Here is a 57,671-nt window from a genome sequence, read left to right as displayed (position 1 = left end):
ACGAGATGACTGCCACGGTGCAGGAAGTCGCGCGCAACGCCGAAGAAGGCCTCGCAAGCCGCAGCCGCCGCTGACGGCGAAGCCCGCGAAGGCGACAAGGTGGTGAACGAAGCCATCGCCCAGATCGAGCGTCTGGCCAGCGAAGTGGTGCGTTCCACCGAAGCCATGAGCGTGCTGCAACAGGAAAGCGACAAGATCGGCAGCGTCATGGACGTGATCAAGGCCGTGGCCGAACAGACCAACCTGCTGGCCCTCAACGCCGCCATCGAAGCCGCCCGTGCCGGTGAAGCCGGTCGCGGCTTTGCCGTGGTCGCCGACGAAGTCCGTGGCCTGGCCCAGCGCACCCAGAAATCCACCGAAGAAATCGAAGGCCTGGTGGCCGGTCTGCAAAACGGCACGCAACAGGTTTCCGCCGTGATGAACAACAGCCGCGCCCTGACCGACAGCAGCGTCGCCCTTACCCGCAAGGCCGGCGACTCCCTGGAAAACATCACCCGCACGGTGTCGAACATCCAGTCGATGAACCAGCAGATCGCCGCAGCCGCCGAACAGCAAAGCGCCGTGGCCGAAGAAATCAGCCGCAGCATCATCAACGTCCGTGACGTGTCGGAACAGACGGCGGCGGCGAGTGATGAGACGGCCAAGTCCAGCGTTGAACTGGCGCGGTTGGGTGGGCAGTTGCAGCAGATGGTGAGCCATTTCCGCGTCTGACCGGCAACCAGCGCTGAAGCGAAATCCAATCGCGGGCAAGCCCGCTCCCACAAGGTTCTGAGGCGTGCACAGATACTGTGTTCAACTCTTTACCTGTGGGAGCGGGCTTGCCCGCGATTGCGTCAGGCCACTTAACGAGTCCCCCGCTGCCGCAACGCCGACGGCATGAAGTACGAATCCTCCGGCACCGGTTGCGAGAAGTCGACGGTGGAGGCCTCTTCGTTATCCAGGTTTTGCACGTAGTACCGGCGGGCCTGCAAGTCGTGGAAGACGTCCAGTGCGCTCCAGGTGGTGGGCAGGTCGTAGAAGTTTTTCAGGTAGGCCATCGACACGCGCCACAACTCCCCTCGCCCGTCGTACTGGTCCACCAGCGCGGCGCCCCAGCTGTCTTCGTCGAGGAACAGCACTCGCTTGGAATAGACATGCCGCGCGCCCGGCTTGAGCGTGCCCTCCACCACCCAGACCCGGTGCAGTTCATAGCGGGTGTATTGCGGGTTCAGGTGGCCGGGGGTGAGTAGCTGGGCGTATTTCACGTCGGGGCTGCCGACTTTGTAGTTGTTGTAGGGAATGTAGATCTCCTGCTTGCCCTTGAGCTTCCAGTCGAAGCGGTCGGGCGAGCCGTTGAACAGGTCGGTGTCGTCTGCGGTGCGCAGGCCATCGGAGGAGGCGATCGGCGTGTCGTACGCCAGGTTCGGCGCGCGGCGGACGCGGCGTTGGCCGGCGTCGTAGATCCAGGCCTGGCGCGGGTCCTTGAGCTGGTCCAGCGTCTCGTGCACCAGCGCGGCACCACCGGCGAGGCGTGCCGGGCTTTTCACGAAGGCGAGGTAGTAGAACAGGATGTTTTTCAGGTCGGCGAACTGGCCGCCCGGGCGGTAGTAGTTGAAGAAGCCTTCCTGCTGCGAAGTCACCAGCGCGAAGCTGCCGTTGCGTTGTACCGGTGCTTCGGAAGCGCGACGGACGACGTAGATGCCGCGATAGCGAGTGATGTGATTCCACAGCACTTCAACCCCATCCTTCGGTACCGGAAACGGCACGCCGCCATAGGCATCGGCAAATCCGCTGCCGCCCTCCAGCAGTTTGGCCGAGGTCGCATTTTTCAGGGTGTTGTCATACAGCCACTGCGGCGCCGAACCGGATCGGCGCGAAGGATAGACCGGCATCTGGAACGTGTCGGGGTAGCTGTTGAACAGGGCGATCTGACCGGGGGTGAGATGAGCCTTGTACTGGTCGAGATTGGCCTTGGTGATGGTGAACAGCGGTTTGTCCGTCGCGTACGGATCGGGGTGATGCTGGCCGGGTTTGTAACCGGCCGGCGCCTGGGTGATGCCGCCGGTCCAGGCCGGAATGGTGCCGGCAGCATTGCCGGCGCGCTCGGCGCCCATGGGGGTCAGCGTGGTTTTCAGTTGTTCGGCCTGCTGGGGCGAGATGGCGGCCAGTGTGCTTGCGGCGGTAAGGCTCAAAAGCAGCGCCAGTGTGGTCTTGGTCAGTCGTGATGCAGGAAACATGTTCGTTCTCCGAATTCAAAAACCTGTGGGCTCACAAGAAATACTTGAGGTTGAACCCGACGTTGTCGCGGTCGCGAATGCCGTTGTTCTGCCCGCCGCCCCAGAACTCGGTGTACTGCAGTTCGGCTTCGAGCTTGTTCTGGTAGTTGGCCTTGACCCCCAGCGTGTAGGCCTTGCGCCCGTCGATGGCGTTGCCGGCCTGGTAGCTGTTGCCCTTGAAGTCGTCCTTGTAGACGACGTAGGGCGAGACGTTGATCCCGGCGTACACATCGTTCCAGGTGCCGTTGAACATCACTGTGTAGCTGTAGGAATTGCGGTTGACCTGATCGTCGCGATCACCGCCGGACACATACGAAGTGTTGCCGGCGCCGGCGTAGTAACGGGTGCTGCCGTCGTAGGCGGTGTATTGCAGGCTGCTGCCGCGCAGGTGCTCGGAGGCCAGTTCGAAGATGCCGAACATCGAGTCGAACGAAAGCGTCGGCCCGAAGTTGTAGATGCTGCCCAGCGAAGTGTTGAACGCCTCCACCCGCTCGGCGTTGTTGATCTGGCTGTCGAGGGTGACCATTTGCCCGCCGACGTTGATGGCCTTGCCGGACACCGCCGCCGCAGCACCGTTGGCCAGGTCGCCGATCAAGTCGTTGGTGGCGGCGATGCCGATGGGCAGGTTCGGTCGATAGGCCAGTTCACCGAACACCGAGGCATTGCCCAGCGTGGTATTGAAGCTGAAACCGTACATGCGGATGTCTTCGGCGTAGCGCCGATGGGCCTGGATGTTGCCCATCACATCGGCAGTCGCCAGACCGTTGGCGAGGGCCCCGGCCTGACTGCCGGCAACGCTGGAGAGCATGTTGGTCAGGGCATTCATGTCGATGCCCTTGTAGCCACCGAGGTCGGCGGCAATGGTCGGTTCCTTGGCGTGGTAGTTGACCATGTACAGGCCGAACTCGGTGCTGTTGAGTTCTTCGGCGATGTAGCGAAAGGCAAAACCGAACTGGCCGTCGTTGCGCGCGTTGTAGTCCTTGCCGATGGACGCCACTTTCAGGGTGTTGCCATAGGCCGGGGTCACGCCGTTTGCATAGAGACCGGTGGATTTCAGCGCCGGGCCGAGCAACGGGTTGTTGCCCAATGCGCTGTACAGGCCGATGACATTGCCGAACCCTGGCACCGGCGTGTCGAGGGCAGTGCCGCTGAAGTTGTTGTAGGCGGTGTTGCCGCCGTCGGCGAACAGGTCGGTCTGCGAGTAGAAGGTGCCGACCGGATCAATGCGGGTTTCCTTCCAGTTGGTCTGGTAGAAACTTTCCATGGTCAGGCTGTCGGTCAGGCCGATGTTGAAGCTGACCGCCTCCACCGGCATCAGCACTTCCTTGACCTCGGCGCCGGGCAAGCGATATTTCGCGGCGTCCACCGGGTTGGTGGTGTTGATCCCGCCGCGATAGAAAATCCCCTCGCCCCAGTTGAACACCTGACGCCCCACCCGCGCCGTGACCGGCATTGTCGCGACGTCCCAGCTGCCATGGACGTAGGCGTCGAGCATCTCGATCCGGCTGCCGGCGATGTCGCGGGTCTGGCTGGTGAAACGGTCGTCCTGGGGATAACTCTGGCTTGGCTGCGACGGGCTGTTGTTGTGGTAGTAGTCGTTGCGCTTGTCCATCAACTGGGTGTCGTAGAACGCCGTGCCGCGCAGGAACATCCCGTAGTTCTGGTAGTTGGCCTCCAGCTCCGAAGTGATCTTGTACACCTCGGAAACCAGCCCGGTGTCGAAGTTGCGATTGCCGTCGTTGGTGTTGACGTCATCGTTGTTCTTGTCCCGGCCCTGGACCCGCCACAGGCGGCCATAGGACAAGGTCGTGTCGAGCGAGCCGGTGACCTGATTGTCCAGCACGCTGAACTCGGCGGCCTGCACCGCATCGACTGCGCAGAGTTGCAGCAGCCCTGCCAAACCGACACCGGGGAGCGCTACGCCAGACAGGCGCAATCGAGTGTTGATCATCTGTTCCTCCTTCCCTGTTCTTATTGTTGTGTGTTGCCGCGATGCTCAGGGCGCCAGTCCCGCGCTGACATAAATCCGGCTGTGGGCGCCGAAGTGGCCGAGCAGTTTGAGCAGTTGCCGGTTCAGTTGCGGATGGTCGAAATTCTCTTGCTGCAACTGATTGCCCGCGCTGAAATCGCTGGTGACCGGGGCCGTCTCCAGCCATTGGCCGATGGCTTCATCGAAGGCGGCGGAGTCGTCGACGGACTCGGCACTCACCACCTCGCGCAGGTAGTCCACCGAGTACGGCGGGTAATGCGCGTCCCCGGCGGCATCGGCGTAGGCGTCGAGCATCGGATGCGGCTGACCGGCGCGCAGCACTCGACGCAGCCAGGTCGACTGGTATTTCTCGACTTCCATGTGGCGGGTCGCGACCCGTTCGATGGACGCCTGTTTGTCCTCCGCAAAACCGGCCAGGGCCTTGCCTTCCAGCAGCAGAAGGCTCGGCAGTTCGACGCCCGGTAACGGCTTGGCGTGATACGGCTGGGTCAGGTCCTGAACGTGGTGCAGGCCCCAGCCGAGAAAGCGATAACCCCAGTAGGAATGACCCGTGGCAAACGCCAGTCGCGCCAGCCCCATGTATTGATACGCGCGCCAGTCCGGCCAGCTGCGCTCGAGAAATCCGGCAGCCGCATACACCACCGGGCTCTCATGGAAGAAGCCCATGTGGAACGGCGCCTGGGAGCTGTACTGGAAGCGTGCATCGCCAAACGGCTGCGGACCGAAGCCGTACAACGCAGCGACTTCGCCGGGGTTGTCGCTGAACAGATTGATGTCGTGACCGTAGTCCGGCTCATCGGCGGCGCTGGCCAGCACGGCGAGGGGCGCGACTTTTTCGTGATCGGCCACGCGAATGAAACGCTGGCGATTCCACGGCGAAAGCGTCTGCTCGACCATCACCTGATCGGCCTGCAAGTGTTCGCGTTCGGGCAGGTCTTTGCCCGGCAGCGGCTGGATGACCATTGCCAGATGGATCAGCGGATTGATCCGCAGCGCGGTGAGGAAGTCGTGGCGCAGATTGTCGCCCGGCGTGGCGGGCAATTTGAGGTTGTCGGGGCGCGGCGGGTATTGCTTGAAGTGTTCGCGGGCGAAGCGTTCCTGCTCATCGAGCAATGCGACGATGGCCGGATACTGCTCGGAGAGAAACTGCTCCAGCGGTTCGACCTCGACGAGCGACGCATCGCGCAGAGCCGGCAGGTCCTGCAACGCCAGGTAGCTGCCCACCGTATGGTTCGACCAGCCCCACGCCGTCGGGGCCATTGCGCAAAGCAGCAGGAGGGAGATCAGCTTCATTGCTTCTGGTTCTTGTTATGTGTGCCGTGGGGATCGAGCCTAACAATCGACCCCGCCCCTGACACTGTCCGATCTCACCAGAAAAGTTCTCCGATAGCGCCACGCGCGCTGTTCATTCAGGCCGGGTAACCGGTGATCTTGCGGATGCTCTGGTACAACGGCTTGAGCTGCCGGTACATGCGCAGATAGACGTCCTTGTACAGTCGCTCGTAGACCTGCTGCGCTTCGGGTTGCGGCTGAAACACAGCACCAACCCGGGTCATCGCCGCAATTGCCGTGGGGAAATCCGCGTGCAACCCCAGCCCCACCGCACAACAAATCGCCGCCCCCAGACCGGACGCTTCATAGACGTGCGGACGCTCCGCCGGCAGGCCGAAAATGTTCGCCGTCAGTTGCATCGCCGCATCACTTTGCGAGCCGCCGCCAGCGACCCGCAGACGGGTGACGGAGATCTTCGAGCGCTTCTCGATTTTCTCCATGCCCTGACGCAGCGCATAGGCCAGGCCTTCGAGGATTGCCCGGTAAATGTGCGCGCGGGTGTGCACATCACCGAAGCCGATCATCGCGCCTTTGGCTTCAACGCCCGGTTCGCGAATCCCCGGCGACCAGTAGGGTTGCAGCATCAATCCCATGGAGCCCGGCGGCACCGCCTCGACCAGCGCATCGAACAGTTGCTCGGGCTCGATGCCCTGCTCTTTGGCCTGCTGCATTTCCCGCAGGCCGAACTCGTTCTTGAACCAGCTGACCATCCAGTAGCCGCGATAAATCATTACCTCGCAGTTGTACTGATCCGGCACCGCCGACGGGTACGGCGGAATCAACGGGACGATTTCCAGATAACGCGAACGGGTGCTGGTAATCGTCGCCGTGGTGCCGTAGGACAGGCACACCGTGCCCGAGTCGACGACGCCGGAGCCGAGCACTTCACAGGCCTTGTCGGCACCCGCCGCGATCAGCGGAATGCCTTCGGGAATGCCGGTGTGGCGACTGGCTTCGGCACTGATATGGCCGAGGGTTTCACCGGGTTTGTGCAAGGTCGGCAGTTGCTCGGGACGTACCGCCAGCGCCTGCCATTTCCAGTCACGTGGAGCGGCCCAGCGCAGACGTTTGAAGTCGAACGGCAGGTAACCGACGCAACAACCCACCGAGTCGACAAAGCGCCCGCACAGGCGATGCGTGAGAAACCCCGAAAGCAGCAAAAACTTGTCGGTCGCGGCCCACACTTCTGGCTGATGGCGGGCGATCCAGTTGGCCTCGGCCTGGGCGCGAAAGTAATCCACGGTGGCCTGCGCGCCGGCCAGTTTGAACAGCCAGCCCCACGGCCCCTTGATCCCGCCTTCGACTTCGCTCTGGCGCTGATCGAGCCAGAGAATTGCCGGGCGCAGCGGCTTGCCCTGCGCGTCGACGTTGATCACCGTGCCGCGCTGGGTGGTCAGGGAAACCCCGGCAATCTGAGAACGATCGATGCCGGTTTGCGCCCACACCTGCTGGCAGGCCTCTCCCAGTTTCGCCCAGTAATATTCCGGATCCTGTTCGGCCCAGCCCGGTTGCGTCGAGTAATAGGCCTGCAATTCAACCTTGCCCTTGCCGAGCAGATTGCCCTGCAAATCGAAGAGCAGCGCGCGCACGCTCTGGGTGCCATTGTCGATGGCCAGCAGGTAACGCTTGTTTGGGTGGTTGTCCATGGAGCTCTCTTCGAGGGGCATCACTGCGCGATTTCCGGCAGGCCGTGATGGCGTTGCCATAACGCCTGATAGCGTTGCTGTTCCTGTTGCCAGCGCTCGTCGTCCCAGCCCAGTCGTGATTGGCAGAGTCGGCGAATGGCCGGGAAATAATCGGCGCCGCCATGGGGCAGCAACAGGCCGAGACGGGTGCGACGCAGCAGCAGGTCGTCCAGATGCAGGACCATTTCCGCTTCGCAGGCGAAGGCCAGTTCGGCCCACAAGGTGTCGGTGGCGCCAACCGTTTCATGGCTTAGTTCGGTGAGCAGTTGCGCCAGCCTTGGCAGGTCCCGGCCATGTCGCCCGGCCAGGCGTCGCCACTGACCGGGGCTGAGACCGTGGATCACCAGTGGCGGCACGGCGGCAAATACCGGCGCGGAATCGTCATCGAAGGAGCGGCCGAGCATGTCGGCGCAGGCCTTGAGCACTTCGATGGCTTGCGGGCGGAACGTCGTGAGCTTGCCGCCGGCCAGGGTGACGCAACCCGGCTCCTGCCACAGCACATGTTCACGAGTTTCGTTCGACGGTTTGTCCTGATGCTCACCCGCCGCACTGCCCACCACCGGGCGCACGCCGGACCAGGTTGAAAGCACGTCGGCGGCTGTCACTTCAGCGCCGGGAAACTGCTGTCGGCACGCGGCCAGCAGATAGTCGAGTTCTTCGCCGCTGATGCTCGCGCTCTGGTCCAGATTCTCGCGATGATCGAGGTCGGTGGTGCCGACCACCGTGGCGCCTTCCCACGGGAAAACGAACACCGGCCGCCGGTCCTGCTCGTGCATGAACGTAAAGGCCTGCGCCACCGGCAAGCGCCAGCCCGGCAGCAGCAAATGACTGCCGCGCAATGGGCGCAACTGGCGGGGCGCTTCCGGTGGACGCAGGCGTTCTGCCCAGGCGCCGGTGGCTACCGCCAGCACACCACATCGCAATTGCAGCGATGCGCCGGCCTCGCAGTCCTCGACCTGAACTCCGCACACCCGTCCGTTTTCCCGCAACAGATGTTCGACCCGCATGCCGTTGAGCACCACCGCGCCATCGGCCCGCGCTTCGCTCAAAACGCGCATCACCAGCCGTGCGTCATCGGTCAGCGCATCGACGAAACAGGTGCCGCCCAGCAGGTCGTTTTCTTTCACGCCCGGCGCCAGAAATCGCAGCTGCTGCGCGTCATGGAAACGATGGTCGCGGCGCCCGGCCAATGCGTCATAGACCGACAGCAAACCACCCAGCACCCGAGGCCCGGGGAAGCCGCCGCGATAGTGCGGCATCATGAAACTCATCGGCTCCACCAGCCCTGGTGCTTCGTCGAGCAGACGCTGGCGCTCGCGCACCGAATCCCGGGTCAGCCGCCACTGGCCCTTGGCGATATAGCGCAATCCGCCATGAACCATTTTCGAAGACCGACTGGAGGTGCCCCAGGCGAAATCACGCTGCTCCAACAGCAGACAACGCCAGCCACGGCGCGCGGCTTCACGCAGGATCCCGGCGCCGCTGATACCGCCGCCGATCACGATCAAATCCCAGGTTTCAGCCGCCAGGGTCGGCAGGATTTGCTGGCGCCATTCGGCGTTCCAGTCCGCACTCATGGCGGTCACTCCTGCAACAGCGTGCCGGGGTTCAGGCGCCCGGCCGGGTCGAAGTGCCGGCTCAGCACCTGCAAGGTGTCCATCGCCAGCGCGCCTTTTTCGCGCAGCAGGTACGGCGCGTGATCCTTGCCCACGCCGTGCTGGTGGCTGATGGTGCCGTGGTTGTCGACGATGGTCTGGCTGGCCGCGTGTTTGAGGGCCTTCCAGCGGGCCAGCGTCGCGGGATAGTCCGCCGCCGGGCGAAACACATAAGTGGTGTAGATGCTTGAGCCTTCGCCGTAGACGTGGGACAGATGGGTGAACACGTGCACCCGTTCGCCCTCGGCCGCCAAGGCATCCCGCAGGCTGTTTTCGATCAGGTTGAGCAAGTTGTCGACGTTGCTCCAGTCGGTGGCGGTTTCGAGGGTGTCGACCACGTAACCGGCGTTCCACAGGTTCTCCCGCAGATACGGAAAGCGAAAGCGGTTCTGCGCCCACTTCTTGCCAAGCAGCGTGCCGGTGAACACCCCTCCGAAGGCCTTCAGATGCTGACGGGCCTGGCTCAGGGACAGCGCATTCTGCTTGCGATTGCCGGTCACGCCGAAGGTCAGCAGGCACTTGCCCTGCCCCGCGCCGCGCAGGTTCAGGTACTTCTCCAACCAGGCGATCTGCTGTGGATGGCCGGCCAGCGCCAATTGGGTTTCAGTCTCCACCGCGTTGGACAGGCGCAGCATCGACAGAGGCACCCGCGCTTGCGCCAGTTGCCGGATGGCTTGCAGCGCCTTGCTCCAGCTGGGCAGAAAAACGCCGTAGAAACGCTCATCGGCCGGCAGCGCGCTGACCCGCACCTTGACCTCGGAAATGATCCCGAAACGCCCCTCGCACCCCAACACTACTTCGCGCAGATCAGGGCCGGCCGCCGAGGCCGGGAAGGTTGGAATCTGTAGCGGCCCGGCAAAGGTTTCCAGGGTTCCGCCGGCGAACAATTGCTCGATCCGCCCATAGCGCAGCGATTGCTGACCGCTGGAGCGACTGGCCACCCAACCGCCCAGCGTCGACAGCTCCCACGACTGCGGGAAATGCCCCAGCGTGTAGCCACGGGCGCGTAGTTGGCTTTCCACCTGCGGGCCACTGGCGCCGGGGCCGAAAGTCGCCAGCAGGCTTTGTTCATCGAGGTCGATCAGGCGGCTCATCCGCGCCAGAGACACCGTCACCACGGGCCGCGCAGAGTCCGGCGGGTTGATGTGCCCGGCCACGGACGTGCCGCCGCCGTAGGGAATCAGGCACAGGTCCTGCGCCTGGGCGAGCGCCAGCAACTGGCGGATGTGGTCGGCGGTTTCCGGGAATGCCACGGCGTCGGGATAATTGCCTAGCGCCCCTTCACGCAACGCCAGCCAGTCCGGCAGGCTCTGGCCCCGGGCATGCAACAAGCGATCATGGGCGTCGACGCTGTACAAGGCGTGTTCCGCCAGCCGCGAAACAGGCACGCGGGCCAGCGCCGCCTCAAGCGTTGCGTCGGGCAGCGCACGTCCCTCCCCCAGTCGCTCATGGAGAAAACTTGCGCCCTGGGCCGGCAGTTCGACCACCGTGGTTGCATCTCCCCAGCCGTTCCAGCGTCGCATGCGTGTGTCCTTCTGTGCAGTCTGATCAGTGAGATTTCAGGCCCTCATACTAGTCAGCCGGCGGAAAGTGTCACGGTCGCATCCGGCCAGTTCGAGTAGCCAATTGAGTCAAACGTCGCGCAAGCGTCAGCCATTTACTTTAGTCGTGGATTCAAATTACCTTTCAGGGCGCTCATCCGCCCGTGGCGGCCTCGATCAAGGGAATTCGGTCATGCAATCGCTCGGCTTCACCTCTGTTCCGCCCCTGCTCAAATACCTGCGCCATGCCGAACACCTGGGCCTGGCCATCGAGCCTGCGTTGGCGGCGGCCGGGTTGCAGGCACAGCAATTGAGCGACAACAGCCTGCGCCTGCCGGGTGAAACCCATGAACGGTTGCTCGACTACTTTTGCGAACACTCGGGCGATCCGCTGTTCGGCCTCAATGCCGCGAATTTCGTTCTGCCTAACTCCTGGAGCGTGCTGGGCTACATCACCATGAACTGCGCGACACTGGGCGACGCCATGAGCCGCATCATGCCGTTCGAAAAACTGGTGGGCGACATGGGCGTCAGCCGCGCCGAGGTGCAGGACAGCCACGTGCACCTGATCTGGAGCTGTCGTTTTGAGCGCCCGCGAATTCGCCGGCATCTGGTGGAAAACGTCCTCGGCTCCTGGCTGCAATATGCACGCTGGATCGCCGACACCCAGTTGTCGCCGGCCGCCGTGTGGCTGGAACACTCACGCCCGGCGGACACGACGCTGGAACAGTACGAACAGTTTTTCGAATGCCCGGTGCTTTTCGATCAGCCGTATTCCGCGCTGATCGTACCGTTACCGTATTTGCAGTTGCCGCTGCGTCAGGCCGATGCGCATTTGCTGCGCACGCTGGAGGAACACGCGCAAAGTCTGATGGCGACACTGGAGGATGCGTCGCTGGAGCAGCGGGTCAAAAGCATCCTGCGCCAGTTGCTCAAGGAAGGTCTGCCGCGCAAGGAACAGGTGGCCGAGCATCTGGCTGTCTCGGTGCGCACGCTGCAACGCCAGTTGCATCAGGCCGGCACCTCGTATCAACAGATTCTCGATGACTTGCGCCAGGAACTGGCCGAGCATTACCTGCTCAACAGCACCTTGCCGATTCAGGACATCGCCCAGTATCTGGGCTTTACCGAGCCGCGCTCGTTTCACCGCACCTTCAAGAGCCGGCGCGGCATGCCGCCTGGTGAGTTTCGGCAGACTCACCGGGTCAGTGGTGGTGCCGAATAAGTGTGCGACTCACAGCCCCCTCACCCCAGCCCTCTCCCAGTGGGAGAGGGAGCCGACCGCAATATGCTAACGATCTACGCCGACCTGAAAGAAATTCTGTGAATCCATAATCGCCACGATCTTTCAGGTCGATGTATGGCGATAAACACCTCGGTCAGTCCCCTCTCCCCTGGGAGAGGGTTAGGGTGAGGGGGCTTTTGGCTCAGAGGCTGATCGCGTTGGTGAACACCAGGCGATTGCCGAACGGGTCGGCGATGGTCATGTCCTGGCTGCCCCACGGCATGGCCTGAATCCCCGGGTACGAGAACTTGTAGTTCTTGGCGACCAACTGCTGCTGGAACGATTCCAGTTCATCGGTCTCGATCCGCAGGGCCGAACCCGGTGTTGCATCGCCATGATGCTCGGACAGGTGCAGCACACATTCGCCCCGGGAGACTTGCAGATACAACGGGAAACCGGGTTCGAAACGATGCTGCCAATCGATCTTGAAACCGAGGAAGTCGACATAGAACTCCAAGGCCTTGGCTTCATCGAAAATCCGCAGGATCGGGGTGGTTTTGCCGAAGCTCATGGGGTGCTCCCTGACTGATTGGCCCCGCAGTGTAGCCGGGGTAGATGTCAGCAATTCGGCTTGGTGATGGCTTTCTTTAATCGCAATGTGCCATCACTGTGACGCAATCCGCGAAACTCAGTGAAAGTTGTCACGCAGATCACCCTCACGCGCCAGAAACCGCCCTGCCCTTTGCCCGTTGGCCTGCCCCTCGCGATAACTCAGCACACCGTTGATCCACACGCCATCGATGCCTTGCGCGGCACGCTGCGGGTCGCTGAAATCCGCCACGTCATGCACGGTTGCCGGATCGAACAACACCAGATCGGCCCAGTGTCCTTCACGAATCTCGCCGCGCTCCTTCAAGCCGAAGCGCGCCGCCGACAGACCGGTCATCTTGTGCACGGCGGTGTGCAACGGAAACAGGCCGACGTCTCGACTGAAATGGCCGAGCACCCGTGGGAAAGCGCCCCACAGACGTGGGTGCGGGAACGGGTCTTCCGGCAAGCCGTCGGAGCCGACCATCGACAGCGGATGGGCGAGGATCCGGCGCACGTCGTTCTCGTCCATCCCGTAATACACCGCGCCCGCCGGTTGCAGACGTTTGGCGGCATCGAGCAGTGGCATCGTCCATTCGGCGGCGATGTCGATCAAATCGCGACCGCCCATTTCAGGATGGGGTGTCGACCAGGTAATGGTGATGCGGTGGGCGTCGGTGACCTGCTTCAGATCCAGCGTCGAAGAACTTGCCGCGTAGGGGTAGCAATCACAGCCGACCGGGTGGGTTTTCGCCGCCTCTTCCAGCGATGCGAGCAACTGCGGACTGCGTCCCCAGTTACCCACGCCGGCACACTTGAGGTGGGAAACGATCACCGGCGAGCGGGCGTGGCGGCCGATGCGAAAGGCTTCGTCCATGGCCTCCAGCACCGGTTCGAATTCACTGCGCAGATGGGTGGTGTACACGGCACCGAACGCGTTCAATTCTTCAGTCAGCTGCATGACTTCATCGGTGGACGCGGAGAACGCGCTCGCATACGCCAGCCCTGTGGATAAACCGAGGGCGCCCGCTTCCAGACTTTCACGCAACTGCTCGCGCATCGCGGCGATTTCATTGTCGGTCGCCGTGCGAAACAGATCATCGAGGTGATTGCTGCGCAGCGCCGTGTGCCCGACTAGCGCTGCCACGTTCAGCGTGGTATTGGCCGCTTCCACTGCTGCGCGGTAGTCGCTGAAACGTGGATAGACGAAGGCGGCGGCCGTGCCGAGCAGGTTCATCGGATCAGGTGGATCGCCCTTGAGACTGACCGGTGCAGCGCTGATGCCGCAGTTGCCGACGATCACCGTGGTCACGCCCTGGCTGAGTTTGGGCAGCATCTGCGGCTGGCGGATCACCACGGTGTCGTCGTGGGTGTGCACGTCGATGAAGCCTGGCGCCAGCACGCGGCCGGCGGCGTCGATTTCATCGGTGGCGCGGGCATCGCCCAGATCGCCGATGCGCGCGATGCGGCCATCGAGGATTGCCACGTCAGCGGCGTAACCGGGAGTGTTGCTGCCGTCGATGACCAGGGCGTTGCGAATCAGTGTGTCGTACAGCATGTCAGTCTCCCAGCGGCAGGTGATCGTCGCCGCCACGGTATTCGTCGAGGGCGAGTTTGATCCGCCGCAGACGTTCTTGATTGTCTTCAGGATTGGCCAGCGCCAGCTCGGTGGCCAGCACGTCGATGGCGAGCAGCATGCCGTAGCGCGCCGCCGTCGGTTTGTAGATGAACGAGGTCTCGGCGCCTTGCAGCGGCAGGACGATGTCGGCCAGTTCCGCCAGCGGCGAGTCGGCGCGGGTGATGGCGAGGATCCGTGCACCGTAGTTGCGCGCCAGCGCCACAGTTTCCAGCAATTCCGGAGTGAGGCCAGTCAGCGAGCAGACGATCACCACCTGCTCGGCGCTGAGGCTGGCGGCGGTGACGCGCATCATCACCGCATCGTGGCACACCGCGATCGGGTAGCCGAGGCGTACCAGCCGCACCTGCAACTCATCGCTGCACAGGGTCGAGCAACCGCCGATGCCGAAGGCGTGAATCATCCGCGCCTGACCCAACAGCTTCACCGCATCGGCGAAGCGCGACTCGTCGAACGCCGCCAGATGCTGGCGCAGGGTGCTTTCGATATCGCCGACGATCTGCCCGTAAAACGCCGACTGTTCGGGCGTGCCCGCTGGGTCGAGGAAACGGCTACCGACGCCACTGGCCTGAGCCAGTTGCAGGCGCAGATCACGCAAGTCGCGACAACCGACGGTACGGGCGAAACGCGACAGCGTGGCGGTGCTGACATCGGCTCTTTGTGCCAGTGCATCAAGGCTGGCGGAGGCGGCAAATCCTACGTCGTCGAGCATCAGACGGGCGATGCGTCCTTCACCGGCGCTAAAAGAATCCTGACGGGCGCGGATCTGATAAAGGATGTCCATGGCGGATAACTCCGACTACAGCAGGTAAGAAAGACCGACGGTCAGGGCGAAAGCGACAACCGAAATCAGGGTTTCCAGCACCGTCCAGGTCTTGAACGTCTGGGCCACCGTCATGTTGAAGTATTCCTTGATCAACCAGAAGCCGCCGTCGTTGACATGGGAAAAGATAACCGAGCCCGCGCCGGTGGCCAGCACCAGCAGTTCCGGGTGTGGATAACCCAGGCCGATGGCCACTGGCGCCACCACGCCGGAAGCCGTAGTCATGGCAACGGTGGCCGAACCGGTGGCGATGCGCATCAACGCGGCGAACAACCAACCCATGATCAGCGGCGACAGGTGAAATTCGTGGGCCAGGCCGACGATCTGATCAGTGACGCCGGCGTCCACCAGTATCCGGTTCAGGCCGCCACCGGCCCCTACCAGCAAGGTGATGCTGGCGGTCGGCGCCAGGCACTCATTGGTGAATTTCAGGATCGATTCACGGTTGAAACCCTGGGCCAGGCCCAACGTCCAGAAACTCAACAACGTCGCCAGCAACAGCGCGATCACCGAGTTGCCGATGAACAACAGAAACTGGTTGAAACCACTGCCCGGCGTGGAAATCAGATTGGCCCAGCCGCCAATCAGCATCAGCACCACCGGCAACAGAATGGTCGCCATGGTGATGCCGAAACCCGGCAGCTTGTCGCGCGGCTCGCGGTCGAGGAATTGTTTTTCCAGCGGGTTATCCGCCGGCAACTGAATGCGCGGCACGATGAATCTGGCGTACAGGGGACCGGCAATGATCGCCGTCGGAATACCGATGGCAATCGCGTAAAGCAAGGTCTGCCCGACCGACGCCTGATAAGCCTGCACCGCCAGCATCGCCGCCGGGTGCGGCGGCACCAGCGCATGCACCACCGACAGACCGGCGACCATCGGCAGACCGACCATCAGGATCGACACGCCCACCCGCCGCGCCACGGTAAAGGCAATCGGCACCAGCAACACGAATCCGACTTCGAAAAACAGCGGCAGCCCCACCAGAAACGCGATGCACACCATCGCCCAGTGCGCGTTCTTCTCGCCAAAACGTTCGATCAACGTGCGCGCCATCTGCTCGGCCCCGCCGGACTCGGCCATCATCTTGCCGAGCATCGTCCCCAGCGCTACCACCAGCGCGATATGTCCCAGCGTCTTGCCCACCCCGGCCTCATACGCCCCCACCACGCCAGACGGCGGCATCCCCGCCACCAGCGCCAGGCCAATGGAAATCAGGGTGATGACAATAAACGGATTGAGCCGGTAACGGGCGATCAGAACGATCAGGGCAATGATGGCAACGGCGGCGTACACCAGCAGCCAATGGCCGAAGGACGGTGTCATGCGGTACTCCTCGAAAGGGTCACGTTCGAATGGTTTGTGAAACTCATAAATCATTTCGAGATCGAGTTTTCAAACGAAGTGAAAGTAATTTTCGTGGAGGGACAAGGGTTGTCGCTTTTGGGTATGTCTTGTCGTGAATAATGAAAATCGCGGGGTGGGATTTTCATGACCCGGCTGAATGTTTCGCCCAGGCCACAAGGTTTTCAACATCAGTCAAGACGCTATACTCGACTGACGCTTCCTATCGAGTTCCTGACATGACTGCTTCGCGCCGCCGCCCCAAAAAGCTCACTGCCGAAGCATTGATACGCGCGATTGCCAGTTCGACAGCCATCGAAACGGGTCAGAGCGTTGAATCGATTGAACGCAAGCTGAAGCTCAAGGACAGCAAGTTTCTGCATCTTTCTCTGGCCAAATGAGATCGTCACTCAAGTCCACAATGCCTGCCGAACCCAATACTCCATGGGTTCGTAATTGCAATTCAGCCCTTGATTGATTGCCGCAAAATAAGCCTCTTTGTTTCGCTCCCAACTGCTGTAGTCGAGCGGCACATACTCCGCCTGCACCGCCATGACATCCGCCAACAATCGCGACAAGCGCCCATTACCCTCGCGAAATGGATGAATCAGGATGAACTCCACGTGCGTGACAGCAATGGCGTGGATCAGGTTTTCATCCAGATCAGGCTTGCAGGGTGTGTACTTGCCAAGACAGTCCCTCTCGAAACCATCAAGCAGTCGGGGAATCTGCGGTGCTGCGGCAAAGAAAAAGCCATCCTTCCCCATATTCACCGCACGCACATCGCCGGCCCATGAATAGAGATTGCCCAACCAGTGTCGATGCCACTCTTTCAGGTCCTGAACGGTTAATGGCCGATTTGGCAAATGCTCGATGAGCACGAACTGGTACAACTTTTCCAATAGGATGAGCTCTGCGTCATCCATGTCTTCAGGATCGGTTATCCCTAATTTATTGCTCAGTACCTGTTCGTCGGAGCCTGGTTCATAAGAAGTTTGCGAGCCCTCGGCATCATAACGATCAACCATCCTTGCGCCTCCTGGTGCCGCTGAACATTGAAAAGCGCCCGGTGGTTGGCCCGGCGCCAAGACAAATCCAAAAACACAAACGGCTGCCCAAAGGCAGCCGTTCACAGGTTAGTCGCAAAGCCCTCGCGGGTTTAATCAACCATCACACCATTTCGTTACGAATCCATTCAACCACCGACGTGCGCTTCGGCGCCCAGCCCAGCAGTTCGCGGGCGTGTTTGCCGCGTACGCGGCTGTTGGAGCCGAGGCCGTAGTTGGCCATTTCATAGCCCCACTCGGCTTCGGCGTCTTTCAGCGGCCAGTCTTGTGGCTCGCCCTGATTCAGGGCTTCGGCCATGGCGGTGGTCATGTCGATAAACGACGCTTCGCCGCTTTCGACAAAGTAGAACGTGCTCGGGACGTTTTTGGTCAGAGCCAGCAGATACAGCGAGACTACGTCTTCGATGTGCACGTTGGACCAGATGTTCTGCCCAGTGCCGACGTGACGCACTACGCCGCTTTTGCGTGCCTGTTTCAGCAGGCGCGGCAGTTGCACGCTGTCGCGATTGACGCCCAGGCTGTGGCCGTAGATCAGGGTGTTGCAGATGACGGCCGAGTTCACGCCGTCCTTCGCTGCGGCGAGGATCAGGTTGTCGATGGCGACACGTGCAGCCTTGTCGACGGTCGGCTCCGGCAGGTTGTCTTCGAAGTAGATGACGTCGCTGGATTTGCCGCCCGATGCATCACCGACGATGCTCGAACCGCTGGTGTGCAGGAACACTTTATTCGAGCCGCGCAGGGCATCGAGCAAGGCTTCGACCGCACCGCGATGGTCGCTGCTGGCGGCGTTGATCACGGCGTCGGCGGCGTGGGCCTGTTCGGCCAGCAGTGCCTTGTCGTCGAGGGTGCCGATCACCGGGGTGATGCCCAGTGCTTTCAGCTCATTGGCCTGTTCGGCGCTGCGCACCAGACCGGTAACCGTGTGGCCGGCCTGGACCAGACCGGTGGCGATGGAGCCGCCGATAAAACCGGCAGCGCCGGTGACGAATACGTTCATGGAGAAACTCCCTGCGTGAATAAGTGATGCAACGAGTATCGACCGCCGAGCACGGTGGAAAAACCCGCCCACAACCAAATCACTGTTGCGCAGGGGTCACGAATCAGCCTTTGAAATCGGCGCTGGCGTAAGCCGCCAGTTTGCTCTGAATGAAATCCAGGAAGCACTGGATGCGCAGCGCCAGTTGCGAGTTGCGGTAGTACACCGCGTTGATCGGCTGGCGATAACCGCTGTTGAATTCCGCCAGCAACACCTTCAGGCGCCCGGCACGAATGTCGTCGATGGTCATGAAATGCGAGAGGCAGGCAATGCCCTGGCCTTCCAGTGCCAGATGCCGGACCGTCTCGCCGCTGGACGCGCTGATCGCCGGGGTGATCGGCCAGCGGTCGCCGTGCACGTAGCGCAGCGGCCACTGGTTGAGGCCTTCGTTCTGGGTGAAGCCGAGCAAGGTGTGTTCGCTCAGATCGGCAACCTGGAGCGGTGCACCGTGTTTTTCCAGATAGGCGGGACTGGCGACGATCAGCAGCGGACTGCAACCCAGCGACCGGGCATGCAACGTCGAATCGGCGAGAGTGCCGATGCGGATGGCGACGTCGGTGCTTTGTTCCAGCAGGTCAATGATCAGGTCATTGCTGTTGAGTTCGAGCTGAATGTCCGGGTACAGCCGCCGGAATTCGTCGATGTACGGCACGATGGCGTGGAGCATGAACGGCGACGCGGCGTTGATGCGCAGTCGTCCTGATGGCGTCTGTTGACGTGAAGAAAGACGCTCTTCGAGTTGATCCATCTGATCGAGAATCAGCTTGGCCTGCTCGAAGAAATACTTGCCCTCCTCGGTCAGGTCCATGCGCCGCGTGGTGCGGTTGATCAGCGTGGTGTCGAGCTTGGCTTCCAGCCGCGACAGCGTGCGGCTGACGGCCGACGGCGTCTGTCCGACCTGCTCGGCGGCGGCGGAGATCGAACCGCATTCGATCACGCAGACGAAAATCTGCAACTCATCGGATCTGGCTTTCACGGGTGTCCTCGAATCGAAAGGCCTGCTGCACAGGCTCAGGCCTTCGATAGTAGCCGAGCGTCAGGCCTTGAGGCCAAACACCTCGCTCAGGTGCTGCTCGTAACGCGCCACATCCGCCTCGATGTTCGGGCGCTTCATCACGTCCACACAGAGGAACGTCGGCAGGCCGGTCATGCCGAGGAACTCGTTGGCCTTGTGGAACGGGAAGTACACCGCGTCCACGCCTTTGGCTTCGAAGAAGTCGGTCGGATCATCGAACGCCTGCTGTGGCGCATTCCAGGTCAGCGACAGCATGTACTGCTTGCCGTGGATCAGACCGCCGCTGCCGTACTTCTGCGACGAATCGGAACGGGTGCGGCCGTCGCTGGCGTAGAGGCTGCCGTGGCCTTCAGTGAAGACTTCGTCGATGTACTTTTTCACGGTCCACGGCGCGCCCATCCACCAGCCCGGCATCTGATAAATGATCACGTCGGCCCAGAGGAATTTGGCGACTTCTTCGGCGATGTCGTAACCCTCGTCGATGAAGGTGGTCTTGACGTCGACACCGCCGCGATCCAGCACGCTCAACGCCGCTTCGTGCAGGGTGGTGTTGTAGCGACCGTCAGAGTGGGCGAATTTTTTACCGCCATTGAGCAACAGCACTTTTTTCATGGGACAGCCTCGATCGGATGCCGATGCACAGCGCAGAGCGCCGGATGGACAAGGGGAGAAATTGGATGGCGGCAGATTAACGTTGCGCCTCGCGCGGAATAAGCCGCGGTTGCGCAAAATTCATTTGAGTAAAACGCACGAATCGATTGCCGATTGTTGCCGTAGGATTGGCCGCCATCTGAATCTGAGGAGTTTTTTGCGATGAGCGAACGCCAGGGTTTCATCCTGCACGCCAAGACCCGCCCGGAAAAAGCCGAGGCCTTCGAAGCGTTTTTCCGCGCTTATGTCGAGCCGAGCCGCGCCGAACCCGGCTGCATCGAGTACCACATGCTGCGCGACAAGGAAGATCCGACCCTGTTTATCTTCTACGAGATCTGGGAGACCCAGGCGCATCTGGACGTGCACTCGAACCTGCCGCACATGCAGCAGTTTCTCGCTCAGCGCATGGAATATCTGGAGCGGGATTTCGATATCCGCCCGATCGAGATGCTCAGCGTTTCGTCCGCTAGCCGCTGATCAAGAGATGGGCGCCGAGCGCGCCCAGACCGATGAAGAACACCCGCTTGAACAGCACCGCGCTGATACGCTGGCGCAGCCACTGCCCGAGCAGCATGCCAAGCATCGCCGGGATCAACGCCAGCAGCGAAGCGCTCAGTTCCGCACCGCCCAGTGAACCGCGCCAGAGCAATCCACCGGCCAGCGCCAGGGTCGATATGGTGAAGGACAGGCCCAGCGCCTGCACCAGTTCATCGCGACTCAAACCCAGTGCCTGCAGATACGGCACCGCCGGAATCACGAACACCCCGGTGGCCGAAGTGATGACGCCGGTGATCACCCCACACAGCGGCCCCAGCCATGGTTCATGGCGGCGACTGACACTCAGCGTCGGCAGGAACAATCCACTCAGCGCATAGAGCAACAACGCCGCGCCGAGCCCGCGCACCACCCAATGCCCGCCCGCCATGCCGATCCACAAGGTGCCGATGGCCGTACCGAGAAAGATCGCCAGCAGCATCGGCCACAGCCGTTTCACCAGCCCGCGCAGATGCCCGCCGAACGCCAGTTGCCAGAGGTTGGTCAAGGTTGCCGGAATGATCAGCAACGCCGCAGCCTGCGACGGCACCATAGCCAGACCGAGCAAGCCCATGGCGACGGTGGGCAGGCCGAGGCCGATCACGCCTTTCACCAGACCGGCGAGGACGAAGGTCATCAGCACCAGCAAAGACAGGGCCAGACCGAGGTTTTGATAGAAATCTGCGAGTGCGTTCATGGCGATACTGTGCGCCTGCGCGGATGAACTGAAAATCTGTCTTACACTGAGGCAGCCTCTCTTTCAGCAAGAGTCACCCGCCATGCACTTCGACCTCACCGACCTGCGCCTGTACCTGCACATTATCGACAGCGGCAACATCACCGCCGGCGCCGCACGCAGTCATTTGTCACTGGCGGCGGCCAGTGCGCGGATTCGAGCGATGGAGGCTTCGCTGGGCACCGAGTTTCTTGAGCGCGGGCGCCGTGGTGTCACGCCGACGCCAGCCGGCAAGGCTCTGGCGCAACATGCGCGGCTCCTGCTGCAACAGGCCGAGCGCATGCAGCAGGACTTGAACGAATACTCCCGGGGCGTCAAAGGCCAGGTGCGTCTGTTGTGCAACACCACGGCCATCAGCGAATACCTGCCGGAAGTGCTGGCGGATTTCCTGCGCGAACATCCCAACCTCGACATCGACTTGCAGGAACTGCCCAGCGCCCGCATCACCCACGCCTTGCGCCAGGGAGCGGCAGACCTGGGCATCGTTTCCGACGCCGTGGACACCCGGGACTTGCAGACCCGGATCTTTCGCGACGACCCGCTGGTGCTGCTCGTGCCACCGGGCCATGCGCTGGCAGAACGTCTCTCGCTGACCTTTGCCGAAACCCTGGCCCATGACTATGTAGCGCTGGGTGCCGACAGTGCCTTGGCGATTCATCTGGAGGAACAGGCGCTGCACATTGGCCAGCGCATGGCGATCCGCATCCGCGTCGATGGCTTCGATGGCCTCATGCGCATGGTTGCGCGCGGCGCGGGGCTGGCGATCGTACCCAAAGTGGCAGTTGAGCGCTGGCCGCGGATGAACTCATTTATCTGTCTGCCGCTGGATGACGCCTGGGCCAGGCGGACACTGCATCTGTGTTCACGAAATTTCGCTCATCTGCCGGCCTATAGCCAGGCCTTGCTTGATGCTCTGACGCCTTGACTCTACCGCTAGGGGCAGACTCTATCCTGTGAGCTTCTTTTCAGGAGTACACACAATGAGCAAACGAATGCTCGTGATTCTGGGACACCCCTCCACCTACAGTTTTTGCGGAGCACTGAGTGAAACCTACGTTCAGGCAGCCAAGGATGCCGGGCATGAGGTGCGGTTGATGCGCCTGGATGCGCTGGATTTCGACCCGGTCCTGCACGAGGGTTACAACAAGATTCAGCCGCTGGAACCCGATCTGTTGCAGGCGCAGGCCGACATCACCTGGGCCGAGCACCTGACCTTCGTCTACCCGATCTGGTGGGGCGGGATTCCGGCGTTGATGAAAGGCTTTCTGGATCGCATCTTCCTGCCCGGCTTCGCGTTCAAGTACCGCGAGGGCAAGGCCTTCCCGGACAAACTGCTCAAAGGCCGCACCGCCCATTTGCTGGTGACCATGGACACGCCGTACTGGTACTACAAGTGGTTCTACGGCATGCCGGGTCTGCACCAGGTCCGCAAGACCACGCTGGAATTCTGCGGGGTCAAACCGATCAAGACCCTGACGTTCGGCCCCATGCTTGGCTCCAAACCGGAGCAGCGCGACGTGTGGCTGCAACAGGCGCGAGCCAGCGCCGCGTTCTGAATCTGACGTAACTGTCCAACTGACGGCGCCGCCGACGCCGTCAGCCCCTCCACGGGCTCTCCCCGAGCCCGTCCGTCAGCTGTGCGCGTCATTTACGCACAGTTGCAACCTGCCGATGGTATTCACCCTATAATCGCCCGCCGATCAGGCCTCGAGCCTGGTCACGCTAAGCCCTGTTTGATCATCGAGATGGATCTTTATGTATATCGGCAAAGCCGCCCAGCTGTCGGGCACCACAGTCAAAAGCATTCGCCATTACGAAGAAATCGGCCTGTTGCCCGAGCCCAAGCGTGAAGGCAAATACCGTATCTACAGTCAGGAAAGCGTCGAGGTACTGACGTTCATCAAATGCGCTCAGCAACTGGGCTTCAAGCTCAAGGAGCTGCAAGTCATCCTGAACAACTACCGCGGCGACGAATTCCCATGGGACATGGCACAGAACGCCATCGCCCAGAAAAAAGCCGAACTGGTGACCCAGATCGGCGATTTGCAGCAGTTGTACGATGGACTTGAAGCGTTTGAAAACAACCTCCACGAGGCTCGACAAGAGTGTCAGTTCGAGCGCATCGCCCGACATGGGGAAAAAACCCCGGGCGCTACGCTGAACTGAAAACCCTTCTGCGACGCATGGGCCGGTTCGCCTGTCGGATCAGGGCAGGCGGACCCGGCCCGGGCGTATTCAGCCCGGTACTGGCTCTGCGTCGACACGTTGCGCCTGAGCGGGCTGGACAACCGGCTCAATCGCACCGAAGAACCACGGCGAAACCAGCGTCACCAGAATGATGGTCATGACACCGCTGGAGAACAGCGCCATCGCCACCAGTGCCCCCAGGTCGACAATCGGCTTGAAGTCAGAAAACAGCAGCGCCATGAAGCCCACGGAGAAGATCACCACGTTGATCACCGTCGAACGGCCGACGCTGTGCATCGCCTGCAAAATGGCCGCGTCGACTTCAATGCCCTGCTGCACCAGCAATTTGATGCGCGACAGCAGGTGCACCGCGTAATCGACCACGCCCACCACCAGGAAAGTCACCAGCGTCGTGCCGATGTTCAGCTGGATCTCGAACAGGAACATGAAACCGTAGACCGTGACCGAGGTGGTCAGCAGGGTCAACATGCCGAGAATGCCCAGCCGCACCGACTTGAGCCAGTACATCATCATCAGCGTGACGACCAGCAACGCCAGGGAAAAGCTCAGTACCTGGCCCTGGGTGATTTCCTGCAACACACCGGTCCAGATCAACGGCGTGCCGGCATGCGTCACCTCCAGGTTGGCCGGTTTGTTCACCAGCAGCCAGGCGTCGAGGCGATCGAGCATGCCCTGATAATCGCTGGCGACCGACGAGGTCATGGTGTACAGCGTCAAGGCCTTGGAGAAGTCGGCGTTGAGCACGTTGTTCAGGTCCGAACCGCCACCGTTCTCGAACAGCATCACGTGCTGCTCGATCAGCGAATTGCCTGGCACTTCGAAATGCTCGACCTGCCCGTCGTCATTGACGGAGGTCACCTTTTCCATGGCGTCGGGAACGCGCAGGTAATCAGGGTTCATGTCGTTGAGCACCAGGTTCATGCGCTTGACGTAAGTGGCCAGGGAGTAGCCGTAACTCACGTTCGGCTGTTGCTTGATGAAGTGGTCGAGCTTGTCGATGAACTGCACCACCTCCGTGGTCAGCACCCCGCGTGGTTCCTTGCTGTCGATGGCAATCCAGCCCGGCGCCGTACCCGCCACTTTGGCGTGATTGATGAACTGGTCCGAGACGCGGATATGGCTTTCAGGCTTGAAGTAGGCGATGCCCGAATCTTCGATATCGACGCGGAAGGTGAACACAGTGGCCAGCGCCAGCAACGGCAGCATGACCATGAGAATCGGTTTGCGAAAGCGGATCATCCAGGCGCAGAACGCCACCAGATAACGCGAGATGATCGATTCCTTGTGCGCGGCCACCCTGGCCTGCGGCGGTTGATCCTTGCCCCAGATGGAAATCCAGGCCGGAATCAGCAGCAACGAAATGATCAGCGCCGCCGTCAGGCCGATGGACATGAACACGCCGAAGTTACGGATGCTGACGATGTTGTTGGTGGTGGAAATCATGAACGTGGCGATGGTCGTCACCGTCGTCAACACCACCGGCACGACCATCAGGCGCTGGGTTTCGCGGTTGGCGTCACGGTTGCTCTTGCCGGCGTTTTTCTGCTCGTAATATTCAGCCATCACATGGATCGCGTCCGAGCAGCAGATGGTGAACAGAAACACCGGCAGTACGCTGGTCAACAGGTCGAACGGCACCCGCAGCAGCGCCATCAGGCCCAGCGTCCAGATGGTGCAGAACAGAATGTTGAACAGCGGCAACAACACGCCCAGCGGTTTGCGGAAGAAGAAAATCAACAGCAGGGTGATCAGCAGAAACACGATCGGAAACAGCACCGCCAGGTCATGGTCGATGATTTCCTGCTGGGCCGCGATGAAGATCGGCATGCCGGCAATGAAGATCTCATCCTTGTACTCGGGGTGCTCGGCCTGATACTGCGCGACGATGCCCCGCACGATCTGATAGGCGCGCAACTGCGCCTGAGCGTCATCCTGCTTGGTGCCGAGTTCGGCCACCAGCATCGCGACTTTCTTGTCCTTCGACACCACCCCGTCGACCATCAGTTCGTTGCCCATGATCTGTGACTCGACCACGGCCGGGTCCATGTCATAGGCGTTGAGGGTCTTGTGGATCAACAACTCGCCACCGTCGGTCAGCACGATGTTTTCCAGGTCGCCCATCGAGGCCATTTCGCGAATCGGGTTGATGCGCTCGGCGAGGAAGGTCAGGAACAACTGATCATGAGCATCCCAGTTCAGACTCTGGGCATGATCGCGCAGGGCCTTGGCCTGAGCGTAATCATTCTGGGAAAAACCGTCCTCCAGAATGTCCCGGGTCAATAACTGCGCGCGGCTGTCATTCGGGTAGCGGGCAACGATTTGCGCCAGTTGCTCCTTGTCGGCGTCGTTGGCCAGGATCATCTTGCGCACCGACTGCGACATCGAAAACAGCGCATTGAGCGTCTGTTTGTTGAAGACCGTCTGCGGGTTGTTCAGCGCCACCATCACCGAGTCGAAGGTGCCGGTGAACTCACCCTGCAAATCGATGATGGTTTTGCGCGCCGGATGGCTGTCCTTGAGCAGATAAGGGTTGGTGTCCGAGACCAGCGCGCCCAGCGTATAAGTGAAATACGCAGTGATCGCCACCAGCAGGAAAACGATTGCCCGCGCATGGCGCTCGACGAAGTTCAGGTATCTTTCCATGATCATGTGTTCCAGGGTCGTCGGGAGCGGCGCTTAGCGGGCAGTCACGGAAAATTCCGGCAGGTCACCGGTTTTCAGGCCGCGCTTGATGGCGGTCTGAGTAAACAGCCGGTCTTCGAGCGGGACGTTGTACTGCAACTGGTTGAAGCGCATTTCCGAGCGCGTACCGTCGATGAAGTGTTCGGTTTCACTGAGCAGGATGCTGTCAATCCCGTCGATGGTCTCGACCTTCTGGGTGCGCATCTGCTTGATCAGCACACCTTTGACGTCGAAGAAATCCTGACGCATGACCAGGAAATTCTGCTTGTCGATCCACACCTTGAGTTTGTTGTAACCGGTCTTGGCCAGCACTTCAGGGGACGCCGGTTCACGTTCGATCACGTAGCAGTCGCGGCCCTTGATCTGCTCTTCACCCAGCAATGTCTGCGAGTAATCCTTGACCCGGATCTTGTCCAGATCGGCATAGGAGTATTCGCTGCCCATGAACGAACCGCGCTTGTCGGTGGTGGAGATCCGGCGGGTCTGGCGACTGACCGGCAGGTACATCCACTGGCTGTCTTCCAGGCCCAGCGTCTCATGCGGGTTTTCGATGTGGAACGCGACGTCGCGCACATCGGTCGGCGCCGAGAAATACATGCTGAATTTGTCGCTGTCCGGGTAGTCCTTCTGCAGGTAGGTGAATTCACGAACCCGGGTATTGCCCTTCTTGTCGTGGAGGATCAACGACACCTGGGACATGAAGCTTTTACCGTCATTGCGATCACGCACCTGGCGAATGATTTCATCGGCATTGCTGCCGTCGGCAGCGCTGGCGCAGACGCCACTGAGGATCAACGCGGTGGCGGTCAGACTTTTCAAAAGCGGCAACATCGGAATTTCCCTTTTCGTCGGATGAGTACATGCGGACCTGCGCCACCGACGGCAGGCAGGCGTCACGGGGGTTAAAACAGATAGCCGGCGGACAGCCGCACTTGATCGCGCTTGCTGTACTCGCCGAAGGCCCTGTCGGGTTTGCCGAAGAACACGTCCACTTCCAGTCCCAGCTTGATGTAGTCCACCGGTTTGTAGGTGAAGATGCCCTGCAGCAAAGCGTTGTCCTTGAGCGGCGGCGAGGCCGCGGCCACCAGTCGGCTCTTGAGCCGGTCCTGCCAGTGAGTGCCTTCGGCCGACAGCGTGAACAGCGGCTCGCGCTTGTCCTGCAGCATCCCGTCCTGCCAGTCGAGCAGCACCTGCTCCTGCCATTGCGCCGAAATCAGCCAGTCGCGCCACAGATAGTCGACGCCCAGCAGCGACTTGACCATCGAGGTGCTGTCGGCACCGTAGGCGCGGGTCGGATTGGTCATGCGCCAGTTGTCGAACCAGGCGATCTCGCTGCGCACCACGATGCTGTGACCGGCGTCGATCGCCAGACCTGCACCGCCCATGGTGTAACGGGGAAACTGGCGTTCAAGGCGTGTGCGACCGTCATCGGCCAGACCTTCGACGGCATACACCGGGTCCTGCTGACGTGCACTCAGTGCCACGAAACTGGTGTCCACTGCACCGATCCGGCCGTTGGCGCTCAGACCATAGGAATAGCCCTTGTCACCGTCATAACCGGGTTTTGAATCAAGCAGGAAATACTCCGGATCGGGCGTCGCAAACAGCGGCGCGGCGAACTCGCTGCCCGCCACCGGCGGCTGGTTCTTGACGAAGTCGGTGATCCACAGCGCTTCCAGTTCCCACTCGCCCACGGGCTGCGTCACACGCACCATCGGCACGGCGATGCGGCTGTCTTCAAGCAACGGGGTCAGCCCATCGCGATAGTCCAGCGGGTTGATCTGGTCCAGCACACGCAATTCATCCGCACGCCCCCAGACCACCTGCTGCCAGCCGACCGTCACTTCACCGTCGCCCAGCGAATGACCGACATACAGATGCCGCCAGTCAGCGTCGAAGCGATATTTTTCCCGGGCGCGTTCGCTGTACGGGTTGTTGCCGTCGTAGCGGGCGTCATACCGCACACGGCCCTTGGCCTTGTAATAGCCGCCGTCCCAGTTGTCTTCCAGGTTGGCTTTGAAATACACGGCCTTCTGTGTGACCTGATCGTCACCGTGCAGGCGCAGTGCCGTGGCCACGCCGATTTCGGCGTCGGCGTAATCGGGCTTGAGATCGTCGACTTCCAGGGCCGCGACGGCCGCCGGAGCGGCCACGCACGCCCACATCGCCCAGGCGATGCGGTTGATAGATCCTGGCATCACTACATTCCCAACCCGACGCCGCCATCGATCACCAGGCTCTGGGCCGTGACCCCGCCGGCTTCAGGACTGGCCAGGTAACGCACCATCGCCGCCACTTCTTCGCTCTGGATGAAGCGGCGCATCGGCAGTTTTTTCTTCGCGTTGCGCACGATCTGCTCCTGGGTCAGACCGGCGATCGCCGCTTGCGTCGCCAGTTCGCCCTGGAGCATCGGTGTATCGATCCAGGCCGGCAGAATCGCGTTGACCGTGATCTGCCGCGGCGCCAGATCCAGCGCCAGGGCCTTGGTCATGCCGACGATGCCGTGCTTGGACGCGCAGTACGCGGTGTTGCGCACCTTGCCGGCCCGCCCGAGGATCGAGGACATGTTGATGATCCGTCCCCGATCCGGCATCAGCGCCAGGCACAACGAGGTCACGTAAAACGTACCGTTCAGGTTGACCGAAATCACCTTGTGCCAGTTGTGCAGATCTTCGGGCTCGTTTTCATTGCAGATACCGGCACTGTTCACCAGCACGTCGACCTGCTTGATCCGGGTGCCGAGCTGCTTGAAAAACGCTTCCATGGCAGGCAGGTCGGCGATGTTCGCCGCGTGGGTCTCGACCCGCGCGCTGATCCGCTCCTGCTGCTCAGCCACCCAACCCTGCAGTTGCGGCAAGTCCAGGTCCAGCAGGATCAGGTGATTGTCGCCATTGGCCGCGAAGTCCTCGGCCACCGCGCGACCGATGCCCTTGGCCGCACCGGTAATCAGAATGGTGCGGCTCATGGCATCTTCAACCCGCCGTTCACCGGCAGGACCTCCCCGGTCAGGTACAGGCCACGTTCGGCGAGGTACAGCACCGCCTCGGCAATTTCCTCGGGCTCGGCGTAACGCTTGATCAGCAGCCGCGACTGGATCTGCTCCTCCTGACTGCCGATCAGCGCGGTGCTCATCTCGGTCTTGACGATCCCCGGTGCCACCGCATTGACCCGGATATTGCGCGGCGCCAGCTCGACCGCCAGCGCGCGGGTCATGGCTTCGACCCCGCCCTTGGCCGCGGCATAGTTGCTCTGGCCCTTGCCGGGCTTTTGCGCGGCGACCGAACTGATATTGACGATGCAGCCACTGCGCTGGCGCAGCATGCCCGGCAGCACCTGCTGACAGCAGAGCAAGGTACCGACCAGGTTGGTCTGAATCACCTCCAGGATGTCGCTGGCCGGCATCGTCGCCAGCAAGCCGTCACGGGTAATGCCGGCGTTGTTGACCAGCAGATCGACGCGCTGGAAATGCGCATCGACCCGCTCGAAGAATGACCCGATGCTGTCGCCACGGCTGATGTCGCATTGCAGCGCCAGGCAATCCACGCCCGACGCCTGCACTTCATCACGCAAGGCCATCGCTGCTACTTCATCACGCACATAACTGAACGCCACTTGATAACCGGCACCCGCCAGTGCCAGGACGATGGCCCGGCCGATGCCACGGCTGCCGCCGGTCACTACTGCTACTTTGTTCGGCATGACCGTTCCTTACAGCGAGTTATCGGTTTTGAACTGTGCGAGGCTGAACCCGTGGGTCGCGGCCAGTGCACGGATCTGCTGCACTTGCTCACGGCTGATGTCGCCGTAGGAGTAGTGCTGTTTCATGCCCGACAACCCCATCAGTACCGACTCCGCCATGCAGGCATACAACTGACCTTGCTTGAGGTAGGCGCGAACGTTGAGGGCCAGGCCATCGCCCAGCGGCGTCTGGACAATCCCGCCGTGCATGTACAGCACGTCGGCGCGCTGACCGGCGAGGTTCTGGTCCACGTTCAGCGGAACGGCGATGTCGCAAATCACGCTGTTCTCGGCAAAGTGTTCGGCACCGAGAAACGCCTGCGGTGCATTCGCCGCACACAGCACGATGCGCGCCTGCTTCAAGGCATCCAGGTCGTTGCTGACGGTGATGAACGCGTTGCTTCCCAGTTGCTCATCGACCAGTTGCGCTACGCGCTGTCCGAGATCGGCACTGTTGCCATGGGCTTGCAGCAGGGCGTCGATACCCCGCAGTTGCTGCAGGCGACTGGCGAGACGATCGTGCTCGGCAACACCCTTGAGAATGGCCCGGGCGGCTTCGGCGTAAATCTGCTGAGCGGTTTTCTCCAGGCGTCGCAGCGAGCCGTCGCGACCACTGCCGATCAGGATCAGGTGCTCGACACTGGTCGACAACAGCGACGCGTAGGTCGAAGCAATGTTGCCGGCAGCACCGACCACCGCAGCAGTCTGCTGGCTCAGTTCCAGACCTTGTTGTTTGCAGCCCTGCTCGATCGCTTCCAGCCCCATGCCGATGGTCAGCGCGTTGCCCGAGGTCAGCGCCATGTCAGGAATTTTCAGCGCCTGACAGTTGTTGGTGACGATCGAGGTGTACATGCCCAGACCGGCCACGCTATAGCCGTCGGCGCGGGCATCCTTGATGCGATTGCCGACTTCCTCGCGGATGGTTTCCAGATCGCCGCTGGCGATGTAAGCCGCCATCGCATCGGAATCCATGCACAGCGGATAGAGGGTGAACTCCACCGCCGTGCCGAGTTTCGAGCGGATCTGCACCGGGCCGATGGGCGCCGCCCGGCGCTCGGGGGCCATGCGTTTGATGAACTCGCGCTTCTGCTCCGGACTCAGGGTCGACAGCGATGGGTCGACATCACTGAGCATGTCTGCATCGATCAGGTGGTTGATGAACGCCACGCGTGCTACCACGCGCACGTTCTCGTCAGACTTTGGGAGGCTTTCGGTCTCCGTGAAGCTGACATCGCGTGCCGGCACCTGGGCGATGCTGTCGGCACACACACCGGCAGCCAGCGGGAACGCGTCGCGACGACGCAGCATGTCGCAGACTTTTTGCAGCGAAGCGATCAGGCCATCGATTTCCTGGAAGGTGATGCACACCGGTGGTTCCAGGCGAATCACATTGGCGTTGCTGCCCGACGGCGCCACACGCAACGACTCGAACTGCAACAGGTAGCCGGCAATGATGTAGCCCAGCGCATCGTTGTACTGCGCCGAAGCCTGGACCAGCGAACTGGCGCCGGTCAGGTCATGCAGTTCGAACCCCAGCAGCAGGCCGCGTCCGCGCACATCGGCGATCACGTCCGGATAGGCCGCCTTGAGCTCCAGCAGCGAAGTCTTGAGGTACTCGCCCTTCTTGTTCACATCCTTGAGCATGGCGCTGTCGTTTTCGAACAGCCGGCGCAGGGCCGACAGCGCGATGTGGCACGACGCATCGTCTTCAGCGAAGGTCGAGCTGTGGATGTAGCTGAAATCATTTTCGTAATGGCTGGCACGGATCACGGTGGCGGCGATTTTCATCAAGCCGCCGCCCAGCGCCTTGGACAGGCAGTAGTAGTCGCCCTGCAGGTTGAAATGGGTGGCGCCGAGCAAGGTGCCGGTGCGACCGAAACCCGATTGCACTTCGTCGATGACCAACGGGCATTGCTGCTCGTTGCACAGGCGACGCAAGCCCAGATAGAACTCTTTGGCAAATTCGTTGATCCCGCCCTCGCCCTGGATCGGCTCCAGCAGCACGGCAGTGATTGCGCTGAACGCTTCACGGCGCACGTGCAGGGTTTCACCGCTCCACTCCAGGCTCAGCCAGTGATGCTGGTGGCGGGCCGGCAAGTCTTGCAGCTGCTGCGGTTGATGCGGATCGATGAATTCGACGTTGAGCCCGAAACGGGCAAATGGCTTGCGGTATTGCTTGCCGTAAGTCAGTTGAACAGTGTTCACCAGTTTGCCGTGGAAGCTGCCTCGCACCGCGAGGAAGACCGGCTCGACATGCAGTTGCGCCAGGTTGTGCTGACGCACCGCCTCGGCCACCTGACGCACGGTCACGCAGGTCAGGTGCGGCGGCAGCAGGCCGGCCGGCAGGTCGAGATCATCGATCTCCAGCTCGACATAGGCCTTGTCACTGGCCACCAGGTTCGCCAGTTCGAAATCACGCTCGTCGAACTGTTTCTGCAGGTTTTTCTGACGACGGTACTCGGCATGCTTGACGGCGATCTCCACCGACTCGGCGCCACTGTTGGAGAACGTGGAAATGTAGCGCTCGGTGTTGTTCAGCTCACGGTTGAACGCTTCGCTGAGTTCACGCCCCAACTGCCCCGCCGCGCCACGCACCGACATTTGCGCGTTGAACGGCACATCGGCGCGCAGCAGGCCGCACAGCTGATCGACGAATTGCGGGTCGTTGTGACCGTACAGCGCGGCGCCGTAGCCACCGAGAAAATCGGTGACGGTCACTTCGTCACCCTGCTTGTCGCGGTAGAACAGTTTGCTGCCCTGCGCCCGATGGAACTGGCACTCCAGGCCCAGGGCCTGCATCAGTTCAACGAATTTTGGCCGAACGTAATCGCGGTAATCCATGACAGTCATATCCCTTGAGTAAAAATTCAGAAGCGATGTATTGCCTTGAAGCGGTCAGTCGTCCGCCTGCAAGTCGAGTTGGTAACAGGCGCTGAAGCCGTTGTCGTCGCGGTTGATCACCAGGCAATCGTGCAGAACGGCATCCCGTGGTTCGCCCGATACAAACGGCAGATGCGTATCCACCGGCTGCGTCAGCCCGGCAATCGGCGCGATGCTTTGGGCCTGCAGCATCTGGCGGGCGAGGATCAGGTCGACCAGGCTCGGCGCACCGCTGAGGATGCCGGTCAACGCCGTGCTGCTGGTGATGTGTGCGGCGCCGGTACGGGCCAGTGTGCGGGCCAGATCGGCGTCCTTGTGCGCAGCGCCGGTGGCACTGCTGATTAGCAAATCGACCTGTTTGTCCGGCAGGCTCAGAGCGTCCAGACGCGGGTGCGCGAACAGCGCCGACAGGCAGGTCTGCGGTCCCGGCGGCAGATCCGCGGCCCGCCGCAGCACCAGTGCAGCAGCGCCTTCGCCGGCAATACCGCCCGAACCCTGGCGGTCGAAGGCGAGCATCTGTTGGGACCCATCGGTACTGATCACGCCCGCTTCGGCGAGCGTGGACAGCGCCAGCGGGTCGAGCTCACTGCCGGCCCCGACCACGATGGCCACGTCGATGCGTCCACTCTGCAAGGCACTGTGCGCCTGGCGCAATGCCGCCAGATTGCCGGCCACGCCCTGCATGTAGGCGTTGCACTCGCACTCCAGCTTCAAGGCCAGACTGACCACACCGAGCAAGCCGTTGCTCAGACTCTTGAGTACCAGAAACGGATCGAGCGCACGCTCCTGCAACACTTGCTGCGCGAGGCGGTTCATGTCGGCTGCGCTGTCGGTCCGGGACTCCTGAAGCAGTTCCCCATAGGAAGCCACCGACGGATGGGTATACCCGCCCTGACAGCAATAGAGGCCATAACGCAAACCGTCCTGACCGGGTTCGACGCCGGCCTCGGCCAGCGCCTGACGCACCGCGCTGACGCCCCAGATCACCGCCGGCGGGCAGTAACGCTGCAGGTTTTGCACAACGTCCTGACGACTGCGCTGGTGCGTGGCGTCATCGATCTGTCCGAACGCGGCGATGCGTTCACTGTGAAACAGCGGCGTTTGCAGCGGCCCGATCGCACTGCGACCTTCCCGGGCCGCCACCCAGAAACCCTCGACGCCCCAACCTGTGGGCAACACACAACCGCTGCCAGCGATGGCAATGCGTGCAGTGGCGCTAGTCATTGTCCGTGCTCCCGATATTTGCCAAGGGCCAGCGAAGTGTTCAGGCCGCCGAAGCCAAAGGAATTGCTGAGGGCGTAATCCACACGACGGCTGACGGCCTGACCGGCGCAATAATCCAGATCGCAGCGTTCATCGGCCTCGTGCAGATTCACGGTGGGTGTGACCAGATCGTTCAGACAGGCCAGCGCAGTGACAATGCACTCCGGCGCCCCGGCCGCTGCGATCAGGTGGCCGAATTGCGACTTGTTGGCACTGACGGCCAGCGCCCGGTAATGCTTGTGCTGAGCGAACACCTGCTTGATGGCCAGGGTCTCGGCAACATCATTGAGGGGCGTCGAGGTGCCGTGGGCATTGATCAGGTCAATCTGCTGCGGCTGCAACCCGGCATCGTCCAGCGCCGCTTGCATGGCCAGCGCGGCGCCCCGCCCCTCTGGCTGTGGTGCGGTGACCTTGTAGGCATCCAGGCTGCTGCCGTATCCGAGCACTTCGGCATACGGGGTCGCCCCCCGTGCCAGGGCATGCTCAAGACTTTCCAGTACAACAAAACCACCGCCCTCGCCGGCAATCAGACCGCTGCGGTCACGATCGAACGGCCGGCACAGATCGGCTCCCCAGCGCTGCTCGCCCGAGGCTGCGCCCAGCAGGTACAGAGCGGCCATGGTGTCGAGGTTGAGCACCGAGTCGGCGCCACCGGCCACGGCAACATTCACTTCGCCACGACGAATCATCTGGAACGCATTGCCGATCGCCTGGGATGCGCCGGCACAGGCACTGCTGATATTGATCACCGGGCCTTCACAACCGAGGTCGTCGGCAATCACTCGCGCCAGCCGATCGTTGGCCTGGCGCAGAGAGCCCTCGGCGCTGACTTCTGTTGCCCGCGCCACCAAGTGTTGCCAGTCCGGTGCATTGCCGTCCGGCGCCTGGGTCAGGAGCATGTCGGCGAGCATGTGTTGCGGAGCCCCGGAAGCACACAGCACGGCAGCATCGCGCATCTGCTCGGGGTTCAACCCGCTGTCGGCGACGGCCTGGGTGGCGGCCACCCAGCCAAAGCGACTGCGTTTTTCCAGGGGCAGCGTCCAGGCCGGGTGGTTCCGCAAATGCCCGGGCAACAACGCCATGTCCACGGGCGCCGCGTAGCGAACAGGAAACTCATTCTCCTGCAGGTCTTGCGGCTGCCAGGGGCGCACGCAGTGTTCGGCGCCGAGCATTTTTTCCCAGAGGGTTTGCCATTCGAAACCGAATCCGGTTACCGCGCCCATTCCGGTGATCACAATCCGTGTCGCACTCATGCGTACTTCTCCAGGGTTTCACTGGCCAACAGCAATGCGCCCCAGTGACCGGCGCGACCATGACTGACGAGCAACGTGTAGCCAGGCACGGTGCCTGCGTCGCGACTGTGGTGCAAAGCCATGGCGACCTCGGTCAGCAATCCGCTGGCGCCCAGTTCGCCGGTCATTGCACTGACACTGCGCAGGCGTTGTGGCGTCGATTCAAACAGGCTCATCAGTTGCCGGTCGGCGGAATTGGCCACCACATTGGCAACGTCACCCAGACACAGTTTTTCCTGGCTCAGGGCGCGCTCGATCACTCGTTTGCCGACGGCCAGCGTGCGCTGCGGATCCGCGCTGTAGCCCCGGGCAAACCCGGCCACGCGCAAGATCTGCGTGGCGTCCTGTACCGGTGTCGAACTGAGCAACAGCGCCGCAGCGCCTTCACCGTAAACCGGCTCGTCCGCCAGAGCGGGCTCGCGCAGGTACAGGGCCGGTGTCAGGTTCGGACTGCTGCTGACCACCAGCGCCGCATCGGCGTGTTGTTCGGCAATTTGCTGACAGGCCTCGATCAACGCATCGAGTCCGGCATTGTCCTGGGAGCAGAAGCCGCCCATCGGGCCATGGCAATTCAGTGCCTCGGCCACGTAAGCCATCACACTGCTGTTGAGCAGCGTCAACGCATGCAATGGCGGGGTGTTGGCCAACAGTTGCGACAACTGTTTTTGCGGCTGTTCGAGGATCGCTTGCACTGCATCCCAGCAAGGGCTTGGCGCATCCACCTCCGGAATGGCGGCGGTCAGGGCAATGCGCGCAGCAGGCAGTTGCAGCGCCGCCAGCGCGGGTGCCAGGCGTGCGGCGCAGTGCAGCAGACGCAACCCCTGGGGCTCGACGCTGCGCTGGATCTTGCGATCGAACAGATCGCTGGCCAGGCGCGGCGCGGGCAAAGCCAAGGCCTTGCGTTGCGGGTCGAAGGCCAGCGGTTGTGGCGCCGGCGGTGTCGCGAGCAGGTCGGCGCATTCGCTGCCGGCCGCATTGAGCACGGCAGCCGCATTGATGTAGAGGGCTCTGTTCATGTCATGCCCTCCCCAGAACCAGCGAGCTGTTGACGCCGCCGAACCCGAAGGAGTTGGACATCACCACGTTGATCGGCTGGCGCACAGGCTCGCTGAGGAACTTCAATGAAGGGTACTCGGCACGCTCTGGCTCATAGTTCAAGGTCGGCAACAGCACACCGTCGCCCAACGTCATCAGCGACAGCACGGCCTCAATGGCACCGCTGCCCGCCAGGGAGTGCCCCATGGCCGACTTGTTGGCGGTAAAGGTCATGAAGTCCTGGCATTCGCCAAACAGTCGTTGCAGGGCCAGGGCCTCGCAACTGTCGTTGGCCTGGGTGGAAGTCCCGTGGGTATTGACGTGTTGCACGGCACTGCGCAGCAGCCCGGCATCCTCGATTGCAGCGTCCATGCATTCCTCGTACTTGCTACCATCCCGGCTGCTGGAGGTCATCTTCTGGGCTTCGCAGACATTGGCGTAGCCCAACACTCGTCCCAATGGCCTGGCCTTGCGTCGTTGGGCATGCTCGGCAGATTCGAGAATCACCAGGGCCGCGCCTTCGCTGAGCACAAAACCACTGCGATCCGGCATGAACGGGCGGCTCTGCTCGCCTGCCGGCAGGTCGGCCTGGCACAGCGCGCCCAGGCTGTTGAACATGTAATACGGCAGCTCATTGGCCATCAGCTCCACGGCACCGCAGATTGCCAGATCCACTTCACCGCGCTCGATCGCCCGGTAGGCGCTGCCGATGGCCATGGTGCCGGCGGCACAGGCGTCGGAGTGGGTCGAGATGCAGTCGCGTATACCGAGCCAGTCCGCCAAGTGTTGAGTCTGTTGATCGACCCGACGCGCGAACGCAGCGCTCGACGGTGCCGGATGCTCCAGCAGACGATCCAGATCGACTCGCCCCGTGTCATCCATGCACCGACTGACCCGCTGCAAATCGTGACTGTCGGCACAGTATTTATTGGCCCCCAGGAACAGGCCGCTGCGGCTGTGGGCAAAGTCGGCCGGTGTCAGACCGGCGTGCTGCAATGCCTGACGCGCGACATACTCCGCCAGCACGCTCTGGCGCGGGTGCAGCGCTGCATTACCACCGAATCCGGCGGCAATCCGCTGCCACTGCGCGTCATCGATAAACCCGGCCGCACTGTTGCGAAACCCCAGTGCCTGGAACCGGGGATGTTCGCGGACACAGGATTGTTTCCGGCAGATGCGCTCGAACAACGTGGCAGCGTCCAGCGCCATGGGCGCCACCAGGCCGAACCCGCTCACATAGACTTCTCGTGCCCGCATGTGAGCTCCTACACCGTCTCTTTGACGTGAGTGGCCACAAACTGCTCGACCAGTTGACGGGAGACTTCGTCGCCATCGGCCGGCACCAGTCGTGCGCTGCATGCACCGCAGACCACTTGCTGACGCTCGTTGAGCACGGCTTGATGGGCGTTGCAGTCAGGGCAGCTCGATGGCAGGTAATTGAACAGATTGCGGCACTGCTGCGCCCAGTTGAGAACCGTGGTGGCCGCGAACACCTGCGCCGGTTGCATGCCGGCATTGAGCTGGTCCGGCGCATAGGCGCTCAGGCTCTGCTCCAGCAGGGCCTTGCCGTTTTCGGTGATCCGGCCATTGGCCAGAAACTCGCTGGCATCCCCGCAGACAGCCACCGCGTGGTCCAGCACGCTGGTCTTGGGCAAGGTGCAGCCATACTGACGGCCCAGCTGGAAGCTGAGGTCGACGATGTCCAGCGAATCCGCCCCCAGATCTTCGACGATGCTGCTGTGCTCATCGATTTCATCAGCGCTCATTACCAACAACTGCGCGAGAATGGCGCGGGTGCTGCCAATGACCTGTTCCAAGTCCAATGGATTGTTCATTTCTATCTCCCTATATATGTCGTGGCTGACTCATATTTTCCGCATACGAGAAGTAACTTTTCCTACAGCAACTTCTCACGCGGCGGAAATCTAAACTCTGCCCTTAAGGGGAGAGTCAACGAACTATTCAAAGTTTTTTATTGATCTGAGACGGACGTGCACAAGCCCCGTAAATGCTGCACTCGATTGGTGCGAGCGATTGGTCGGAGCGACATATTTACTTAACAAAGTCTGCGTAGGGTGGAGCGCGCCGGCCGCATTCATGGTCAACTATGGAAGGCAACTTAGCGAGGACGCCCCGACATATCACCTGACAAATTAAATCAAGTAATTTTGTTATAAGTTCATAACCTTTGTTCCAGATCAGTACATCCCTTCAAGTAAAGTTTCAGGGTTATTGACTAACCGTTCAGTGCAATTGGCTTCTGCGTTTATGAGCAACTGAATGTCGAGCCCAGACAATTGGCAAAGTACCCGGCGCTATAGGGTGCAGCTTCCGCTTCAAGGCCCGCTCTGGAACTCACCAATGACCGCACCTATCACCGTTCTGCGCAACACCCACCCGCTGCCAGTACTCGACGCCTGCAAATGGGAAAAGCTCGAGGGCGACCCGCACACCGTCAACCTCAACGCCTACACCAGCGAAGATGGCAGCAAGATCATGGGCACCTGGATCTGCACGCCGGGCAAGTGGCGAGTGGACTACGTGAAGTGGGAGTACTGCCATTTCCAGGAAGGCTACTGCGTCATCACCCCGGACGGCATGGAGCCGATCCATCTGCGTGCCGGCGACATCTTTGTCGTCGAGCCGGGCATGAAAGGCACCTGGGAAGTGGTCGAGACCGTGCGCAAATATTTCGTGTTCGCCTGATACAAAAAAGCCGGGAAACCACCCGACGTGATTTCCCGGCAATACAGACCTGTGCCGAGCACAGGCCTGACGACGATTACTGCGGCTTGCGATAGCTGTTGATGATCGCCGAGAAGTCCTTGCCACCCTCTCCGCGCTGACTCATCGCCTGATACAACTGCTGCGCCACCGCGCCCAGCACCACCGGCTGATGGGCCTGACGTGCCGCTTCGGTAGCCAGCCCCAGATCCTTGAGCATCAGCTCGGCGCCGAAGCCACCGGTGTAACCGCGCGAGGCCGGCGCCGTTTCGACGATGCCCGGCCACGGGTTGTACATTTCCGAACTCCAGCAACGACCGGTCGAGCTGTTGATGATCCCGGCGAGCACACCGGTATCGATCCCCAGCGCATCGCCGAGGGCCATCGCCTCGCTGACGCCGACCATCGAAATAGCGAGCAACAGGTTGTTGCAGATCTTGGCAATCTGCCCGGTGCCGACTTCACCGCAATGCACGATGTTACGGCCCATCTGCGCCAGCACCGGTTGCAGGGTGGCGAACAGTTCCGGGGTGGCGCCGACCATGAAGGTCAACGTACCCGCCGTGGCGCCGCCGGTGCCGCCGGACACCGGTGCATCGGCCATGGCCACGCCTTGTTTGGCGGCCGCTACCGCCACGTCGCGAGCAGTCTGCGGATCGATGGTGCTGCAATCCACTGCCGGCACACCTTTGCCGATACCGGCCAGTACACCGTCTTCACCGAGCCAGACACTGCGTACATGCACGGCGGCCGGCAACATGGTGATCACCAGCTCTGCGTCTTCTGCGGCTTCGCGGGCCGAGGCACGGATGGTGCCGCCCAGTTGCTCGAGTTCCGCCAGCACGGTTTTGTTCAGGTCCACCAGGTTCAGCGAATGCCCGGCCTTGATCAAGTTGCGCGCCATCGGCGCGCCCATGTTGCCCAGACCGATAAATGCGATTTTCATGGCCATTCCTCAGCGCAGGTTAATGGTGGTGTTCACGCCGTCGTTGACGCTGTCGTCATCGAACCAGCGCGCCGTGACCGTTTTGGTCTGGGTGTAAAACTGCACCACTTGCTTGCCGTACGGGCCGAGGTCGCCGAGTTTCGAACCGCGCGAACCGGTGAAGCTGAAGAAAGGCACCGGCACCGGAATCGGGATGTTGATACCGACCTGGCCAACGTCGATTTCAGTCTGGAATTTACGCGCCGCCGCACCGCTCTGGGTGAACAGGCCGGTGCCGTTGCCGAACGGGTTGGCGTTGACCAGGGCAATGGCCTGATCGAGGGTGTCGACTTCCAGCACCACCAGCACCGGGCCGAAAATTTCCTGAGTGTAAATCTGCATGTCGGTGGTAACCCCGGAGAACAGGGTCGGGCCGACGAAGTTGCCGTTCTCGTAGCCCGGCACGCTGATGTCGCGACCGTCCAGCTCGAGTTTCGCGCCTTCCTTGATACCGCTTTCGATCAGATCGAGAATCCGCGCCTTGGCCTTTTTCGAAATGACCGGGCCAACATCGGTGCCCGGCTCGTTGCCGGCGTTGACCTTGAGTTTCTGCGCCAGCGCTTTCAGATCCGGCAGCCACTGCTTGGCCGCGCCCACCAGCACCACCACCGAGGTAGCCATGCAACGCTGACCGGCCGCACCGAAACCGGCGCCGACCAGGGCATTGAGCGCTTGTTCGCGATTGGCGTCCGGCAGCACCACGGCGTGGTTCTTCGCACCCATCATCGATTGCACGCGCTTGCCGTGTTTACCGGCGAGGTCATAAACGTGAGTGCCGACGGCGGTCGATCCGACGAACGAAACCGCCTTGATGTCCTTGTGGGTACACAGGCCGTCAACCACGTCCTTGCCACCGTGCACGACGTTGAGCACGCCCGCCGGGATGCCGGCTTCGATGGCCAGTTCCACCAGCAGCATGGTCGACAGCGGATCCTGTTCGGACGGTTTGAGCACGAAGGTGTTGCCGCAGGCGATGGCCATCGGGAACATCCACAGCGGAATCATTGCCGGGAAGTTGAACGGCGTGATGCCGGCGCAGACGCCGATTGGCTGACGCAGGGTGTAGGTGTCGACTCCGCCGGCCACGTTCTCGGCGAACTCGCCCATTTGCAGGCTGCCGATGGAGCATGCGTGCTCGACCACTTCCAGGCCACGGAAAATATCGCCCTCGGCATCGGCAATGGTCTTGCCCTGCTCGGCGCTCAGTACCACGGCGATACGTTTGGAGTGTTCGCGGATAAGCGCTTGCAGCTTGAGCATGATGCGCATGCGTGCGCCGATCGGGGTCAGCTTCCAGGTCTGGAAGGCGCGCTGGGCAGCACTGACGGCAGCATCAACTTCAGCGGCAGTGGCGAACGGGACTTTGGCCAGCACCTGCTGGGTCGCCGGGTTGACGATGTCGTGCCACTCGGTGGTCTGCGATTCGACCCACTCGCCGTCGATCAGCAGCTTGACCTTCTGGACCGTGGTTTCGTTGGGCGTAAGCGATGCGTTCATGCTGGTCTCCAGAAATTGTTTTTATCTTGGGAGCCAAGGCGAAAGGTTCGCCTTGAGATGAGGCGTGTGTCGCGAATTGGTTGTCGGACTGTTTTTGGAGTATAGATGTGCAAACTTCTAATAAGAACGCACATATAAGCCCGTCCATCATGCAAAAAAACATCACGTCTTTAGGCTCGCTGAACTGGGACGACCTCAAGTTTTTCCTCGAAGTCGCCCGTACCCGCAAGGCCAGCACCGCGGCCAAACGCCTGGCGGTGGACTACACCACCGTGTCACGGCGGATCAGTTCGCTGGAAGCCGCGTTGGGCACATTGCTGTTCGAGAAATCCCGTACCAGCGGTTTCGTACTGACCGCCGAAGGGCAGCGTCTGCTGAGTTACGCCGAGTCGATCGAAAGCACGCTGCACATGGCCTGTGAGCAGGTGTCCGGATCCGGCGTCGCGCTGTCCGGGCATGTGCGCATGGGCTGCACCGAGGGTTTCGGCAGTTTCTTCATCACCCCGCAACTGAGCCACTTCGTCGACGCCTACCCGGCAATTTCGGTGGACATCCTGCCGCTGCCGCACTTCATCAGCCTGTCCAAACGCGAAGCCGACATCGTCATCGCCCTCGAACGCCCGGAACACGGGCCGTACGTGTGTTGCAAACTCTGCGACTACCGCCTGCAGCTCTACGCGACCCAGGAATACCTCGACAAGCACCCACCGATCCGCCGCCCCGCCGATCTGGGCAAGCATCAATTCATCAGTTATGTGGATGACCTGGCGTTCAGCTCGGAGCTGCTGTATCTGGCAAACGTGGTGCCCGGCGCCAGCGCGAACTTGCGCAGTACCAGTGTGATCGCGCAATTCGTGGCGGCGCAGCAGGGGCGTTCGCTGGCGATTCTGCCGTGTTTCCTCGCGGCCCAGGATCCGCGCCTGTTGCCGGTGTTGCCGGAGGAAATCGACATCACCCGGCAGTTCTGGATGTACTGCCGGGAGGACCTGCGCAAGCTCAAGCGGATCACCCTGTTGTGGGATTACATCCGCGAAGTGACGGAGCGCAATCAGGGTCTGTTGATGGGACAGACCCGGGAGATGCAGTTCGCCGACTAGTCGGCGCTGACCACGATCGACACGCGGCGGTTTTCGGTGCGGCCGGCGGCGGTGTCGTTGGAGGCCACCGGTTCGCGGCTGCCGAGGCCTTGCAGCTGGATGTTCTCTTCCTTCATGCCGACCGAGGTCAGCACTTTGCCGACACTTTTTGCCCGGCGCAGGGACAGCTGCTGGTTGTAGGCTTCCTTGCCCGAGGCGTCGGTGTGCCCATCCACGCGGACCCGCTCGATACCGACACCGAGCAAAGCTTTGCCGATGCGTTCGACGATATCGGTACTTTGTTTATTCAGACTTTCGACATCACTGCCAAACAGTACTTTGCCCGACAGGCCGAACTCCCAGCCGTCGTCGGTCAGTTCAAAGCCCTGCTGCTTGAGCACGGCAATCTGCGCCGGTGTCAGGCCTTTTTGCGGAGCGGTCTGGCATCCGGTCAGGGCCAGCATGGCGGTCAGTAACAGGGTGGAAAACAGTCGAAAGGAAATTGAGAACACGGGCATCAGCTCCTGGTTTGAACGGGATCGACCGGGTGCTCCGACCCGGCGGTGAATTGGGCGCCACGCGAAAGGCGTTTGGCTTGATACATCGCGGCGTCGGCCGCATCGAGCAAGGTACCGGGCGTGGCGCCATGATCGGGGTAAACCGCAATGCCGATACTGAGCGAGGTCACCACACTGGTGTCGCCCGGCAATGCAATCGGGGTGTCCATGCTGGCGAGAATCTTGTCGGCGATGCGCTCGGCGTCTTCGGTCTTGTGCAACGGCGTCAACAGCACGGCAAATTCATCGCCGCCCAGACGCGCCACCAGATCCTCTTCGCGCAACTGCGCCCGCACCCGGTTCGCTACCGCCACCAGCACCGCATCGCCGGCCGCATGGCCAAAATTGTCATTAATCTCCTTGAAACGATCACTGTCCAGAAACAGCACCGCCACGCGCTCGTTGAGCTTGTTGGCGCTGCGCAATGCACGAATCAGGCGACCCTCGAAAAACGCCCGGTTAGGCAGTCCCGTGAGGCTGTCGTGAGTGGCCTGATGGGCAAGGGTTTCGTTCTCGTTTTGCAGGTGGGTCTGCCACGACTCCAATTCATCGAGCAGAGCGTTGAAGTCGTTGCCGAGGTTGTGGAGCTCGGCGATTTTCGCCGGAGGTACGCGCCGGTCCAGTGCCCGTTCGCTGCGGGCGGCGTGAGCCACCCCCGCCAGGCTGTGCAGCGGGCCGATGATCCCGCGCAACTGACGGCGCGCCAGATAGAGCGCCACCCAGGCGCTAATCGCCGTGCAGAGAATGATGCCCGCCAGACCGCTCAACAGAAACTGCATCAGGCTGCCGCCATGACCGATCAACAGGATCCGGCCGATCTCGCGATCCTGGTGCAGGATCGGCAGACTGATCGGCTTTTCCAGCACTATCCGCGTGATCTGCATTTCCAGCCCGGAAAACAAACCGTTTTCCGGTCGCTGCCATCGCGCCAGCAACTGACCCTGACTGTCCAGCACCTGCGCGTCCGCCACCTCTTCGGTCGAGGCGATCAACGCCAGCGCCTCGGTCGCGGCAGGCTTGTCGTTGAACACCACCGCCGCTTCCACGGTGTAACTGATCGAACGAGCAATCAGGTGCAGGTTGTGATCGGCATAGACCCGCAGCGCCAAAACGCCCAGCAGGGTCAGGGACACACTGGCCATCGCCACGGCAACCAGCGCCACGATCAAGTGCCCGCGGCCGATGACCGAACCCAGGGTCGGACGCCCTGTGGATTTGTCGCGTCTCATGGAGCCGCCGGCTTGCGGCGCGACAACTGCAGCACGCTAGGATGAATGCGCACGCCGCTGCGGGCGACGGAGTCGAGATTGACCTCGAACGACACCTGCTCATCACCGACCCGCAGGCAGAACAGACTGCCGACCGTGCATTGATCGCCGCCCTCGCTGATGCTCAATACCGGGTGACCGATCAGCGAAGCGAACAGACGGCTGCGTTCATCGGCGGTGAGCTTGCCGATATACACTGCATCGCACTCGCTGACGATGGACGGGTTGTCGGCTAGCAGACGACGCACCGTGACAGGTCGGCCCGTGGCCTGGGTCGTGCCTTTCACCAGATCGTCGGTGTATTCGGTGGGGCCGACGATGCACAGGCGCAATTGCGCAGGCTCGACCGGCCAACGGGCGTAACTGAGGATGCCAAGGACCACCTGAGTGACGGATTTGGCTCGTTGTTCAGCCATACCGACCGGTGTTTGCGGCTGGGCAGCAACCCCGCCTGTGAGCAAACAGAGCAGAACGGCAAGCAACGCTCGCTTGCTGCCAACTACGCGCTCTGTCGCCCAGACAGCCAGCTTCATGCAGGGATTCTCTTGGATCGTTACGAAATGATGCCGCAACGATAGCACAGCGTTGGAACGCCAGCGATACAGCCCCCTCTGACCGGTCGGTCAGATAACGCCGGCAATCACTGGCAACTTCATCCTCGAAGCGCCGCGCCTTCCTCCAGTTCCAGCATCAGACCGCTCAAGCGCTTGACCTTGCGCTGCACCGCTTCCTCGAATACCCCGGCTCGCGGTTCGATCAAGGTGAACCAGTGTTTAGCTCGGGTAATGCCGGTGTAGATCAGCTCTTTGGTCAATACCGGATTCAGGGTGTCGGGAAGGATCAACGCGGTATGGGCAAACTCCGAGCCTTGCGACTTGTGCACCGTCATGGCGTACACGGTTTCAACATCATTGAGCCGGCTCGGCAACACAAACCGCACCCCTCCGCGCCCATCGTTACGCGGGAACGCCACCCGCAGCACCGGTTCACCAGCGTTCGGTCCATCTCGTTCGGGCAGTTTGAGAGCGATACCGATATCACCGTTCATCAGCCCCAGGCCATAGTCATTGCGGGTCATCAGGACCGGGCGGCCTTCATACCACTGCTGGTCGCTGTCGATCAGCCGCGCCTTGAGCAGTGCTTCGGTGATTCGCAGGTTCAGCCCCTCGACACCCCACGGCCCTTTGCGCACGGCACACAGTAACTGGAACGTATCGAACGCCTGCAAGACTGCTCGCGCCCAATCGAGCCAACCGGGATATTCAAGAGAGGCACCGACGGGCGGGCGCTGATTGCGCAAGACGCTCAGGTAATGCCGAAAACCATGAGGGCCCTCGCCATGCCCGTCCAGAACGAGGCGTTCCAGTGCACGGTCATGCTCTCCCTTGAGCGCCAGCGAATACACGTCGTCATGGCTTCGCGCTGCCAGCAAGTGACGAGCTTCATCCGGCCGTTGCTGATTCACCCGGCGCGCAAGCTGGCCGATGCCACTGCCCTCGCCGAAACGCCGCGAGTGACGCAACATCACCACTTGCTGCGCCAGCGGGTGAGTACCGTCGCCGTCCTCGTGCAAACCGCTGTCCTGCAAGGACTCCCCGCTCACGGACTCCAGCCACTGACGTGTCTGCGGACTGTACCAACCCGCCTCGGCATCGCGACACAGATCCCCCAGAACCGCACCGGCCTCGACAGAGGCCAGTTGATCCTTGTCGCCCAGCAACACCAGGCGAGCATGTGAAGGCAACGCATCAAGCAGGTTGGCCATCATTTCCAGATCGATCATGGACGCTTCATCGACCACCAGCACATCCAATGGCAGGCGGTTACCCGCGTGATGGCGGAAGTGTCGAGTGCCGGGACGACTGCCGAGCAGGCGGTGAACGGTAGTCACCTCGGAAGGAATTTTCTCCCGAACGGCTTCGGCAACCTCCAGCGATTGCACTTGCTGGCTGATGGACTCGGTCAGCCGCGCTGCCGCTTTACCCGTAGGTGCAGCCAGGCGAATACGCAGAGGCTGGCCGGCTTCGACCGCCGGAGCCTGAAGCAACGCCAGCAAACGCACGACCGTGGTGGTCTTGCCGGTGCCCGGCCCGCCCGTGACGATGCTGAAGGCACCCCGGGTCGCCAGTGCGCAGGCGAGTTTCTGCCAGTCGATCGCGCCGGATGACTTTGCCGATCCGAATAACTCGTCCAGTCGCTGCGACAGATCATTCGGCGTCGGTTCAGGCTCTGCCAAACGCTGGCGCAGTGCCGTGTCGATACGTCGTTCATAGGTCCAGTACCGACGCAGGTACAGGCGCTTACCGGACAGCACCAGAGGGCATTGCCGTGCAGACTCACTCTCGTCGGCAGCCAGCGCCACCAGAGGGCTGCCGGCCAGCACTTTGCACCAGTGCGCGCCTTCAAGTGACTCAAGCAATTGCGATGGCAACAACACGCCGGATTGCGCATCCCCCTCAGGTGGCAGGGACAGGGCAAAGTCAGGAGCCTTGAGGGTTTCAAACAAATCCAGGCACACATGACCATGACCGAGCTGGTGACTGGTCAAAGCGGCGGCAAGCAGAACCAGCGGGTCGACGTTTGGCACCAGCTCATGAAGAAACGTCACGAATGCCTTGTCCAGTGCCCGCAGCCACCCTCGCTCTACCCAGTGGGTCAGTAACTGCAGCAAGTCCTCGGCCTGCATCAGGGGCGTCAGTCGAGCAAGACTGTCTGCATCCAGCGCAATCGGCGACAAGTGCGCGAAGGTGCGGCTCATAGCAATTCTCCCTGTTCCCATACCGGCTCGGATTTCGGTTCCGGTTTGCCCTGGAACATCCGGTCCAGACGCTCGATCAGCTCCCGTGGCGGCCGCGCGAAATACACGCCACCGCTGTCTGCCCGTGTACCCCGCAGGAACAGATACAGCGCACCGCCCACGTGCCGGTCGTAATCGTAATCGGCGAGGCGGGCCTTGAGCTGACGATGCAGTGCCAGCAGGTACAGCACGTATTGCAGGTCGTAGCGGTTTTCCAGAATCGACTGTTCCATGGCCTGCTCGGTGTAGGCGGCATCATCGACGCCCAGCCAGTTGGATTTGTAGTCCGCCACGTAGTAACGACCGGCATGCTCAAAGGTCAGGTCGATGAAGCCTTTGAACATGCCGTTGAGTTGTACGGCCTCGGCGGCCACCCTGGCAACGCCGTTGTGGGTGAACTTGCGCACCTGCTCGTCGAGTCTGACGACATCGACCTTGTGGCTGGCGAACCAGAACTCCATCTCGACCCGATACTGTTTCAGTTGCTCCAGCACGACTGAAGGTCGACCGGCGCCTGCCGGCATCGGCGATTTGAGCAGATGCTGCAACCAGTCGCTGAGAGTCGTGATCCAGCCTTCCCAGCCACGACGATTGCAGCGCCGGGCGATCGCGTCTTCCAGCGACTCGCGCGAAACCGCGAAACCTTCATCACCTGCCCATTCGAGCAGTCCATGGAGGAACGTCCCCGGATTCGGCCCTCGGGGAAAACGATGAATCTCGGCGCCTCCCGGAATGATCTCGCGGGGAGCATCGGGCTCTAGGCGCTCGTCGTCGAACAGTTTCTGCGCCTGGGGACTGTCAGGTGCTTCATCACTGCCCACGCTCAACACATCACTGATGCGCAATGCGCTGTAGGAGGCGATCCACCAGTTTTCGCTGGCCTTGCGTTTGGGGATCAACGTGGCACTTGGGGTTGCCTCGTTGCGGGGTGGTTGGTAACGCTCGCTGGTTGCCAGTGGCATTTCCACGATGTTCAGCGCTGGACAATGTTGGTGCAAATCGTCGAGCCATCGGGTCAGACCGCTGGACTCGCTCAGGGATGCGCCACCGCCCAGCAGATAGCCAAGTGCCGAGAGGTGCAGAACCGAACTGTTGTTATTGCCGCGTTTGAGGTCCGTAACACCAAGCCAGCAGGCATGTTGTGCCCGGGTCAGCGCGACGTAGAGCAAACGCAGATCCTCCGCCAGACGCTCATTGTCGGCCAGGGCAATCAGCTCGGCATCCGGCTTGAGACTGACCTGAGCTTTGCCGGATGCATCGTGGTAATGCAACGGCAGCCGGCTGCCGTCCACGGGTTTGGCCGAGCAGATGAAGGGCAGAAACACCAACGGATACTCAAGCCCCTTGGACTTGTGGATCGTCACGACCTTGACCAGTTGCTCGTCGCTTTCAAGGCGCAGGATCTGCTCCTCACCCGCCTGACCGGACAACGCAAGGTGCTCGGCCAAATGCCGGATCAGCGCCTGCTCGCCATCCAGTTCCGAGGCTGCCTGCTGCAACAACTCCGACAGGTGCAACAGGTTAGTCAGCACCCGCTCACCATCACTGCGAGCGATCAGGGTTTGCGGTAGATGAAAGTCATGAAGAAAGCGCCGCAACATCGGCAGCACGCCTTGTTTGCGCCAGATCTCGCGATAGGCCCGGAACTGCATGACTCGTTCTTCCCAGACCAGCTCATCCTGATTCAGGCGTTCGAGTTCAGCCAACGGCAGATTCAAGGTAATGCAGGCCAGGGCTGCCTTTAGCGAGCGCTCGACATCTGGTTCAGCACAGGCTTTGAGCCAGGCCAGCAGGTCATGGGCCTCCTGGGCCGCGAAGACTGAATCCTTTTCCGACAGATAGACGCTGCGCACCCCACGGGCGGCAAGCTCACCGCGTATCGCTTGAGCCTCCTTGCCATCGCGCACCAGAATTGCGATGTCCGCCGGCTGCAGCCCGCGAAAATCCTTGCCGTCCTGCGCGAAACCCGCGCTGCCGGTTTGTCCGCCATTGAGCAGGGCAGTAATTTCACTGGCGCAGGCCGCCGCCAGCTGCTGGCGGTAGACCGCACCGGAGACTGGTTGCTCGGTAGATAAACGCCAGATGTTCAGCGCCGGAACGTCTTGCCCGGAAATCTGTAAATGCTCCTTGCGTCCCTGAGCATCCACAGGCTGAAACGGCACCGGATTGTCACCGTCTTTCTCTCGAAACAGAAACGCACCGCGTCCCTGTTCACGGGACTCGGCGCGCTCGAACACCTGGTTTACTGCGCGGACCATCCCGTGGCTGGAGCGGAAGTTCGTACCCAGCGTATGCAGTCGCCCGGTGGTGGCAATTCGCGCGCGCAGGTAGGTATAGATGTCCGCGCCACGGAAGGCATAGATCGCCTGCTTCGGATCACCGATCAGAAACAGTCCGGTCTCGGGATTGTTTTCCTCGATGCGATAGATGTTTTCGAAGATCCGGTACTGCACCGGATCCGTGTCCTGAAATTCGTCGATCAGGGCGACCGCAAACTGCTCGCGGATAAGCGTGGCGAGGCGCTCGCCGCCTTCGGATTGCAAGGCTGCGTCAAGGCGCAGCAGCATGTCATCGAAGCCCATTTCGGCACGTCTGCGCTTCTCTTCCTCAAAGCGCGAACCTACCCATTTGGCAGCGTGCTGCAACACAGCCGCGTCAGGCGTCGGCAGCCCGTCGAGACTCGACTTGAGCCTCGACATCGCGTCCAGTCCCGGATGACTCGGGGGCTCGCCTTTCCAGGCTTCGGCCATGCCGTCCGGCGTCAGCCGGGTAAATCCGGTACCGATATCCAGTTGTTCCAGCGACTCGTCTTCCGCCCAGGCCTTGAGCTTCTCGAACCAGGGCTCAAAGTAGCGGGCCTGCATCTTGCGCCCGTCGACCGTCTTGTTGGCGACGCCCTGATGACAAATGGCGAGCAACTCGCCTGCCCACTGCTGCCAGGGCTTTTTCAATTCAACCAATGCTGCGCGGCGTTCCTGCAGGCACTCTTCGATCAATTCAGCTGGAGATCTGTCCTCCTTGCCGTCACGTTCAGTGCCGAAGAGAGCACGTACACGAGGCAACAGGGCGGCCGGACCTCCCCAGTTAGTACGAACCCAATTCAGGGCATCCCCCTGCATCGGATAGCAGAACAGGCGCCAATAATCCCGGAGCACTTCGCCAAGCAGATCACTGTGATCGGTTTCCAGGGTCTGGGTAAACAGGCTGCCGCTGTCGAACGCATGTTCGCGCAGCATTCGCTGACACCAGCTGTGGATCGTCGAGACCGCAGCCTCGTCCATCCATTGCGCGGCGATGTCCAGGCGATTGGCGCAACCGGGCCATTGCTGAGGATCGAACTGCGCGCGCAGCTCATCGATCAACGTATCAGGAGGCGGCGTCTCGTCACGGAAGAAGCGTGCGGCCTCGGCCAGACGTGTGCGGATGCGCTCGCGCAACTCCTTGGTTGCCGCATCGGTGAAGGTCACTACAAGAATCTGCGGTGGCAGCAGCTCGCGACCGAAGCCACTCGCGTCACTTCCGTGACCGAGGATCAGGCGCAGATACAAAGCGGAGATGGTGAACGTCTTGCCGGTGCCCGCACTGGCCTCGATCAGTTGACTGCCCTTCAATGGAAACGCCAGGGCAAGTGGCTGCTGTGTACTCATGAACGTACCCCCTCGCTGGCCAATGACTGCCAGGGGGCTTCGAGTACCGGGCGGTATAGAGCGTTACACCAATTGGGGAATGTCTCCTCGACCAGCAAAGCATCGTAATCCGGGAACTGCCGCGCCAATGCGGGGTTTTCGCGTCTCTCGCCTTCGCTAGTCTGGCCATCGCCTTCATAGGCTCTGCGTGCAGCGGCTTCAGCCTTCAACGGGTCGCTCTGGCCCAGCCATGCAAAAGCGGTTTTCACCGCAACCGGTAGTGGCTGGCGCATTCCTGCCTGCCAGGCGAGCAGCAGGTCTTCGAGTATCCGCCATGACCGATCCTGTTCCATCGGTTCAAGTAAAAGAGTGTCATCACTGGCGACCAGTGCTGTGGTCAAGGAAAGCCCACTCGCACAAGCGACCAGATGATCGACCCACGGCTTGATCAGACGGTGCCATTTGCGGCTTTTGATCGAGCCGACACTGTTGGGAATCGTCGTCACCGACAGCACACCGCCATCGGCGCGTTGATGCAAACCTCCAAGCCATCCTTCCAGGCGTAATCCCTGCCATTCAAGATTGATCGGGATCGCACTGGTCAGCGGAGTAGGCCAAAGCGTCAGCAGTTGCTGATAGCGTTGCAGCAAATCAGGAAGCGGTTCGATCAACTCTCGTTGCAGGCACTCTCCGAATCCCGCCATGGGCAGCAGTCCGCTGTTTTGCAGGCGCCGGGCCTGAGCTTCAAGCGCCTGATCAACACTCTCCGGATGCCTCAAGGCCGCGTCGAGCAAACTGCTGCTGAGGGTGTATCGCTGCAATGCATCCAGCACAAAAGGCTCTTCATCGGCTTGAGGCACTTGCGCCGCTTCGAAGTAAACCTTCAAGCGTTGAGTGAAAAAGTGTCGAACCGGGTTACGCAGAAAATCCTGCAGCAGTGCAAGGCCGAGCGGCTCCTCCTGGACATGGGGTTCAAGCATTCTTTTCACTTCGGCAGGCTCATGAAGTTGATGCAGCACCTGCCATTCATTGGCATAGCTGAACAGCTCATCACCTTCATGGAAGTAACGTGAACTGAAAGGCTGCAGCGGGTGCTCCTGGGTCATGGCATGCAACAGATCCGAGTTTTCAGTAGTCGTTCGCCAACCATTGGCGAGATGATCGCGCAACTGACCGATCAGCACCGAGGGTGGCCGTTCACTGTTGTCACGAATGCTGCGGCCAACCCAACTGATGTAGAGCTGATGGCGAGCAGACAGCAGTGCTTCGAGCAACAGATAGCGATCATCTTCACGGCGGGAGCGATCTCCCGGCCGGTAATCGCTGCCCATGAGGTCGAAGTCCAACGGTGGTTGTGCCCGGGGATAATCGCCGTCGTTCATGCCCAGCAGACAAACCAGCTTGAACGGGATTGCCCGCATCGGCATCAAGGTACAGAAATTCACCGCGCCGGCCAGGAAGCGTTGGGACAAACGCCCCTGATCCAGCCCGGCCAGCCACGCCTCGCGAACAACGGTCAGCGGTAATTCGTCTTCCAGTCCGACAGATTCACAGGTCTCCAGCCATGTTTCCCGCAGCTCCTCAAGCTGAGTCAGCAAGTAGTCGTCATGCTCATTGCTCGCATTGAAAAACAACTGTATCAGTACCTGTAACCGACTCCCCCACTCTTGAGGTTTCGCAGGCTTGAGCAATTGCTGGTGCGAGTACTCCAAGGCATCCAGCAAGGCGGACAGAGGACCGATCAGCGCGGCATCGAGGCCGCCAATTTCGTCGTAGGGCTCAATGCCCGCGCAGGCACTGGAATCGCCAACCGCGTATCCGAGGAGCATCCGCCTCAGTCCGAAACGCCAACTGTTCTGCTCCAGTTCATTTGGCAATCCCAGTCCGGCACGTTGGCCAGCGTCCATCCCCCAACGTATCCCGGCGCCTTCGATCCAGCGATGCAGCGTCGGCAAGTCCCGCTCCTCCACCCCGAACCGTGCGCGTAACGCCGGCACATCGAGTAAGTCAAGGATTTCGCTGACGGGGAAGCGACTGTCAGGGAGTTTGAGCAGATGTTCGACAGCGATCAGTAATGGATCGCGACCGCGTTGTCCCTGGTCGGCCAGCGTGAAAGGAATAAACCGAGGATCATGACGATCCAGTTGCCCGAACACCGCACGGACATGCGGCGCATAACTATCGATGTCGGGCACCATCACGATCACATCGCGGGGGCGCAGTTCGGGACTGGCGCTGAATCGAGCCAGGAGCTGATCGTGGAGAATCTCCACTTCGCGCTGCGCACTATGGGCAATGTGGAATCGAATCGATTGATCCTGCTTCAGATCGACTTCAGGCCAGAGCTCACGCGTCTCGCTGAGCGGGCGCAGCTCCAGAATGTCATCCTGAAGTTGATTGAGCATATTTTGCGGGACTGATTCACTGAACAGATCGATACGACCATTGCGAAATGCCGCGCGATAGCTGCCGGGGTCGTCATAGCTGTCGAGCAGATTGATGTAGTCACGACCTTGCTTGCCCCAGGCGGCAAGCAGCGGATGGGCGTGTTGATGCAGTGACTCTGGATCCAGTACTACGGGCATGCCGCTTTTGCGAGCCTGACGTTTGTATTGATGGCGCAGCAGGTCCTTGTCGGCAACGATATCGGCCCAATGATAACGGCAAGGGTTGTGTACGCAGAGCAGGACCTGGCTGAAACGGGCCAGCCCAGCCAATGCTTCAAGTACTTGTGCAGGCAGTGAGGAGATTCCGAAAACGATTACCCGTGACGGCAAGCCTGTCGGTGCTTTTTCAAGGTTGTTGATGCACTCAATGAATCGCTGGTGCACGCCTGCCCGACTTTGAGCCATGCCTTGCTCACCAACATCTTCAAGCAATGCACGCCAAAGCTCTGCCTGCCAGCAACTGGTGCTGGGCAGCGGTTTCACCTCCCCCTGACATTTCGTAGCTGATGACGCCCCTCGGCCCAATCCTCGAGCCAGTCGGCACGATACACCTGATACTGATCGAACAGATCCGCCAGGCGCTCGGACAACTGGTAGCGCTTGCGCAAGTCGGAGTCATTGGTCAGAAATCGTTGCAGGGGTTCGAAATGCGGCAGGTTGATGACCTGCGGTAACAGACGCATTAACCTCCATGTCAGTGGGGCCTTGTCGAGCAAGGATTTGGCGGGAATCTCATCTCGGCCCAGGACCATGCGATAAAGCTGCCACATGAAACTGCCCGGCAATTGCACATCAATTGCCGCGGCAATACCGCAGCCCCCCAAGTCATCCTCTTCAGGATCCTCTTCAGGATCCTCTGCCAGTGCCAGCTTGAGCCATTGGGCGATGCCGTTGCTCTGCACAAGCGCAATTTCGTTTTCCAGAGGAGCCAGCGGATAACGCCGCATGATGCTGATCACAAGGCTGCGCAGCTCGTCCAGACTGTTGCTCTGAACCACCATGAATGCAGCGTTGAGGGACTGAGTGTCCGGCATAAGGCTTCCTTGGAAAAGTACAAAAGCTAGGTCTGAACCTTAGCATTGTCGGCCGACGAGGACAGCCGCAAGGCGTCCGAGAATGCTGTACGAACTTTCTCGCAGGCAAAACAAAACCCCAACTGCTTTCGCAATTGGGGTTTCGGAATTTAATCTTGACGATGACCTACTCTCACATGGGGAAACCCCACACTACCATCGGCGATGCATCGTTTCACTTCTGAGTTCGGGATGGGATCAGGTGGTTCCAACGCTCTATGGTCGTCAAGAAATTCGGGTACTGACTCGTGACCGGTTGGCCTCGCTTCAGCAAATTGGGTATGGGATAGTTTTCGGTGTTTTGTAAGCGTCGAACTTTCGGTTCTTTCGTCTTCACACACCGCAATCTGGCCTCTTTCGAGTCTGCAGATTGCTTGGGTGTTATATGGTCAAGCCTCACGGGCAATTAGTATTGGTTAGCTCAACGCCTCACAGCGCTTACACACCCAACCTATCAACGTCGTAGTCTTCGACGGCCCTTCAGGGAACTCAAGGTTCCAGTGAGATCTCATCTTGAGGCAAGTTTCCCGCTTAGATGCTTTCAGCGGTTATCTTTTCCGAACATAGCTACCCGGCAATGCCACTGGCGTGACAACCGGAACACCAGAGGTTCGTCCACTCCGGTCCTCTCGTACTAGGAGCAGCCCCTCTCAAATCTCAAACGTCCACGGCAGATAGGGACCGAACTGTCTCACGACGTTCTAAACCCAGCTCGCGTACCACTTTAAATGGCGAACAGCCATACCCTTGGGACCGGCTTCAGCCCCAGGATGTGATGAGCCGACATCGAGGTGCCAAACACCGCCGTCGATATGAACTCTTGGGCGGTATCAGCCTGTTATCCCCGGAGTACCTTTTATCCGTTGAGCGATGGCCCTTCCATACAGAACCACCGGATCACTAAGACCTACTTTCGTACCTGCTCGACGTGTCTGTCTCGCAGTCAAGCGCGCTTTTGCCTTTATACTCTACGACCGATTTCCGACCGGTCTGAGCGCACCTTCGTACTCCTCCGTTACTCTTTAGGAGGAGACCGCCCCAGTCAAACTACCCACCATACACTGTCCTCGATCCGGATAACGGACCTGAGTTAGAACCTCAAAGTTGCCAGGGTGGTATTTCAAGGATGGCTCCACGCGAACTGGCGTCCACGCTTCAAAGCCTCCCACCTATCCTACACAAGCAAATTCAAAGTCCAGTGCAAAGCTATAGTAAAGGTTCACGGGGTCTTTCCGTCTAGCCGCGGATACACTGCATCTTCACAGCGATTTCAATTTCACTGAGTCTCGGGTGGAGACAGCGCCGCCATCGTTACGCCATTCGTGCAGGTCGGAACTTACCCGACAAGGAATTTCGCTACCTTAGGACCGTTATAGTTACGGCCGCCGTTTACCGGGGCTTCGATCAAGAGCTTCGCGTTAGCTAACCCCATCAATTAACCTTCCGGCACCGGGCAGGCGTCACACCCTATACGTCCACTTTCGTGTTTGCAGAGTGCTGTGTTTTTAATAAACAGTCGCAGCGGCCTGGTATCTTCGACCGGCATGGGCTTACGGAGCAAGTCCTTCACCCTCACCGGCGCACCTTCTCCCGAAGTTACGGTGCCATTTTGCCTAGTTCCTTCACCCGAGTTCTCTCAAGCGCCTTGGTATTCTCTACCCAACCACCTGTGTCGGTTTGGGGTACGGTTCCTGGTTATCTGAAGCTTAGAAGCTTTTCTTGGAAGCATGGCATCAACCACTTCGTCGCCTAAAGGCAACTCGTCATCAGCTCTCGGCCTTAAGATCCCGGATTTACCTAAGATCTCAGCCTACCACCTTAAACTTGGACAACCAACGCCAAGCTGGCCTAGCCTTCTCCGTCCCTCCATCGCAATAACCAGAAGTACAGGAATATTAACCTGTTTTCCATCGACTACGCTTTTCAGCCTCGCCTTAGGGACCGACTAACCCTGCGTCGATTAACGTTGCGCAGGAAACCTTGGTCTTTCGGCGTGGGTGTTTTTCACACCCATTGTCGTTACTCATGTCAGCATTCGCACTTCTGATACCTCCAGCAAGCTTCTCAACTCACCTTCACAGGCTTACAGAACGCTCCTCTACCGCATCACTTGCGTGATACCCGTAGCTTCGGTGTATGGTTTGAGCCCCGTTACATCTTCCGCGCAGGCCGACTCGACTAGTGAGCTATTACGCTTTCTTTAAAGGGTGGCTGCTTCTAAGCCAACCTCCTAGCTGTCTAAGCCTTCCCACATCGTTTCCCACTTAACCATAACTTTGGGACCTTAGCTGACGGTCTGGGTTGTTTCCCTTTTCACGACGGACGTTAGCACCCGCCGTGTGTCTCCCATGCTCGGCACTTGTAGGTATTCGGAGTTTGCATCGGTTTGGTAAGTCGGGATGACCCCCTAGCCGAAACAGTGCTCTACCCCCTACAGTGATACATGAGGCGCTACCTAAATAGCTTTCGAGGAGAACCAGCTATCTCCGAGCTTGATTAGCCTTTCACTCCGATCCACAGGTCATCCGCTAACTTTTCAACGGTAGTCGGTTCGGTCCTCCAGTCAGTGTTACCTAACCTTCAACCTGCCCATGGATAGATCGCCCGGTTTCGGGTCTATTCCCAGCGACTAGACGCCCTATTAAGACTCGCTTTCGCTACGCCTCCCCTATTCGGTTAAGCTCGCCACTGAAAATAAGTCGCTGACCCATTATACAAAAGGTACGCAGTCACAGAACAAAGTCTGCTCCCACTGCTTGTACGCATACGGTTTCAGGATCTATTTCACTCCCTCTCCGGGGTTCTTTTCGCCTTTCCCTCACGGTACTAGTTCACTATCGGTCAGTCAGTAGTATTTAGCCTTGGAGGATGGTCCCCCCATATTCAGACAAAGTTTCTCGTGCTCCGTCCTACTCGATTTCATGACCAAGAGATTTTCGCGTACAGGGCTATCACCCACTATGGCCGCACTTTCCAGAGCGTTCCGCTAATCTCAAAGCCACTTAAGGGCTAGTCCCCGTTCGCTCGCCACTACTAAGGGAATCTCGGTTGATTTCTTTTCCTCAGGGTACTTAGATGTTTCAGTTCCCCTGGTTCGCCTCTTGCACCTATGTATTCAGTGCAAGATAACCATCTTGTGATGGCTGGGTTCCCCCATTCAGACATCTCCGGATCAAAGTCTGTTTGCCGACTCCCCGAAGCTTTTCGCAGGCTACCACGTCTTTCATCGCCTCTGACTGCCAAGGCATCCACCGTATGCGCTTCTTCACTTGACCATATAACCCCAAGCAATCTGGTTATACTGTGAAGACGACATTCGCCGAAAATTCGAATTTCTCAACTAAGAGAACTCACAAATTTTACCTTAGCCTGATCCGTTACCAGTGAAAGTAACGTTCAGTCTATCTTTC

At 60.7% G+C, this 57,671-nt stretch carries 43 protein-coding genes, 2 rRNA genes and 1 pseudogene (1 of these 46 cut by a window edge); 10 read left to right on the top strand and 36 right to left on the bottom strand.

From position 1 onward, the window contains the following. Positions 1-74: the 3' portion of a methyl-accepting chemotaxis protein gene (locus R1A29_RS03240; protein ID WP_438300644.1), read on the top strand. The gene continues 1,210 nt to the left of window position 1, outside the view; only the last 74 of its 1,284 coding nucleotides appear in the window; its start codon lies off the left edge, out of view; its stop codon occupies positions 72-74. Positions 75-99: 25 nt separating this feature from the next. Beyond that, positions 100-711, top strand: a complete 612-nt coding sequence (locus R1A29_RS03235) for a methyl-accepting chemotaxis protein (RefSeq protein ID WP_438300643.1) — start codon at positions 100-102, stop codon at positions 709-711. A gap of 131 nt (positions 712-842) precedes the next feature. On the opposite strand, the gene R1A29_RS03230 is transcribed toward R1A29_RS03235, so the two are convergent. From R1A29_RS03230 to R1A29_RS03205, 6 genes are all read right to left on the bottom strand, one after another. Beyond that, positions 843-2,216 (bottom strand): DUF1329 domain-containing protein, encoded by a 1,374-nt coding sequence (locus R1A29_RS03230; protein ID WP_438300642.1) that lies wholly within the window; start codon positions 2,214-2,216, stop codon positions 843-845. Positions 2,217-2,247: 31 nt separating this feature from the next. Next, a complete protein-coding gene (locus R1A29_RS03225) occupies positions 2,248-4,206 on the bottom strand; it encodes a DUF1302 domain-containing protein (protein WP_438300641.1) in 1,959 nt (652 codons plus the stop codon). 45 nt (positions 4,207-4,251) lie between these two features. Beyond that, positions 4,252-5,538, bottom strand: a complete 1,287-nt coding sequence (locus R1A29_RS03220; RefSeq protein ID WP_438300640.1) for a phospholipase — start codon at positions 5,536-5,538, stop codon at positions 4,252-4,254. 116 nt (positions 5,539-5,654) lie between these two features. Further along, the gene (locus tag R1A29_RS03215) at positions 5,655-7,223 is read right to left on the bottom strand and encodes an FGGY-family carbohydrate kinase (protein ID WP_438300639.1); all 1,569 of its coding nucleotides are present in this window, start codon (positions 7,221-7,223) and stop codon (positions 5,655-5,657) included. Positions 7,224-7,243: 20 nt separating this feature from the next. Beyond that, a complete protein-coding gene (locus tag R1A29_RS03210; RefSeq protein WP_438300638.1) occupies positions 7,244-8,839 on the bottom strand; it encodes a glycerol-3-phosphate dehydrogenase/oxidase in 1,596 nt (531 codons plus the stop codon). Positions 8,840-8,844: 5 nt separating this feature from the next. Then, on the bottom strand, positions 8,845-10,440 hold the full coding sequence (locus R1A29_RS03205; protein ID WP_438300637.1) for an FAD-binding oxidoreductase: 1,596 nt from the start codon (positions 10,438-10,440) through the stop codon (positions 8,845-8,847). A gap of 211 nt (positions 10,441-10,651) precedes the next feature. Here R1A29_RS03205 and gliR point away from each other — a divergent pair, with 211 nt between their 5' ends. Continuing rightward, positions 10,652-11,683, top strand: coding sequence for an AraC family transcriptional regulator GliR (gliR, locus tag R1A29_RS03200; protein ID WP_438300636.1), 1,032 nt, complete (start codon positions 10,652-10,654; stop codon positions 11,681-11,683). A 202-nt stretch (positions 11,684-11,885) separates the two neighbouring features. On the opposite strand, the gene R1A29_RS03195 is transcribed toward gliR, so the two are convergent. The 4 genes from R1A29_RS03195 to R1A29_RS03180 form a co-directional block, all read right to left on the bottom strand. Further along, positions 11,886-12,254: a glyoxalase superfamily protein gene (locus R1A29_RS03195; protein ID WP_438300635.1), complete on the bottom strand. Its 369-nt coding sequence runs from the start codon at positions 12,252-12,254 to the stop codon at positions 11,886-11,888. A gap of 117 nt (positions 12,255-12,371) precedes the next feature. Next, on the bottom strand, positions 12,372-13,829 hold the full coding sequence (locus tag R1A29_RS03190) for a D-aminoacylase (protein WP_438300634.1): 1,458 nt from the start codon (positions 13,827-13,829) through the stop codon (positions 12,372-12,374). A gap of 1 nt (position 13,830) precedes the next feature. Further along, positions 13,831-14,691 (bottom strand): MurR/RpiR family transcriptional regulator, encoded by an 861-nt coding sequence (locus R1A29_RS03185; RefSeq protein WP_438300633.1) that lies wholly within the window; start codon positions 14,689-14,691, stop codon positions 13,831-13,833. A gap of 15 nt (positions 14,692-14,706) precedes the next feature. Beyond that, on the bottom strand, positions 14,707-16,056 hold the full coding sequence (locus R1A29_RS03180) for a GntP family permease (protein ID WP_438300632.1): 1,350 nt from the start codon (positions 16,054-16,056) through the stop codon (positions 14,707-14,709). A 257-nt stretch (positions 16,057-16,313) separates the two neighbouring features. Between R1A29_RS03180 and R1A29_RS03175 the strand changes: the two genes are divergently transcribed. After that, positions 16,314-16,475 carry a hypothetical protein gene (locus R1A29_RS03175; RefSeq protein WP_170929807.1) on the top strand — a complete coding sequence of 54 codons (162 nt, stop codon included), beginning with the start codon at positions 16,314-16,316 and terminating at the stop codon, positions 16,473-16,475. 9 nt (positions 16,476-16,484) lie between these two features. On the opposite strand, the gene R1A29_RS03170 is transcribed toward R1A29_RS03175, so the two are convergent. From R1A29_RS03170 to R1A29_RS03155, 4 genes are all read right to left on the bottom strand, one after another. Beyond that, on the bottom strand, positions 16,485-17,102 hold the full coding sequence (locus R1A29_RS03170; protein WP_438300631.1) for a Fic/DOC family protein: 618 nt from the start codon (positions 17,100-17,102) through the stop codon (positions 16,485-16,487). Between the two features lie 142 nt (positions 17,103-17,244). Continuing rightward, positions 17,245-18,138, bottom strand: coding sequence for an NAD-dependent epimerase/dehydratase family protein (locus R1A29_RS03165; protein WP_438300630.1), 894 nt, complete (start codon positions 18,136-18,138; stop codon positions 17,245-17,247). A gap of 103 nt (positions 18,139-18,241) precedes the next feature. Further along, positions 18,242-19,153 (bottom strand): LysR family transcriptional regulator, encoded by a 912-nt coding sequence (locus R1A29_RS03160; RefSeq protein WP_007953823.1) that lies wholly within the window; start codon positions 19,151-19,153, stop codon positions 18,242-18,244. A 60-nt stretch (positions 19,154-19,213) separates the two neighbouring features. Next, on the bottom strand, positions 19,214-19,804 hold the full coding sequence (locus R1A29_RS03155; RefSeq protein WP_265812382.1) for an NAD(P)H-dependent oxidoreductase: 591 nt from the start codon (positions 19,802-19,804) through the stop codon (positions 19,214-19,216). Between the two features lie 201 nt (positions 19,805-20,005). On the opposite strand from R1A29_RS03155, the gene R1A29_RS03150 reads away from it, so the two are divergent. Then, a complete protein-coding gene (locus R1A29_RS03150; RefSeq protein WP_438300629.1) occupies positions 20,006-20,320 on the top strand; it encodes a putative quinol monooxygenase in 315 nt (104 codons plus the stop codon). Here the strand turns inward: R1A29_RS03150 and R1A29_RS03145 are convergent. Next, a complete protein-coding gene (locus R1A29_RS03145; RefSeq protein ID WP_438300628.1) occupies positions 20,310-21,074 on the bottom strand; it encodes a sulfite exporter TauE/SafE family protein in 765 nt (254 codons plus the stop codon). The two genes, R1A29_RS03150 and R1A29_RS03145, sit on opposite strands and share 11 nt — an antisense overlap. Before the next feature lie 82 nt (positions 21,075-21,156). Between R1A29_RS03145 and R1A29_RS03140 the strand changes: the two genes are divergently transcribed. The 3 genes from R1A29_RS03140 (at position 21,157) to R1A29_RS03130 (ending at position 23,279) form a co-directional block, all read left to right on the top strand. Next, positions 21,157-22,038 (top strand): LysR substrate-binding domain-containing protein, encoded by an 882-nt coding sequence (locus R1A29_RS03140; protein ID WP_438300627.1) that lies wholly within the window; start codon positions 21,157-21,159, stop codon positions 22,036-22,038. A gap of 55 nt (positions 22,039-22,093) precedes the next feature. Beyond that, positions 22,094-22,669 carry an NAD(P)H-dependent oxidoreductase gene (locus R1A29_RS03135; protein WP_438300626.1) on the top strand — a complete coding sequence of 192 codons (576 nt, stop codon included), beginning with the start codon at positions 22,094-22,096 and terminating at the stop codon, positions 22,667-22,669. Between the two features lie 199 nt (positions 22,670-22,868). Next, a complete protein-coding gene (locus R1A29_RS03130) occupies positions 22,869-23,279 on the top strand; it encodes a MerR family transcriptional regulator (protein WP_408986570.1) in 411 nt (136 codons plus the stop codon). Positions 23,280-23,348: 69 nt separating this feature from the next. On the opposite strand, the gene R1A29_RS03125 is transcribed toward R1A29_RS03130, so the two are convergent. The 11 genes from R1A29_RS03125 to R1A29_RS03075 form a co-directional block, all read right to left on the bottom strand. Continuing rightward, positions 23,349-25,964 (bottom strand): efflux RND transporter permease subunit, encoded by a 2,616-nt coding sequence (locus R1A29_RS03125; protein ID WP_438300625.1) that lies wholly within the window; start codon positions 25,962-25,964, stop codon positions 23,349-23,351. A 33-nt stretch (positions 25,965-25,997) separates the two neighbouring features. Next, positions 25,998-26,834 (bottom strand): outer membrane lipoprotein-sorting protein, encoded by an 837-nt coding sequence (locus R1A29_RS03120; protein ID WP_408986568.1) that lies wholly within the window; start codon positions 26,832-26,834, stop codon positions 25,998-26,000. 71 nt (positions 26,835-26,905) lie between these two features. Further along, complete coding sequence (locus R1A29_RS03115) at positions 26,906-28,201, bottom strand: DUF1302 family protein (protein WP_438300624.1); 1,296 nt, start codon at positions 28,199-28,201, stop codon at positions 26,906-26,908. A 2-nt stretch (positions 28,202-28,203) separates the two neighbouring features. Beyond that, positions 28,204-28,968, bottom strand: coding sequence for an SDR family NAD(P)-dependent oxidoreductase (locus R1A29_RS03110; RefSeq protein WP_438300623.1), 765 nt, complete (start codon positions 28,966-28,968; stop codon positions 28,204-28,206). After that, positions 28,965-29,702 (bottom strand): 3-oxoacyl-ACP reductase family protein, encoded by a 738-nt coding sequence (locus tag R1A29_RS03105; protein WP_438300622.1) that lies wholly within the window; start codon positions 29,700-29,702, stop codon positions 28,965-28,967. The genes R1A29_RS03110 and R1A29_RS03105 overlap by 4 nt, the downstream gene beginning before the upstream one ends. A 9-nt stretch (positions 29,703-29,711) precedes the next feature. Next, positions 29,712-32,582 carry an aminotransferase class III-fold pyridoxal phosphate-dependent enzyme gene (locus tag R1A29_RS03100; RefSeq protein WP_438300621.1) on the bottom strand — a complete coding sequence of 957 codons (2,871 nt, stop codon included), beginning with the start codon at positions 32,580-32,582 and terminating at the stop codon, positions 29,712-29,714. A 54-nt stretch (positions 32,583-32,636) separates the two neighbouring features. Further along, positions 32,637-33,845 carry a beta-ketoacyl synthase N-terminal-like domain-containing protein gene (locus tag R1A29_RS03095; protein WP_438300620.1) on the bottom strand — a complete coding sequence of 403 codons (1,209 nt, stop codon included), beginning with the start codon at positions 33,843-33,845 and terminating at the stop codon, positions 32,637-32,639. After that, positions 33,842-35,137 carry a beta-ketoacyl-[acyl-carrier-protein] synthase family protein gene (locus R1A29_RS03090; protein WP_438300619.1) on the bottom strand — a complete coding sequence of 432 codons (1,296 nt, stop codon included), beginning with the start codon at positions 35,135-35,137 and terminating at the stop codon, positions 33,842-33,844. Before R1A29_RS03090 ends, R1A29_RS03095 begins: the two co-directional genes overlap by 4 nt. Further along, positions 35,134-36,192: a beta-ketoacyl synthase gene (locus tag R1A29_RS03085; protein WP_438300618.1), complete on the bottom strand. Its 1,059-nt coding sequence runs from the start codon at positions 36,190-36,192 to the stop codon at positions 35,134-35,136. Before R1A29_RS03085 ends, R1A29_RS03090 begins: the two co-directional genes overlap by 4 nt. 1 nt (position 36,193) lies before the next feature. Then, positions 36,194-37,468, bottom strand: coding sequence for a beta-ketoacyl-[acyl-carrier-protein] synthase family protein (locus R1A29_RS03080; RefSeq protein ID WP_438300617.1), 1,275 nt, complete (start codon positions 37,466-37,468; stop codon positions 36,194-36,196). An 8-nt stretch (positions 37,469-37,476) separates the two neighbouring features. Next, complete coding sequence (locus R1A29_RS03075; protein WP_438300616.1) at positions 37,477-38,046, bottom strand: acyl carrier protein; 570 nt, start codon at positions 38,044-38,046, stop codon at positions 37,477-37,479. A gap of 526 nt (positions 38,047-38,572) precedes the next feature. On the opposite strand from R1A29_RS03075, the gene R1A29_RS03070 reads away from it, so the two are divergent. Beyond that, complete coding sequence (locus R1A29_RS03070; RefSeq protein WP_438300615.1) at positions 38,573-38,917, top strand: cupin domain-containing protein; 345 nt, start codon at positions 38,573-38,575, stop codon at positions 38,915-38,917. A 76-nt stretch (positions 38,918-38,993) separates the two neighbouring features. On the opposite strand, the gene mmsB is transcribed toward R1A29_RS03070, so the two are convergent. Continuing rightward, complete coding sequence (gene mmsB / locus R1A29_RS03065; RefSeq protein WP_438300614.1) at positions 38,994-39,881, bottom strand: 3-hydroxyisobutyrate dehydrogenase; 888 nt, start codon at positions 39,879-39,881, stop codon at positions 38,994-38,996. A 9-nt stretch (positions 39,882-39,890) separates the two neighbouring features. Then, positions 39,891-41,417, bottom strand: coding sequence for a CoA-acylating methylmalonate-semialdehyde dehydrogenase (locus R1A29_RS03060; protein ID WP_438300613.1), 1,527 nt, complete (start codon positions 41,415-41,417; stop codon positions 39,891-39,893). 149 nt (positions 41,418-41,566) lie between these two features. On the opposite strand from R1A29_RS03060, the gene R1A29_RS03055 reads away from it, so the two are divergent. Then, the gene (locus tag R1A29_RS03055; protein WP_432218510.1) at positions 41,567-42,514 is read left to right on the top strand and encodes a LysR family transcriptional regulator; all 948 of its coding nucleotides are present in this window, start codon (positions 41,567-41,569) and stop codon (positions 42,512-42,514) included. Here R1A29_RS03055 and R1A29_RS03050 read toward each other — a convergent pair. The 8 genes and pseudogenes from R1A29_RS03050 to R1A29_RS03015 form a co-directional block, all read right to left on the bottom strand. Next, positions 42,511-43,011 carry an OmpA family protein gene (locus R1A29_RS03050; protein ID WP_438300612.1) on the bottom strand — a complete coding sequence of 167 codons (501 nt, stop codon included), beginning with the start codon at positions 43,009-43,011 and terminating at the stop codon, positions 42,511-42,513. The two genes, R1A29_RS03055 and R1A29_RS03050, sit on opposite strands and share 4 nt — an antisense overlap. After that, the gene (locus R1A29_RS03045; protein ID WP_248738396.1) at positions 43,011-44,279 is read right to left on the bottom strand and encodes a diguanylate cyclase domain-containing protein; all 1,269 of its coding nucleotides are present in this window, start codon (positions 44,277-44,279) and stop codon (positions 43,011-43,013) included. The genes R1A29_RS03050 and R1A29_RS03045 overlap by 1 nt, the downstream gene beginning before the upstream one ends. Continuing rightward, complete coding sequence (locus R1A29_RS03040; RefSeq protein ID WP_114881328.1) at positions 44,276-44,851, bottom strand: YfiR family protein; 576 nt, start codon at positions 44,849-44,851, stop codon at positions 44,276-44,278. Before R1A29_RS03040 ends, R1A29_RS03045 begins: the two co-directional genes overlap by 4 nt. A gap of 119 nt (positions 44,852-44,970) precedes the next feature. After that, entirely contained in the window at positions 44,971-47,076 is a 2,106-nt protein-coding gene (gene recD, locus R1A29_RS03035; RefSeq protein ID WP_438300611.1) for an exodeoxyribonuclease V subunit alpha, read from the bottom strand. Beyond that, positions 47,073-50,762: an exodeoxyribonuclease V subunit beta gene (recB, locus tag R1A29_RS03030; protein ID WP_438300610.1), complete on the bottom strand. Its 3,690-nt coding sequence runs from the start codon at positions 50,760-50,762 to the stop codon at positions 47,073-47,075. The genes recD and recB overlap by 4 nt, the downstream gene beginning before the upstream one ends. Continuing rightward, positions 50,759-54,222 (bottom strand): annotated as a pseudogene (recC, locus tag R1A29_RS03025) (exodeoxyribonuclease V subunit gamma). Before recC ends, recB begins: the two are co-directional and overlap by 4 nt. 153 nt (positions 54,223-54,375) lie before the next feature. Continuing rightward, positions 54,376-54,491: ribosomal RNA gene (rrf, locus tag R1A29_RS03020) — 5S ribosomal RNA — on the bottom strand. Positions 54,492-54,646: 155 nt separating this feature from the next. Continuing rightward, positions 54,647-57,536 (bottom strand): 23S ribosomal RNA (locus tag R1A29_RS03015). Between the last annotated feature and the right edge of the window lie 135 nt (positions 57,537-57,671).

The organism is Pseudomonas sp. NMS19W, assembly GCF_051554255.1.
GTDB classification, from domain to species: Bacteria; Pseudomonadota; Gammaproteobacteria; order Pseudomonadales; family Pseudomonadaceae; genus Aquipseudomonas; species Aquipseudomonas kribbensis.
This window is presented reverse-complemented; position numbering and strand designations above follow the sequence as displayed.

Bases quoted from the DNA above. Each gene is read 5' to 3' on its own strand.
- R1A29_RS03040 (WP_114881328.1), bottom strand. From the start codon at position 44,851: ATGAAGCTGGCTGTCTGGGCGACAGAGCGCGTAGTTGGCAGCAAGCGA.
- R1A29_RS03165 (WP_438300630.1), bottom strand. From the start codon at position 18,138: ATGAACGTATTCGTCACCGGCGCTGCCGGTTTTATCGGCGGCTCCATC.
- R1A29_RS03090 (WP_438300619.1), bottom strand. From the start codon at position 35,137: ATGAGTGCGACACGGATTGTGATCACCGGAATGGGCGCGGTAACCGGA.
- R1A29_RS03205 (WP_438300637.1), bottom strand. From the start codon at position 10,440: ATGCGACGCTGGAACGGCTGGGGAGATGCAACCACGGTGGTCGAACTG.
- mmsB (WP_438300614.1), bottom strand. From the start codon at position 39,881: ATGAAAATCGCATTTATCGGTCTGGGCAACATGGGCGCGCCGATGGCG.
- R1A29_RS03095 (WP_438300620.1), bottom strand. From the start codon at position 33,845: ATGACTAGCGCCACTGCACGCATTGCCATCGCTGGCAGCGGTTGTGTG.
- R1A29_RS03045 (WP_248738396.1), bottom strand. From the start codon at position 44,279: ATGAGACGCGACAAATCCACAGGGCGTCCGACCCTGGGTTCGGTCATC.
- R1A29_RS03175 (WP_170929807.1), top strand. From the start codon at position 16,314: ATGACTGCTTCGCGCCGCCGCCCCAAAAAGCTCACTGCCGAAGCATTG.
- gliR (WP_438300636.1), top strand. From the start codon at position 10,652: ATGCAATCGCTCGGCTTCACCTCTGTTCCGCCCCTGCTCAAATACCTG.
- R1A29_RS03060 (WP_438300613.1), bottom strand. From the start codon at position 41,417: ATGAACGCATCGCTTACGCCCAACGAAACCACGGTCCAGAAGGTCAAG.
- R1A29_RS03155 (WP_265812382.1), bottom strand. From the start codon at position 19,804: ATGAAAAAAGTGCTGTTGCTCAATGGCGGTAAAAAATTCGCCCACTCT.
- R1A29_RS03130 (WP_408986570.1), top strand. From the start codon at position 22,869: ATGTATATCGGCAAAGCCGCCCAGCTGTCGGGCACCACAGTCAAAAGC.
- R1A29_RS03105 (WP_438300622.1), bottom strand. From the start codon at position 29,702: ATGCCGAACAAAGTAGCAGTAGTGACCGGCGGCAGCCGTGGCATCGGC.
- R1A29_RS03195 (WP_438300635.1), bottom strand. From the start codon at position 12,254: ATGAGCTTCGGCAAAACCACCCCGATCCTGCGGATTTTCGATGAAGCC.
- R1A29_RS03075 (WP_438300616.1), bottom strand. From the start codon at position 38,046: ATGAACAATCCATTGGACTTGGAACAGGTCATTGGCAGCACCCGCGCC.
- R1A29_RS03115 (WP_438300624.1), bottom strand. From the start codon at position 28,201: ATGCCAGGATCTATCAACCGCATCGCCTGGGCGATGTGGGCGTGCGTG.
- R1A29_RS03220 (WP_438300640.1), bottom strand. From the start codon at position 5,538: ATGAAGCTGATCTCCCTCCTGCTGCTTTGCGCAATGGCCCCGACGGCG.
- R1A29_RS03225 (WP_438300641.1), bottom strand. From the start codon at position 4,206: ATGATCAACACTCGATTGCGCCTGTCTGGCGTAGCGCTCCCCGGTGTC.
- R1A29_RS03100 (WP_438300621.1), bottom strand. From the start codon at position 32,582: ATGGATTACCGCGATTACGTTCGGCCAAAATTCGTTGAACTGATGCAG.
- R1A29_RS03055 (WP_432218510.1), top strand. From the start codon at position 41,567: ATGCAAAAAAACATCACGTCTTTAGGCTCGCTGAACTGGGACGACCTC.
- R1A29_RS03180 (WP_438300632.1), bottom strand. From the start codon at position 16,056: ATGACACCGTCCTTCGGCCATTGGCTGCTGGTGTACGCCGCCGTTGCC.
- recD (WP_438300611.1), bottom strand. From the start codon at position 47,076: ATGAGCCGCACCTTCGCGCACTTGTCGCCGATTGCGCTGGATGCAGAC.
- R1A29_RS03170 (WP_438300631.1), bottom strand. From the start codon at position 17,102: ATGGTTGATCGTTATGATGCCGAGGGCTCGCAAACTTCTTATGAACCA.
- R1A29_RS03230 (WP_438300642.1), bottom strand. From the start codon at position 2,216: ATGTTTCCTGCATCACGACTGACCAAGACCACACTGGCGCTGCTTTTG.
- R1A29_RS03070 (WP_438300615.1), top strand. From the start codon at position 38,573: ATGACCGCACCTATCACCGTTCTGCGCAACACCCACCCGCTGCCAGTA.
- R1A29_RS03120 (WP_408986568.1), bottom strand. From the start codon at position 26,834: ATGTTGCCGCTTTTGAAAAGTCTGACCGCCACCGCGTTGATCCTCAGT.
- R1A29_RS03110 (WP_438300623.1), bottom strand. From the start codon at position 28,968: ATGAGCCGCACCATTCTGATTACCGGTGCGGCCAAGGGCATCGGTCGC.
- R1A29_RS03135 (WP_438300626.1), top strand. From the start codon at position 22,094: ATGAGCAAACGAATGCTCGTGATTCTGGGACACCCCTCCACCTACAGT.
- R1A29_RS03210 (WP_438300638.1), bottom strand. From the start codon at position 8,839: ATGAGTGCGGACTGGAACGCCGAATGGCGCCAGCAAATCCTGCCGACC.
- R1A29_RS03185 (WP_438300633.1), bottom strand. From the start codon at position 14,691: ATGGACATCCTTTATCAGATCCGCGCCCGTCAGGATTCTTTTAGCGCC.
- R1A29_RS03080 (WP_438300617.1), bottom strand. From the start codon at position 37,468: ATGCGGGCACGAGAAGTCTATGTGAGCGGGTTCGGCCTGGTGGCGCCC.
- R1A29_RS03215 (WP_438300639.1), bottom strand. From the start codon at position 7,223: ATGGACAACCACCCAAACAAGCGTTACCTGCTGGCCATCGACAATGGC.
- recB (WP_438300610.1), bottom strand. From the start codon at position 50,762: ATGAGTACACAGCAGCCACTTGCCCTGGCGTTTCCATTGAAGGGCAGT.
- R1A29_RS03085 (WP_438300618.1), bottom strand. From the start codon at position 36,192: ATGAACAGAGCCCTCTACATCAATGCGGCTGCCGTGCTCAATGCGGCC.
- R1A29_RS03125 (WP_438300625.1), bottom strand. From the start codon at position 25,964: ATGGAAAGATACCTGAACTTCGTCGAGCGCCATGCGCGGGCAATCGTT.
- R1A29_RS03150 (WP_438300629.1), top strand. From the start codon at position 20,006: ATGAGCGAACGCCAGGGTTTCATCCTGCACGCCAAGACCCGCCCGGAA.
- R1A29_RS03190 (WP_438300634.1), bottom strand. From the start codon at position 13,829: ATGCTGTACGACACACTGATTCGCAACGCCCTGGTCATCGACGGCAGC.
- R1A29_RS03140 (WP_438300627.1), top strand. From the start codon at position 21,157: ATGCACTTCGACCTCACCGACCTGCGCCTGTACCTGCACATTATCGAC.
- R1A29_RS03050 (WP_438300612.1), bottom strand. From the start codon at position 43,011: ATGCCCGTGTTCTCAATTTCCTTTCGACTGTTTTCCACCCTGTTACTG.
- R1A29_RS03145 (WP_438300628.1), bottom strand. From the start codon at position 21,074: ATGAACGCACTCGCAGATTTCTATCAAAACCTCGGTCTGGCCCTGTCT.